Below are 56,204 nucleotides of genomic sequence, written 5' to 3' on the forward strand. Positions count from 1 at the left end.
GCAGCCGAGCGTGCAGCAGATGGTGATCCTCGGCTGGGCCGGCATGCGGGGCGTGGTGTCGCTGGCGGCCGCCTTCGCCATCGACCCGGCGGTCCCCGAGCGGGACCGGGCGATGCTGCTCTTCCTGACGTTCACGACCGTGATCGGCACCCTGCTCATCCAGGGCACCACGTTCCCCGCGCTGATCAGGCGGCTGGGCGTGTCGAGCGAGCAGGAGCAGTACGAGGACCGCCTGGCCGAGGCGGCGGCCCAGCAGGCCGCGCTGGAGGCGGGCCTGGCGGAGCTGGACCGGCTGGTGCGCGAGCAGGGCGAGCCCGACGAGATCCAGAAGCAGGTCATCGACCAGCTCAGGGAGAAGTCGTGGCGCCGCTCGCTGACCGCCTGGGAGCGCCTGGGCGGCGGCCAGGGGCCGGGCGGTGCGGAGACCCCCAGCGCTCTCTATCGCCGTCTGCGCCGCGACATGCTCCAGGCCGAGCGGCAGGTCTTCGTGCGCCTGCGCGACGAGCGCCGCCTCGACGACGAGGTGTTGCGCGAGGTGATGGCCCAGCTCGACTTCGAAGAGGCGATTCTGGAGCGCTAGCCCATCTGGCTGTCGACGAAGCACCACCGCCATTCCTCGCCGCGTTCGAACGACTGGATCACGGGGTGGCTGGTGTCGTGGAAGTGCTTGGTGGCGTGCTTGCCCGGCGAGGAGTCGCAGCAGCCGATGTGGCCGCACTCCAGGCAGCGCCGCAGGTGCACCCAGCGGCCGCCGACCGCCAGGCACTCCTCGCAGCCCTCAGGCGTCTTCGCCGCCGGGTCGTTCGCCTGGGAAAGATGTTCGCAGGTTGCCATGTGAGAAATCCTAGGACCAGAGCGGCAATGCGCTGGTAGAGGCCCCTCGCCCGGGCCCGGGCATCTGCCGATCTCGAAGCGGGGGAAGCCGGGAAGTGTCGTACGCTCAGGAGCACAGCGATCCTGGAGCGACACCCTCGGCCTCGTCGAGGCCAAGAGAGGCGGCGATTCGACCATGCACGCCCCCGGCGTACATCCCGCGCACGCCGACCGGCGGCGAGGCGTCGCCGTGCTGCGGCTGCACGGGCACGACGTCGCCCAGTACGTGTGGGAGCCCGGCCTGCCGCTGTCCGCGTCCCCGCGCCCCTACCTGCATCCCGTGCGCACGCTGGCCGGCGTCACCGTGACCGACGCGGCTCCCGATTCGCATCCCCACCAGTTCGGCATCAGCGTGGCCGCCCCCGACGTCGACGGGCGCAACTTCTGGGGCGGGCGCACCTTCGTCGCCGGCCACGGCCCGGCCTGGCTGGACAACCACGGCACGCAGCGCCATCAACGGTGGCTGCGCCGCACGAACACCGAGCTGGAGCACACCCTCGAATGGACCGGCCCGCGTGAGACGACGCTGTTGCGGGAGCAACGCTCGATCACCTGCAGGCCGGTGAACGAGACCGCGTGGGCGCTGAGCATCCGCACCCGGCTCACCAACGCCACCGACCGGCCGCTGCCGTGGCGCACCCCGGCGGCGCTGGGCCGGGTCGGCGCCGGCTTCGGCGGCATCTTCTGGCGCGGCCCCGCCTTCGCCGGGACCGCCCGGGTGCTCAGCCCGGTCGGCGCCGACGTCCAGCACGTCCACGGACACACCGCCGCCTGGGTGGCCGTCAGCGGCGCCGATCGCGACGACCGCCCCTGGACGGTGCTCTTCACCCCCGCGGACGAGACCACCGCGCGGGACAGATGGTTCGTCCGCGCCCGCGACTACCTCGGCGTGTGCTCATCGCTCGCCTGGGACGAGCCGCTGCTGCTGGCGCCCGGCGAGACCGTCGGCAGGCACGTCGCCGCCGTGGTGATCGACGGCGTCGTCTCCTCCGCCACGGCCGCCGAGCTAGCCGACAGAGCCCGGTCGGCCGCATGACGGCGCATGTCCGGCCGAGCAGCCCCCGGCAGCCGGAGCAGCCCGTACGGCAGGAGAACCTGCGCACCCTCAACCTGGAGCTGGTCTTCCGCCACATCGTCTCCGCCGCGCGCCCCATCTCCCGCACCGAACTCGCCACGGCCACCGGCCTGACCCGACCCACCATCACCCGCATCGCCGAAGAGCTCCTGGCCGGCCAGCTCATCACCGAGACCGGGCTCTCCCACAACGGGCGCGCGGGCCGTCCCCGCGTCGGCCTGACCTTGTCCGAGAAAGGACCCGCCGGGCTCGGCCTCGACATCCGTGCGGACGGCCTGGCGGCCTGCGTCGTCGACCTCACCGGCACCGTGCGCCACATGGCCTTCGACCCCGCGGCGTACACGGGGCAGGACGCTTCTGACGTGGTCGCGCACCTGGCCCGCATGGCCCGGGTCGCGATCGACGGCATCGTGGCCGAGGACCTCACCGTCGTCACCGCGACCCTCGCCGTCCCGGGCCCGGTGCAGGCCGGCATCGTGCAGTCCGCACCCGAGCTCGGCTGGCGCAACGTCGACGCCCAGGCCCTGCTGCGCGGCGCCATCCAGCCCCTCGACATCCCGATCACCGTCGACAACGAGGCCAACCTGGCCGCCCTCGGCGAGCTCTACGCCAGCGACAACACGCTCGACAGCTTCGTCTACGTCTCCGGCGGGCTCGGCATCGGCGCGGGAATGGTCCTGGACGGGCATCTCATGCGCGGCGCCCGCGGCTGGAGCGGCGAGCTCGGGCACGTGAGCGTCTATCCCGACGGCGACGCCTGCCCGTGCGGCTCGCGCGGCTGCCTGGAAGCGTACGCCAGTTTGCAGACCATCCTCGGCGACGAGCCCGCGCCCGCCGGCACCACCCCCGACGCCGCCGTCACCGGCCGGGCCGAAGCGGGCCATCCCGCCACCATCGCCGCGCTCGACACCGCCGGCACCGCGCTGGGCATCGCGCTGGCCGACATGCTCAACATCCTCGACATCGACACCGTCCTGCTGGGCGGCAGCTTCTCCCTCCTGGCGTCCTGGCTCACCGCGAACGCCAGAGCCGAGATCGACCGGCGCGTTCTGACGGCCGCCTGGGCGCCCATCACCGTCCGGCCCGCCCTGCTCGGCCCGGACGCCGCCGTCATCGGCGCCGCCCTGACCTCCATCGACCAGATCCGCCAGCATCCGACCACCTGGCTCGCCCGCCAACCGGCCCCTTCGGATTACGCGGCGCCCTGATGGAGGAAGGCATATGCGCGTACTCATCGTGAGCGGCCACCTGGTCGACCGGCCCGGCCGGCAGCCGCCGCGCTTTCCGCAGCACCTGGCCGGCGAGGTCACGGACGAGATGAACGCGATCTTCGAAGAATGGGACATCGGGCCGGAGACGGCCGTGTTCTGCGGCGGCGCGCGCGGCGCGGACATCATCGGCGCCGAGCTGGGGCTGGGCCGCGGAGCCTCGGTGCGCCTGTTCCTCGCCCTGCCGTCCGAGGAGTTCGCCCGGAGTTCGGTGGAGCTGCCCGGCACCACCTGGCGCGCCCGGTTCGAGGAGTTGTGCCGGCGCGCGGAGGTCAGAACGCTGCCGGCGGGCACGGCGCCGGGTGACGAGGTGTTCGCGCGTACGAACGGGTGGATGGTCGAGGAGGCGCTGAGACTCGATCCCGAGCCCCGCGCCGTCATCGTGTGGGACGGCAAGCCGGGCGACGGGCCCGGCGGCACGTCGGATCTCGTCGCACGGCTGCGTCACGGGCCCGGCGATCCCCGGATCCGGATCATCGACCCCACCGTTTACATCTCGCGCGATTCCTAGCGCGGGTGGTCCCCGGTGTGCCCGTCAGAGCTTGCCGAGGCCGCGGGCGAGGATGGTGGCGGTGCGGGCGAGCGCCGTGTCGTCGCCGGCCTCGCCGGCGGCCCGGTTGGTGTAGACCGCCATGATGATGGGGGCGGCGTTCTTGCCGGGCCAGACGACCGCGATGTCGTTCGCGCCGCCGAACGCGGAGTTCGTGCCGGTCTTGTCCCCGACCGTCCAGGTCTTGGGCAGGCCGGCGCGGATGCGGGTGCCGCCCGTCTTCGACGCGAGCAGCCAGGTGTTGAGCTGCTGCCGGTCCTTGGCGTCGAGCGCGTTCCCGGTCGTGACCGCGCGCAGGTCGCGGGCGATGGAGGCGGGCGTCGTGGTGTCGCGCTTGTCCTTGGGCGTCCAGTCGTTCAGCTCGGTCTCCCAGCGGTCCAGGCGGGAGATCGGGTCCTTCAGCGTGCGGAAGTACCGGGTCAGGCCGGCCGGTCCGCCGAGCTGCTTGAGCACCATGTTGCCCGCGGTGTTGTCGCTCAGGGTGACGGCCGCCTCGCACAGCTGGCTGACGGTCAGCCCGTCCTCCACGTGCTTCTCGGTGGTGGGGGAGTTGGGCTTGACCTCGTCGGCCGTCCAGCGCACGACCTTGTCCATCAGCCCGGGGTCGGAGGTGCGGGCCTTGTGCAGCACGGCCGCGCAGGCCATCGCCTTGAACGTGGACAGCAGCGGGAAACGCTCGCCCGACCGGTAGGCGATCGTCTTGCCGGTGGCGGTGTCGATCGCGTACGCGCCGATGCGGCCCTTGAAGGACGCCTCCAGCGCGCGCAGCTCCTTGCGGGCCTGGGCCTCGCCCGAGATCACCTGCACCGAGGTCACGGCCGAAGTCGCGCTCGCCGGCAGGGCGCCGCCCGCCAGGAGGGAGATCGTCAACGTGGTCACTGCCGTGAAGCGGCGGTTTCGCATGTCTGGTCCTTGCTGTCGTCCGTCAGTGGGCAAGGAGCAAAGCAGATGTGATCACGTCATGTCTAATAGCGATATCGCGAAGGGAGCGATATCGACTTGGTCATGAGGCCAGGTCAGCGCCGGATACCGCCGCTGCCGCCATTCGGCCGCGGCGGCGCCGGCACCGCCGCCTGCGCCGGATGCGCGGGTAGGGTCGAAGAATGCGACTCCTCAAGAGCCGGTTCTTTCCCCTGGCAGCTTTCGCCGTGTGCGTCTTCGCCGCGGGATGTGGCGAGGTCAACAACACCATCGACAAGGCCCAGGCGTGCCTCGAGGCCCCGAAGATCGTCACCGAGCTGGGCGCGCAGGTCACCAAGCTCACCGACGACCCCAAGGCCATGGACAAGGCCCTCGACGACGCCGCGACCAAGCTCAACGACGTCGCCGACAAGGCCGCCAACACCACGATCAAGCAGGCCTCCGACGACCTGGCCAAGACGCTGAGCGGGATCAGCGTCCAGAACGTCAACGACGCCGTGGACGCGGCCCAGAAGGTCGCGACCGAGAGCGCGGCCTACGTGGAGAAGGTGACCAAGGCCTGCACCGGCTGAATCCCGGCTTCTCTAGGGGAAATATGGACGAACTACCGTTTTTCCTATGGAGCCGGACCCGCGTTTCACCTTGGCCAACGAACGAACCTTCCTCACCTGGCTGAGCACGGCGCTGGCGCTCAGCGCGGGTGGGGTGGCCATGGCGGCGGTGCCGCCACACGTGTTCGTGCCGTGGATCCGTACGGCGCTGGCCGTCGTACTCGTGACACTCTCCGCGCTGGCGGCGGGCATGGCCTACCCGCGCTGGCGCCACATCCAGCGCGCCCTGCGCCAGCAGGCGCCGCTGCCGCCGCCCGCGCTGGCCGCCGTCTTCGGGTACGGCGTGGCGGCGGTGGCGGTGATCGCCCTCATCCTGATCATCCTGGCGGCCTGAGCGGCGTCGAGATGGCCCCGGAAGAGAAGATCTGGGACAGCGGGCTGCAGAGCGAGCGCACCCGGCTGGCCTGGGTGCGCACGGCCGTGGCGCTGTGCACCGGCGGCCTCGGCGCGGCCGGGCTGTCGCTCAGGCAGGGACTGCCCGTGCCCGCCGTAGCGGCCTTCGCGCTGGCCGCGCTCTGCGGCAGCGTGCTGCTCATCAGGACCGGGGCGCGGTGGCGCCGCGTGCAGGAGGCCCTGCACGGCGGCAGGCCCCTGGCCCCCGGGCTCGACGTGTTCTTCGCCTGGCTCGGCACGATGAGCGTGGTGGCAGGTGCTTTCACCTTTGTGTTCGTGGTCCGGTGACGCAGGTTGCGGGATGTGGAGAAGGGGGCACACACTCGAAGGTAAGGGGGTGACCTCGTTGGAAGAGGAACACAGGAGCGTGCCTCTCGAATGCCGCGGTTGCTGGCATGTCTGGGAAGAGGAATACATCGTCAGGCACGTCAACGATCATCACGGAAACGAGCGAGAGATCTGGCTGCGCGGCGGGTTGCCAGTGCTGCCGCCGTCGCCGGGCGCCATCATCTGCCCGCGTTGCGGCAGTCAGCAGGCCACGACGTTCCCGGATGGCTATCTGGCACACCATCCGGAGCTGATCCCGCCGGCCACGCCCCCGGCGCCCGACGAGACGCCACTGCGCAGCCCGGTCAAGTATCCGCTCTTCTATGAGCGAATATCCTGACACTTGGTAAGCATTTAATAGCGACAAGTGTCATAAGCCCGTCTTGCGGGCGTGCGGGGTCGGGCGGACACTCGGGGTCGAACGCCGATAGGGAACCGGGGGTGGTCCTGGTGGCCGACGGGTTCGAGACCCGCGAGACGTGGCCTTTCGAATGCCTTCGTTGCCTGTACGTCTGGGAAGAGGATTTCGTCGTCAGACACCTCACCGACGTCCACGGCAACGAGGTCGAGATCTGGCTCAGCTCGGGCGTGGCTGTGCCGCCGCCGTGGTCGGACACGTGCTGCCCGCACTGCGGCGCGTACCACGTGACGTCCTTCCCCTCGGGATACTTAACCCGACATCCCGAACTCCTGCCCGATCCCGAGCCGGAGCCCGCGCCGGTCTTCGCGCCCGCGGCCGGCGAGCCGGGCAGGATGTCCACACCGCGGACGAACCTGCCCGGCCGGTTGCTGATCGCGCTCGGTGTGCCGCTGGCGGTGTTCGTCGGCTACGAGCTGTACGTCAACGCCGTGGCCGTGGCACACCACTAGGGGCTAGCTGAGACTCTCCAGCCACGCCCGGTGCAGCCCGGCGAACCGGCCGGAGGCGGCGATGAGCTGGTCCGGCGGCCCGTCCTCGACGATCTCGCCCCGGTCCATCACCAGCACCCGGTCGGCGATCTCCACCGTCGAGAGCCGATGCGCGATGATCAGCGCCGTCCGGTCGGCCAGGATCGTCCGCAGCGCGCGCTGCACCAGCCGCTCGCTCGGCACGTCGAGGCTGGAGGTGGCCTCGTCCAGGATCAGCACGGCCGGATCGGCGAGGAACGCCCTGGCGAAGGCGACGAGCTGGCGCTGCCCGGCCGACATGCGGCCGCCGCGCTTGCCCACCTCGGTGTCGTAGCCGTCGGGCAGGCCCGAGATGAAGTCGTGCGCGCCGATCGCCTTGGCCGCCTCGCGCACGTCACGGTCGGTGGCGTCGGGCCGGCCGAACCTGATGTTCTCGGCGACCGTACCGCTGAACAGGAAGTTCTCCTGGGTCACCATGACCACGGCCTGGCGCAGCGTCGGCTCGTCCAGCGTGCGCAGATCGACGCCGTCGAGCAGCACGCGGCCGTCGGTGGGGTCGTAGAAGCGGGAGATCAGCTTGGCCAGCGTCGTCTTGCCCGCTCCCGTCGCCCCGACCAGCGCCACGCTCTGCCCGGCCGGGATCGTCAGGTCGAGACGGGGCAGGATCGGCATCTCCTCGACGTAGGCGAACCTGACGCCCTCGAAGCGCACCTTGCCGCGCGCCCTTCCCCGCGGCAGCGCCGCCGGCTCGCGCGGCTCCGGCACGGAGGGCTCCTCCTCCAGCACGCCCGACAACTTCTCCAGCGCCGCGCCCGCGGACTGAAGGGTGTTGTAGAACTGGCTGATCTCCTGCATCGGCTCGTAGAACTGCCGCAGGTAGAGGAGGAAGGCGGCCAGCACGCCGACCGTGACCTCCTGGTTGAAGGCCAGGTAGCCGCCGTAGATCAGCACGCCGCCGACCGTCATGTTGCCGATCAGCTTGATCCCGGGCATGAAGACCGCGATGAGCTGCATGCTGCGGGCGTTCGCGTCGCGGTAGTCGTCGTTGAGCTGCTGGAAGATCTCCTGGTTACGCGGCTCCCTGCGGAAGGCCTGCACCGCGCGGATGCCGGTCATCGACTCCACGAAGTGCACGATCACCAGGGCCACCGTCTCCCGCGTACGCCGGTAGACGATCGCGGACTGCCGCCTGAACCACCTGGTGAACAGCAGCAGCAGCGGCAGCGGGATCAGCGCCACCAGGCCGAGGTGGACGTCCAGCACCAGCAGCAGCGCCGCCGTGCCGAACATCGTCAGCACCGCCGTCACCAGCCCGTCGAACCCCGACTGGAGCAGCTCGGCGATGGCCTCGATGTCGGAGGTGAGCCGGGAGATGACCCGGCCAGAGGTGTACTTCTCGTGGAAGCTCAGCGACAGCCGCTGGAAGTGGTCGAACACCCTCCTGCGCAGCTCCAGCAGGATGCTCTGGCCGATCTTCCCCGACAGCCGCAGGAACGCCTGCCTGGTCAGCGCCTGCGTCACCGCGGCGGCCAGGATGACCCCGACCACGGTGAGCAGCGTGGCGGGGCCGCTGCCGCGCAGCATCGGCGGGATGCCCGCGTCGATGCCCACCTTGACCAGGTAGGGGATCGCGAGTCCCGCCAGGTTGGAGACGACGATGATCGCCGTCAGCAGCGCGATCTGCTTCCGGTACGGCGAGAGCAGGTCGCCCAGCAGCCGGCGGGAGCGCTCCCGCAGTAAGACGGAGACCTTCTCCGGCAGCTCGTCCTGGTCCTCGGAGGCGACGCCGCGCCAGGTCGTCGTGCTGGTGGCGGTCAACGCAGCGCTCCTTCCGTGGGGTCGAAGTCGGCGTCCTGGGCCAGCAGCTCCCGGTATTCGGGCACGTCGGCCAGCAGCTCGTGGTGGTGGCCGACGTGCGTGATGGTGCCGTCGCGCAGCAGCGCCACCTTGTCGGCGAGCAGCACGGTGGAGGCCCGGTGGGCCACCACGATGCCGGTGGCGTCGCGCAGCACGTGGCGCAGCGCCTCCTCCACCAGCGCCTCGGTCTCCACGTCGAGCGCGGACAGGGTGTCGTCGAGCACGAGGATCCGCGGCTTGCTCAGCACGGCCCTGGCCAGGGCGAGCCGCTGCCGCTGACCGCCGGAGAGCGACAGGCCCTGCTCGCCGATGCGGGTGTCGAGGCCCCACGGCAGGTCGTACACGAACATCGCCTGCGCGGTCTGGATGGCGTCGGCCAGCTCCTCCTCGGTGGCGTCGAGCCGGCCGAGGGTGAGGTTCTCCCGCACGCTCATCGAGAACAGCGTGGGCTCCTCGAACGCGGTGGCCACCACCGAGCGCAGGTCGGGCAGGGTCAGGTCGCGCACGTCGTGGCCGTCGATCGTGACGCGACCCTCGGTCGGGTCGATCAGCCGGGGCACCAGCGCGGTCAGAGTGGTCTTGCCCGAGCCGGTCGCCCCCACGACGGCGACCGTCTCACCGGGGCGCACGTCCAGCCAGACGTCGTGCAGCACCGGCTGGTCGGAGCCGGGGAAGCGGAACCCGACGCCCTCGAAGCGCAGGCGGCCGCGCGGCCGGTCGATGGTCTGCGTGCCGCCCTCGATGGCCGGCACGGTGTCCATGACCTCCATGACCCGGTCCGCGGAGGTCATGGCCTCCTGGGCCATGGCGAGGATGTAGCCGAGGCTCGCGATGGGCCAGACCAGCTGCAGCATCAGCGTCGTGAAGGCCACCAGCCCGCCGAGCGTGAGCGCTCCCGACCCGACGGCCAGCGCGCCGAACAGCAGCACCAGGGCGAGCGTGATGTTGGGGATCACCTCGAGGAAGGCGAAGAACTTCGCCGAGTGCCGCACCTTGTCCATCGAGGTGCCGTAGACCTTGAGCGCGGCGTCGTCGTAGGTGTCGTAGACGTGGTGGCGGCGGCCGAACGCCTTGATCGTCCGGATGCCGATGGCCGACTCCTCGACGAGCGTGGCGAGGTCGCCCTGCTCGTCCTGGACCTGGCGGGAGATCTTGATGTAGCGCTTCTCGAAGCGGAGGGAGACCCACACGATCGGCACGGCGGAGGCCGCGACGAGCAGGCCCAGCGGCCAGTACTTGTTCAGCAGCAGCACGGTCACCGTGATCAGCTGGAGCACGTTCATGACCAGGAAGAGCATGCCGAAGCCGAGGAAACGGCGGATGGTGGACAGGTCGGTCGTGGCGCGCGACAACAGCTGGCCGGACTGCCAGTCGCCGTGGAATCCCATCGGCAGGCGCTGCAGGTGCTCGTAGAGGTCGTCCCGGATCCGGGTCTCGAGCCCCAGCACGGGCGTGATCTGCGACCAGCGCCTGAGGAAGATCAGGAACGCTTCGACGGCGCCCACGCCCAGTGCCAGGAGCCCGAGCGGGAGTAACGCTCCGTGATCACCATGGAGGACGGGGCCGTCGATGACCTTCTCGCTGACGAGGGGCATGGAGATGCCGGCTGCGATGCCGACGACCGCGGTCAGCCAGATGAGGATCAGCCTGACGGCGTACGGGCGGAGGTAGGACTTCATCCGCCACAGGGAGTTGGAGGAGAGCAGGGGACGGCGAGGTATGTGCGTATCGGGAGGCATCCCTTCTAGGCTAATACGTGGGATCAACCGATTTTCAGTAGCCTCGCCGCGAGGTTTTCTGTCCATGACGTGCGCAAACAGTGAAACATCATGAATTTTCGGAGGACCATTATTTTTGATGTGACCTGTACGTGATTGGGTGGGAATCTTCTTTGTCCCTGCTCGACGTCATCTTCGTGAACGTGACCCCGCCCTCCGTCGGACGCGGCACGGGCGCCCCGCACCTTGCCGCACTCCAGTGGGTGGTCGACGCCTGTCAGCTCACGCTCGCCGACCGGCGGCACGCTCGGCGACCGGTACGGGCATGAACGCATCGTCACCACCACCGGCGGCTTCGTCTGCGCGGCCGTGCTCGCCTTCGCCACCTCTAGGATGAGTGCCTCATGATCGCAGAATCGGAGATGCCGCACCTGCGGCGCTGTGTCGAACTGGCCACCCGGGCGCTGGAGGTGGGTGACGAGCCGTTCGGCTCGGTGCTGGTCTCGGGCGACGGCGCCGTCCTGGCCGAGGACCACAACCGGGTGGCCTCCGGGGACAACACGCAGCACCCGGAGTTCGCCCTGGCCCGCTGGTCCGCGGCGCACCTGACGCCCGCCGAGCGCGCCGCCGCCACCGTCTACACCTCGGGCGAGCACTGCCCGATGTGCGCCGCCGCCCATGCCTGGGTGGGGCTGGGCCGCATCGTGTACGTGTCGTCGTCGGAACAGCTCGCCTCGTGGCTGTCGGAGCTCGGCGCTCCGCCGCCGCCCGTACGCACGCTGCCGATCCACGAGGTCGCGCCCGGCGTCGTGGTCGAGGGCCCGGTGCCGGAGCTGGCCGAGGAGGTCCACGAACTGCACAGGCGGCGCTTCCGCAGCTGACGGCGTATGCCGTTTTACCTGTGGTTTGTCCGGTCCGTGACAGAGTACGGACCATGGTGTTCGGCCGCTCCATCAGGGCCCGGATGACCATCGCGACGGTGGTGGTGTTCGGCGCCATCGTCTTCGCCTGGGTTGTGGCGATCTTGCTGACGTATCCTGCGCGGGCGCGGGCCGACCTGATCGACCAGGCCGACGACGCCAGCCGCCACCTCACAATGCTCATCAGCAGACAGCAGTTCACCGGCCCGATCCCGCCCAGGAAGGGCGTGTTCGTCATGCAGGTCGTGGACCGCGAAGGACGGGTGGTGGCCGCCAACGAGGGACTCACGGGCCGGCCGCCCCTCACCCGGGCCCGGCCCACCGGGGGCTACTCGCGGGTCCAGGACCGGGTGTGCCTGCCTGACGGGTGCCTGATCGTGGTGGGGATGAGCCACCCCGACAGCGTGTACGGGCCCGTCGTCGCCTACGCGGCCCTGCGGGAGCCGTTCCTGCTGAGATCGCCGTTCCTGCCCCTGCTCCTGTCCGGCTCGGCGGCGGTGATGGTGGCGCTGCTGGGATGGGGGGCCTGGTACGGGACCGGCCTGGTGCTGGCCCCCGTGGAGCGGATCCGCTGGGGACTGGAACGCATCAGCGCCCAGGACCTGCGCCGGCGCGTCGACGTGCCCCATACGGGGGACGAGGTCGCGCAGCTGGCCGCCACGGTCAACGACACCCTGGCGCGGCTGGAGGACGCCGTGGAACGCAACCGGCGCTTCGTCTCGGACGCCTCCCACGAGCTGCGCTCGCCGATCACGGCCCTCATGGTACGGCTGGAGGCGGGCATGGAGAACCCGGACGCGGCCGACTGGCAGGCGGCGTTCGACGACGCGCAGCGGCTATCGGACATAGTGCACGACCTGCTGCTGATGGCCCGGCTGGATGAGGGGGTGGAGACGGAGAAGGAGCAGCTCGACCTGGGGGTGCTGGTCGAGGAGGAGGTCGCGCGGCGTCCCAGCCGGCTGCCGCTGACCATGGACGTGGAGCCGGGGGTCTTCGTCCGGGGGAGCCGGCTGCGGCTCTGCCGGGTGCTGACCAACCTGCTGTCCAACGCCGACCGGTACGGCGACTCGCGGGTGTGGGTCTCCGTGCGGGGCCAGGGGGATCAGGCCGTGGTGGAGGTGCTGGACGACGGGCCCGGCATTCCCGTGGAGATGCGGGAGCGGGTGTTCGAGCGGTTCACCCGGCTCGATCAGACCCGGTCGCGGGACGCCGGGGGCAGCGGGCTGGGGCTCCCGATCGCCCGCGACATCGCCAGGGCCCACGGCGGGACCCTGGAAGTCGGGGACGGAGGGCCGAAGACCCGGATGATCCTGCGGCTGCCCCGCGATTAGCGCTCGCGACGCACCGGGCGGCCTGGAGGACCTCAGGAGCTGCCGAGCTCGATGGTCTCCGCCACCTCGGCGTGCCGCTCGGCCTCCTCCTGCGCGAACCGGTCCGCGTCGAGCTTGTCGGCGATCTCCTCGTCCTGCCGCATCAGCGCCTCCAGAGACTGACCGGCCAGCTCCAGCACGCCCATCTCCGCGTACGCCTGCTGCAGCCGGGGGCTCCACAGCCCGATGTCCTTCACGCACGGCACGATCCGGCTGAACAGCAGCGACCTGAACAGCCTCAGGTACTCCGAGTGCTCGGTGGCCTCCATGGCCTCCTCGACCTCGGACTTCGACAGGCCCAGGTGCTCCCACGTCTCGCGGCCGCGCAGCCGGTCGCGCATGAGGTAGCAGCCCTCGATGACGAAGTCCTCGCGCTCGCGCAGCTCGCTCTCCGACAGGTCCCGGTAGCGGTCGCGCAGCGCCATCCGGCCGAAGGCCACGTGCCTCGCCTCGTCCTGCATCACGTACGCGAGGATCTGCTTGGGCAGCGGCTTGGTGGTGATGTCGCGCATCACCCCGAACGCCGCCAGCGCCAGGCCCTCGATCAGCACCTGCATGCCGAGATAGGGCATGTCCCAGCGCGAGTCGCTCAACGTGCTGTCGAGCAGGGCCTTGAGGTGCTCGTTGATCGGGTACGCCAGGCCCACCTTCTCCTGCAGGAACCGCGCGTACGTCTCGGCGTGGCGGGCCTCGTCCATCGTCTGCGTGGCCGCGTAGAACTTCGAGTCGAGGTCCGGCACCGACTCCACGATCTTGGCCGAGCAGATCATCGCGCCCTGCTCGCCGTGCAGGAACTGGGAGAACTGCCACGCCGCGCCGTGCCGGCGTACCTCGTTACGGGTCTGCTCGCTCATCCGCTCCCAGAGCGGGGTGCCGTGGATGGCGATGGTCTGGTCGGGCACGCCGAGCACGTTGTACGGATCGACCTCGAGGTCCCAGTCGATGCGCTTGGCCGAGTCCCACTGCTTGTCCTTGCCCTTCTGGTACAGCGCCAGCATTCGATCCCTGCCGTCGTCGTACTCCCAGGTGAACCGGCTCGCGCCGGACATCTCGACGTCCCAGGTGGAGAGCTCTGCGGGGATGGTGTAGAGATCGTGCGTCGACATGGGGGGACCTCCGAGGGGGGCTACGTACACCGTACGTCCACGTTGTGAGGCTTGCACGTACGCCGTACGTGCGTCAATACAATGGGCTATGCCCACGGAGCCTTTGTCGCGGGGCCGCATCGTCGCCGCGGCCATCGAACTCATCGAGCGTGAGGGCGCCGACGCGGTGTCCATGCGGCGCATAGCGGCCGAGCTCGGCGTCGGCGTGATGTCCCTCTACAACCACGTGCCCAACAAGGACGCCCTGCTCAACGGGGTGGCCGAGGCGGTGCTGAGCGAGATCGAGTTCACCGACGACCCCGACGCCCATTGGACCGATCGGGTGCGCATGCAGGCGCGGGCGTTCCGGCAGATCGCGCACGACCATCCGCGCTCCACCATGCTCGTGGTCAGCCGCCAGCTCCACTCCACGGCCGGGCTGCTGCCGGTCGAGCGGGCGCTGGCGACGCTGCGCAGTGCCGGGTTCGACGGGGCGGACGCGGTCAGGATGTTGCGGATGTTCATCGCGTACATCGTGGGCTCGCTGCTGCGGGAGGTCGGGGTGACGCCCACGTTCGCGCCCGTACACAACCGGCTGGTCAAGGCCGAGAGCGTCGATCCTGCGCTGTTCCCCGAGGTCAGCTCGCTGGCGCCGCTGCTGGACCAGTGCGATCACGAGGCGGAGTTCGAGTTCGGGCTCGAGCTGCTGATCCAGGCGATCTCGGTGCACACGGGGCGCCGGGAGGGCACGCGGTAGCCGCCCTCGGTGCACGACGGGGGGATAGGGGAGGGCAACCGGCGAGTGTACGCCCCGGTTGCCCTCCGGTTCTCGTGCTCAGTACCAGTTGTGCGATCTCCAATGTCCCCAGGCGCCGCAAGGCCTGCCGTACCTCCCCTTGATGTATGCGAGTCCCCACCGGATCTGCGTCTCCGGGTTGGATTTCCAGTCGCTGCCGGCGCCCCGCATCTTGCCCGCGGGCAGTGCCTGTGGGATGCCGTACGCCCCGGACGAGCGGTTGTATGCCCGGTGGTTCCAGTTGCTCTCCCTGGTCCACAGATTGTCCAGGCAGCGGAACTCCTGAAGGTTCCACGATCGCTGGACGACCTGGTCCAGCGCGATCCTCTTGTTCTTGTTGGGCGTCGTCACCGGGATCCGGGGCTCCGCCGAGGTCGTCCACGTCTTGGTCCTGACCACGGGCGGGCGCTTGGCCCAGGCTGCCGGGGTGTCGATGGCGTTGATCACGGTGAACGTGGTGACGAAGATGATTGTGCCGCTGAGGGCGCGTTTGCTGTCCAAGTCGATCCTTGCTGTCGGGTCGCGTGCGGACAGGCGCCTCTCATCCGGCGCCCATGCCGGTCCGCGTCCGTGGCTCGGACGCGGAGGGTCCGCGCGGCCCTCCGGGAACCTTGCACCACCCGATCACGCTGGGTGGCCCGGAGGGCACCGCGACGTGTCCTCTAGCACGATTCCTATTACGGACGGTCACCGTGGGTCATACATCTCGACACGCGGTGGAGAGGTGTTTGCGTGATCGTTGCGCACAAAACTCCCTCCCGCTGCACCGCCCTTGCTCGCCCCGCCCGGCACCTGAGCCTCGCTTGCCGAAAGGCGCGACAAAGTATGAGGTTTGGCGGAGCATGAACAGCGGGTAACCGGTCACGCTGTGTAGCGTCTGTGGCGAACATCGCCGCGCGTCCGCCTTCTGTAGGGTCGGGACATGAGCATCAGTGACATCCAGCTCCGCACCCTCGACGACACCCCCACCACCCTGGGACAGCTGGCGGCCGGCCAGGCCGTGCTCGTCGTCAACGTGGCCTCGCGATGCGGCCTCACCCCGCAGTACGGCGCGCTGGTCAAGCTCCAGGAGCAGTACGGCCCGCGCGGCTTCACCGTGGTGGGCATGCCGTGCAACCAGTTCGCCGGGCAGGAGCCGGGCACGGCGGAGGAGATCCAGGAGTTCTGCTCGGCCACGTACGGGGTGGACTTCCCGCTGTTGGAGAAGGCCGACGTCAACGGCCCTGACCGGCACCCGCTCTACGCCGAGCTGACGCAGGCCCCCGACGAGCAGGGCGAGGCGGGCGACGTGCAGTGGAACTTCGAGAAGTTCCTCGTGGACCGGGAGGGCAGGGCGGTCGCGCGCTTCCGCCCCCGCACCGCCCCGGACGACCCGGCGATCACGTCGGCCATCGAGAAGCTGCTCTGAGGGCACGCGGGCCCGGCACAGCGCGGCTAGTCCGCCGTGTGCGCGAGGACGGCCGCGGCCAGTTCCTCGTGCACCTCCGGCGGGAGGGTGTGCCCCATCCCCGCCACCATGAGCAGCCGCGCCCCAGGGATCCGGTCCGCGATGATCGCCCCGTGGCCCGGCTTGGCGGGCTCGTGGGTGCCCTCGATGACCAGGGTCGGCGCCTTCGCCCGGTCCAGCACGCCCACCGGCTCGAAGTCCGGCCTGGCCATGGCGGCCAGGCGGTGGTTGGCCACGGCGGCCAGGTCGCGGGCCCGGTCGTGGATGCGCTCCTGCAGGCGGCGGGCGGCGTCCTCGTCGAACGGCAGCCCGGTCCCGTGCAGGACGCGCTGCTCCGCGATCATCCGGTCGATCTGCTCGCGCCGGTTGCCGGGCGGCGGGGCGGCGAACAGCCCCTGGTAGAACGCCACGAACTCCGGGGCCGGCTCCGGCAGGCTGCCCTCCGGCTGAGGCTCGCCCATCAGCGCCCGCATGATCACCGCGCCCTCACCGCCGCCGAGCGGCGAGGAGCCGATGACGGTGAGCGTCCGCACGCGCTCCGGCCGCTCCACCGCGATCAGCTGCCCGAGCAGCCCGCCCGCCGAATGGCACACCAGGTGCGCGCTCTCCAGGCCATGCGCGTCCATCACGCGCAGCAGGTCGTCCTTGATGTCGTCCCATGTGTACGGCTCCTTCTCGAAGTCAACGGTGTCGGACCGGCCGGTGTCGCGGTGGTCGTACCGGATCACCCGCCGCCCGCCGGCGGTCAGCCTGCCGACGAACTCGTCCGGCCACAGGACGCCCTGCGACATCGAACCCATCACCAGCACGATCGGCGCGTCGGTCGCGGCGCCGAACTCTTCACTCCAGATGTTCGGTTGCATGCTCAAAGCATGTCCTGGGGAGCCACTGGCGCCTTCCGTAGAACTACTAGGCGCGCGAGTTCGGTACGGGTCCCGATGCCGAGCTTCGGGTAGATCTTGTACAGGTGGTACTCGACCGTCCTGGGGCTGAGGAAGAGCTGGGCGGCGATCTCCTTGCTGGACAGGCCGTCCGCGACCAGGCCGGCGATCCGCAGCTCCTGGGGCGTCAGCAAGTCGAGCGCCGCGTTGCGCGGGGCCCGCGCGCTCTCGCCCGCCGCCCGCAGCTCGCTCTGCGCCCGCCGTGCCCACGGCTCCGCGCCCGCCCGCTGGAACGTCTCGTACGCCGCCCGCAGGTGCCTGCGCGCCTCCCCCGGCCGGTGCGCCCGGCGCAGGCGCTCGCCCAGCAGCAACCCGGTCCTGGCCGACTCGAAGTCGTTGGCGTGCAGCCGCAACGCCTCCTCGAAGGCGGCCGGCGGCTCGTGCGCCCCGTCGCCGGCGCCGTCCGCCGCCACCAGCGCGCGGCAGCGGGCAAGGAGTGCGCGGGACTCCGGCGTGCCCGCGTGCGCCGACCAGCGCTCGTACGCCTCCAGCGCCGCCTTCGCCACGTCCGGGTCGCCCGCGCCCACGGCGGCCTCGATGCGGTCGGGCGTCGAACGCCACACCACGGTCGGATGCCCGGCCCCGGGACCGGCGGCCGTGATCGCGGTGAACCGCTCGTGCGCCGCGGCGTACCGGCCGAGGCCCAGATCGAGCATGGCCAGCGCGTACGCGGCCGTCCCGGCGCGCAGGCCCACCCGATGGGGGATGGCGATGGCCAGCGCGTCCCGGGCGTACCGGCGGCAGGCCTCCTCCTCGCCGCGCAGCGCCGCCACGACCGCGAGGTTGGCCAGGTGCGCCGCCACCGTGTTGGTGTATCCGGCCTCGCGGGCCAGCTCGAGCCCTTCCTCCGCGATCGCCTGGCTCTCGGCGAGCCGTCCGGCGATCCGCTCCGCCGTGGCCACGAACTCCAGCACCACGGGAAGCTGTCCCACCATCCCCGACATCCTGGCCAGCCGCCCGGCCCGCTCGACCAGCTCGGCCGCCAGGTCGGCCTCGCCCAGATAGCTGGCCGCCGCCGACGCCCACATGAACTCCGCCGGCTCGCCCAGCTCGTCCACCTGCCCGAGCGCCCGCCTGAGCAGGTCGTGCCCGCCGGCGCCGTCGAGCATCGCGCCGATTCCCACGATCACGTCGCGCAGGAACCCCTCGGGGAACGCCGCCGCCTGCCGCCCGATCTCCACGATGGCCGCCGTGTCACCGACGTACGAGGCCGCCTCCGCCGCGTCGGCCAGCATGCCCAGGCTCTCGCCCGCCCGCAGGATCCGCACGGCCTCGGCGGCGTCGCCGGAATTGAGCTCGAACCGGCCACGCAGCTGGGCGAGCTCCATCGCCAGCGCGGGGCTCGAGCCCGCGTGCTCGCGCGCCTCGGCCAGCAGGGACTCCGCCTGGCCCGGCCGGCCGCCGAGCCAGGCGTTCACGGCGGCGTCCTTGAGGCGTCCGGCTCGGGTGAGAGGCGAGGGGGTGAGCTCGGCGGCCCGGGCGAGGGCGGTGGCGGCGTCGCCGAACCCTCCGCGGTCGCGGGCCCGCATCGCGCTCTCGGCCAGCGCGGCGGCGACGACCTCGTCAGGGCCGAGAGCGGCCCCGGCCAGGTGCCGGGCCCGGCGGTCGCCGTCCGTCAGCTCCGCCAGGGCCGCGTGCGCCTCCCGGCGGGTGGCGGGGGCCGTGGTCTCGTACACCGCCGATCGGATGAGGGGGTGGCGGAAACGTACGTGCGCACCCGAGACCGTCGCCAGTCCGGCGGCCTCCAGCTCACTCAGCGTCGTCCGGCTCGTGCCCAGCCGGTCGGCGGCGCGGAGCACGAGATCGAGGTCGCCTTCGACGGCGGCCACGAGGGCCAGCAGCCGCGCCGGTGCGGACAGCGCGGCCACCTGTTCGCCGAAGAGCTGCCTCCCGCCGGGCAGCGGGTCGGGGAGCGGCTCGCGTCCGGCGAGCTGTCCCGGCGTCAGCCGCCTGACCGTCTCGCGCAGGGCCAGGGGGTTGCCCCCGGTCAGCCCGACGAGGTCGTGCCTCACCCGCTCCGAGACCGCCCGGCCGGCTTCCTCCCGCCCCGCGCCGCCGTCCGTCGTGGCCTGCGCCGAGAGGAGCCCGGCGCCTCCGTCAGTCGGGGCCTGCGCCGAGAGGAGCTCGGCGGCAGCGGCGTCGTCCAGGCCGCCGACGTTCACCGACGGCAGGCCCTTCACCGGCGCGTCCCCGCGTACGGCGAGCAGCATCGCGATGCGCTCGGTGCCCAGCCGCCTGGCCGTGAACAGCAGCGCGTCGGCCGAGGCCCGGTCCACCCACTGGAAGTCGTCGACCACGCAGATCAGCCCGTCCGGCACCGCCGCCTCGGCCAGCAGCGACAGCACGCCGGCCGCCAGCAGGAACCGGTCGCCGGACGCCGCCAGCCCGAGCGCGCCGCGCACGGCCTCGCGCTGCGGCTCCGGCAGCGTGTCCAGCAGGCCCACCACCGGCCGCAGCAGCTGGTGCAGCGCTGCGAACGCCAGGTCCGACTCCGGCTCCACGCCGGTGGTCCTCAGCACCCGCATGGCGCCGCCCCGTGCGGCCGCCAGGTCCAGCAGCGCTGTCTTGCCCACGCCCGCCTCGCCGCGCAGCACCAGAGCGGTCCCACTGCCGTCGAGCGCCCGGGCGATCACGTCGTCAAGTGCGGCGATTTCCACCGTTCTGCCGTAAAGCACAACAGAACACTGTATTGCCGGCGCAGGAAACCCCTTCGACCGTTCGCGGCCCAGCACGACGACCGGCGTGCGGGTGGCAGGGTGATCCTGTTCACCTCCGGTGGCCCGGCTGGTCCGCTGGCTCGCCTCCGACGAGGCGGCGTGGATCACCGGGCAGGTGATCAACTCCGAGGGAGGCTTCCCCCGCTGGGTCTCGTGATTCCTGCCCCGCGGCCACACCGGTGCCCCGGCCCGCTGACCGAAACGATTAAGGCCTTCTGTGCGCTCTCGGCACAGGTCAGACTGATCGTGTGGCAGATGTCATCCAGGCCGAGCGCATGCCGGCCACCGTTCGGGTCGCCAGGTTCGTCCTGACCCTCAAGGTGGCGTTCGGCATCGTGGGCCTCGCCTTATTCGGCGCCATCATCTTCGCCTCTGCGGGCGTCGCGGCCATCCTGCCGCTGCTCCCTCAGGTCGCCGTCACGGCGCTCGAGGGCTGGTTGCTCTCCCGCTGGATGTCGCGGAGGAAGCCGGTGCGCTGGGGCGTCGTCGCCATCGAGGTGGCCTCGGTCGGCGCTCACCTCACGCTTGTCGCGATCGACAGCGACTTCGGCTGGACCAGCCTGCTCTCCCTGAGCGTGCTCTTCCCGCTGGCGGTCGTCATCCCGCTGCTCATGCCTTCGGCAGGACGGTGGTTCGACCGCTGACCCCGGTCGGGGGCGGGCCCTTCACCGGTGCGGGCCGCAGCTGCCCCTGATGATGAGCTCCGTCGGCAGGACCACGCTCCGCGGCCTCCTGCCGACCGCCCGGAGCACGAGCTCAGCCGCCCGGTAGCCCATGTCCCTACCGGGCTGGGCGATCACCGTCAGGGGCGGCGAGCACAGCTCGGCCCAGGGCACGTCGTCGTACATCACCAGCGACACGTCCCTCGGCACCCGCAGGTCCAGCTCCCTGGCCGCCAGCACCGCCGCCTCCCCGAGCACGTTGCCCCCGGCGACCACGGCCGACAGGTCGGGGCGGCTCTGGAACAGGCCCGAGGCCGCGGCGTAGGCGGAGTCGCGGCTGCCGGTGCCGAACACGACCAGCTCCTCGTCCACCGGCGACCCCACCGCCTCCCTGAACGCGGCCACCCGGCGGTCGTGTCCCGGCCCGCCGAGGAACGCGATGCGCTTGTGACCCAGGCCGCGCAGGTAGCGCACGGCCGTGCGGATGCCGGCCCGGTCGTCCGCCACCACGGCGGGCACGTCCAGCGGGCGAGCCTTAGGGGCAGGGGAGAGGCCGTCGAGGGCCATGAGGTCGGCGATGGCCGCCGCCCCGGCATCGTCGTGGGACGGCTGGACCGGGAGACGGTCGGCGAAGACCACCGTCATGCCCGCGCGGATCGCGGGGGCCCAGGTCTCCGCGTCCCCCGACGGCACCGCTATCAGGCGGTCCACGCTCTGCTCCAGCAGCATGCCGATCAGGTCGGCCTCCTGCTCCGGGTCGCCGCCCGTGGAGCCGAGCACGACGGGCTCGCCGGCCGATCGGGCGCAGGCGAGCACGCCCTCCGCCAGCTGGCCGTAGAACGTGTCGGTCAGGTCGGGGACGAGCAGGCCCATGCCGCCCGTGCGGCGTTGGCGCAGGTTGCGGCCCAGGGCGCTGGGGCGGTAGTCGAGCTGGGCGGCGACGGCCAGCACGCGCTCTCTGGTCGCCGGACTGGCCGAGCCGCCCGACAGCACCCGGGACACGGTCGCGACGCCCACACCCGCCGCCTCGGCCACGTCCTTGATGGTCGCCCGCTTTTCCATGGAAACGATTCCATCATGGTTTTCGGAATATCGGAAGACTCCCGAATCGACAACGGCTGGTCACGCGGCAACCCTTGACACCGATGTCCGTTTCGGGTGAGATGCTTGAAAACGTATCCACGTGAGTGGGTCACGGCAACAACATCCGGGCACCCCCGCCCTGGAGCGCGAAGGAATGTCATGGCATCCATCGTTCTGACGAACGTCGACAAGGTCTACGCCGGTGGCGTAAAGGCTGTGAACGGGCTCAACCTTGAGATCAAGGATGGCGAGTTCATGGTGCTGGTCGGCCCTTCCGGTTGCGGTAAGTCGACCGCTCTCCGGATGATCGCGGGCCTCGAGGACATCAGTGGCGGCGAGATCGCCATCGGCGACAAGGTGGTCAACCACCTGCCGCCCAAGGACCGCGACATCGCGATGGTCTTCCAGAACTACGCGCTCTACCCGCACATGACGGTCGAGGAGAACCTCGCCTTCGGCCTCAAGCTCCGCAAGATGCCCAAGCCGGAGATCCAGAAGCGCGTCAACGAGGCCGCCAAGATGCTCGGCCTGGATACGTACCTCAAGCGCAAGCCGGCCGCTCTCTCCGGTGGTCAGCGCCAGCGTGTCGCCATGGGCCGCGCCATCGTGCGTGAGCCGCAGGCCTTCCTCATGGACGAGCCGCTGTCCAACCTCGACGCCAAGCTCCGCGTCTCCATGCGCGCCTCGCTCAACACCCTGCACGAGCGCCTCGGCGTCACCACGGTGTACGTCACGCACGACCAGGTCGAGGCCATGACCCTCGGCGACCGCGTCTGCGTGCTGCGCGACGGTCTGCTGCAGCAGGTCGACACCCCGCAGAACCTGTTCGACAAGCCGGTCAACCTGTTCGTGGCCGGGTTCATGGGCTCGCCCTCGATGAACTTCGTCACCGCCGAGCTCGTCCGCGACGGCGGCGCCGCCGTCGCCTTCGCCGACATCAAGCTGCCGATCCCCGACTCGACCTTCTCCGACAAGCCGGGCCTCGACCAGTACGTCGGCAAGAAGATCATCCTCGGCATCCGCCCGTCGGACTTCGAGGACGCCACCTCCGCCGGCAACCACGCCAACGGCTGGGCCACGCTGCCGGTCAAGGCGGAGGTCACCGAGGAGCTGGGCTCCGAGATCAACGTGCTGTTCCTGATCGACGCCCCGCCGGTCGAGCACGCCGACACCACGGCCGCGCAGGACAACGACGACGACGAGGCGGCGTTGCCGCTGGTGGGCGACAAGTCCCTGTGGACCGCCCGGGTCAACGCGCGCAGCCACGTCCGTCCCGGCCAGAACATCGACCTGGTCGTCGACACGCACAACCTGCACTTCTTCGACCCGGCCAGCGGCCTGTCGATCGGCCACGAGGCCAACCGCTAGCCGCCACTGTCTCCTGGATCCCGGTCGTGAGCCCAGCTCACGGCCGCTAGGGCCCCCACCGCGACCCCCTCCCGCGGCGGGGGCCCGTTCCTGTGCGCGCTCCTCGGCCGGCCGGAGGGGCCCCGGTACGGACTACGGACTCAGCGGCCGATGCTCGCCGACACGCGGGACTGCAGGCTGCGCGGCACCAACTTGCCGAGCGCGACGATGGCCTTGTAGCGCAGGTCGGGCACGGACACCCGCTTGCCCAGCGCCAGGTCGCGCATCGCCTCCCGCACCACGTCGTCGGCCTTCAGCCACAGGAACCCGGGGATCCCCGAGGTGTCCATCGAGGCCCGCTGGTGGAACTCGGTCCGCACGAAGCCGGGGCAGAGCGCCATGATCTTGATGCGCGGGTTCCCCACCTCGTTCGCGGCGGACTCGCTGAAGTTCACCACCCACGCCTTCGACGCACTGTACGTGCCGCGCGTGAAGAAGGCCGCCACGGACGCCACGTTGACGATCGCGCCCCGGTCGCGCTCCCTCATGCCGGGCAGCGCGGCCAGCGTCAGCCTGAGCACCGCCTCGCAGTGCACCCTGAGCATGCGTGCCTCGTCCTCGACGGGCACCTCGGGGAAGCGGTCCGTGTGCCCGAACCCGGCGTTGTTCACCAGCAGGTCGACGCCGTCGCCGATCCTGGACTCGACCCTGGCGAGCCCCTCCTCGGTGCCCAGGTCGGCGGGCAGCACCTCGGCGGCCACCCCGTACCTGAGCTTGAGCTGGCCGGCGCTCTCGGAGAGCCGGCGCTCGTCGCGGGAGACCAGGACGAGTGAGAAGCCGTCGGCGGCCAGGCGCCGGGCGAAGGCGGCGCCGATGCCGGTGGCCGGGCCGGTGATCAATGCGGTTGGCATGCCTGAACCCTAGCGCCGTGCGAGGATGGGCGTCGTGCGACGCGTCGCGGCCGTGGCCCTCCTCCTCGTGGCCCTCCCCGCCTGCACCGGCGAGCGGCCCCCGCCTGCCCCGCACACCCCGGAGGCGAGCGTCACCGTGCCGCCGGAGCCGGCGGAGACGACACCGCCGGAGCGTGGCGGGCTGCGGTTCAAGGAGATCGCCAGGCTGGAGCAGCCGGTGGCGTTCGCCGTGCGCAAGGGCGACGAGCGGCTGTACATCGCCGAGCAGACCGGCAGGCTGCGCACCTCCGACGGCGACACGGTGATCGACCTGTCCCGCGAGGTGAGCGGCGGCAACGAGCAGGGCCTGCTCGGCGTGGCGTTCCACCCCTCAGGCCGGTGGGTCTACCTCGACTGGACCGACGCGCAGGGCGACACGCACGTCACCGAGTGGGCCTTCGACGGCACGAAAGCCACGGGCAGGCGCGACGTGCTGACCCAGGACCAGCCGTACGCCAACCACAACGGTGGCCAGCTCGCGTTCGGGCCCGACGGCCAGCTCTACATCGCCCTCGGCGACGGCAGCGCCGGAGACCCCCACGGCAACGGCCAGAGCCTGAAGACCTGGCTCGGCAAGATCCTGCGCATCGATCCGCGCGGTGGCCGGCCGTACAAGGTGCCCGAGGACAACCCGTTCGTCGGCCAGGAAGGCGCCAAGCCGGAAATATGGGCCTACGGGCTGCGCAACCCCTGGCGGTTCAGCTTCGACCGCGACACCGGTGATCTGTGGATCGGCGACGTCGGCCAGAACGCGTGGGAGGAGGTCGACCACCAGCCGGCGGGGTCGCTGGGCGGCGCGAACTACGGCTGGAACGCCCGCGAGGGCAAGAGCCGCTACCGGGGCCCGAAGGAGCGCGGGATGGCCGACCCGGCGATCGTCTACCCGCTGAACGAGGGCGGCAACTGCTCGGTCATCGCCGGACACGTCTACCGCGGCAGGAAGATCCCCTGGCTGCAGGGCCGGTTCCTCTACGGCGACTTCTGCGCCGGATGGATCAAGGCCGCGCGCGCCGACCGGCCGGCGGACGCGACCGAGATCGGGAAGGTCGAGCAGCTGTCGTCGTTCGGCGAGGGCCACGACGGCGAGCTGTACGCGCTCAGCCTGCGGGGCCCTCTCTATCGGATCGAGCCTTCCTGACCCGCTCGATCAGCTTCTCGACCTGGTCGTTCAGCTGGCTGCCCCGGGCCCAGCCCGCGTAGTGCGTGAGGAAGACGACCACCTCGCGCAGCTCGGCCTCGGTGAGCTCGCCGGTCCGCAGCGCGGCGTCGAGCTGGACGTCCGTCTGCTCGTGGAGTCCCTGGCCGACGAGCAGCCCGAGCAGGATCAGGCGGCGCTCCCTCATCGACAGGACCGGCCTCGACCAGACGTCGGCGAACTGCCGCTCCGCAGTCATGCCGAAAGAATCGACGGTCTCCATTGCGGGCTCTGACATTGTGCGCTCCCGGGGCGGTCGGAAGGGATCCTCATATCTTTCGCTACTTCCTGAGTTGAACCAATGGGGGTTGCATGAACGTTGTAGTAGCCCCATGTCACGGAGCGCGCCACCGCCGATACCAGGCCGTAGTCGATCTGTAACAAGTAAAGCCAATGCACGGCCAAGATTTGGTCAAGATTTTTAACCGTGCGCTGGGCTCATTCCGCCTGAAAGCGGGCACAACAACTCCGTTGGTCCGTAAAGCGGAGGTAAGCCCTGGTGAAAAAGGCACGGGGTTTGATCGCGGTCACGGTCGCGGTCCTGATGCTGTCCGCGTGCGTCGGACAGCCCGATTTCCACTACGTACGTGACAAGGCCGGCACCACCTACTTCAAGGTGCCGTACTCGTTCACGCAGCTCAACGCCTATCCCATCGAGCTGTACCTGTCCGGCGACCACCCGAACTCGGAGGCGGCCCTGCTCCGGGCCCAGCGGGTCTGGTCGACGGCCTTCGACCAGTCCGCGGAGCCGTCGGTCAACCACTTGCTCGGCTCGACGGACCCGTTCGTCTACGCCACCGTGCACCAGCTCTCCGAGGAGCAGCGGGACACGATCTCGCTCAACCGGCTGCGCGACTTCGTGCTGCCGGTGACGAGCCAGGTGCGCGAGCTCTACGTGCAGCAGGCCGTGGCGACGGGCCAGCCGCCGATGTTCCGGAACTTCGAACTCCTCAAGGACGAGGTGCTGACCCTGGACGACGGCGCCAGAGGGGTCCGGGTCCGCTTCAACTACCAGATCGGCAACGACGTCCAGACGTTCGACCACACCGCCATCCTCGACGAGAAGGGCGCCACGGTCTCCGTCATGCTCATCGGCTGCCAGTCCATCTGCTTCAGGAAGCGCGCCGCCGAGTTCGACAAGATCGAGAGTACGTTCAAGCTGCTCCGGCTGCCTGGATGAGGGAGCACCATTGACCACGACCGTTCACCACGAGGGGCTGCGTGCCCCTGGCAGCGGGCCCTCCGATCCCGAATCCGTGACCAGGAAGAAGATGCAGTTCTGGGATCGGAGCAAGTTCCTCATCGCCCTGGTGCTCGCCTACTTCATCCTCACGTGGAAGGTGATGGCCGACTTCCAGGGCATCGTCATGTTCCCCGAGGCCGCACTGGTGATCGCGAACGCGTACCAGTGGATCTTCTGGCTGCTGGGCGTGGAGGTCGTGCGGCAACTGCACTTCTTCGTCAGCGAGCACTGGTCGGCCTACCACCGCTTCTGGAGCCAGAAGGTCTTCGGCGGCTTCGAGCGCTGGACGCACCGCCGCTTCGACGACTGGACGAGATACCGCCTCTCGCGGGCGCTCAAGGTGGCCTTCTTCGTCGTGCTGATCGCGCTGGTGCTGGGCGCGGTCATGGACGTCAGCCCGTTCGTGGCGGTGATGCAGGCCCCGGCGCTGCTCTGGCAGGCGATGCCGTTCCTGATCCAGATCATCTTCCTGTTCTTCGTGATCATCATCCAGTTCGTGGGCCTGTTCTGGTTCCTGTCCAGAGGCGGCGTTGAGACGTACTTCCCCGACGACATCAAGACCCGCTTCCACGACGTGTGGGGGCAGGACCACGTGGTCGAGCGCGTCCGCGAGAACATCGTCTTCCTGGAGCGGCCCGACGAGATCGAGCGGCGCGGCGGGTACGTCCCCAGCGGCCTGCTGCTGTGGGGGCCGCCGGGCACCGGCAAGACCCTCATGGCCGAGGCCGTGGCCGGCGAGACCGGCAAGCCGTACGTGTTCGTGGATCCGGGCGCGTTCACGAACATGTTCATGGGCATCGGCATCCTGAAGGTCAAGTCGCTGTTCAGGAAGCTGCGCAAACTGGCGCTCAGGTACGGCGGCGTGATCGTCTTCTTCGACGAGGCCGACTCCCTCGGCAAGCGCGGCCGGCTCGCCCAGCAGGGCCCGCCCGGGCAGGGCGGCTTCTCCGGGCTGTCGGGCCTCAACGGCTGCCACGGGCTCAACTACCTGTCCGAGGAGACCCGCCAGGTGCTGGCCTTCCGCGGCGCCCGCGACGCCGGTGAGGAGCCGGGCCGGCGCAACCGCTTCATCATGGGCGGCGGCATGATGAACAGCGGCGACCCCGGCACGCTGCAGGCGCTGCTCACCGAGCTGTCCGGGCTCAAGAAGCCGCGCGGGTTCTTCAACCGGCTCGTACGACGGCTGCTCGGCATGCGGCCCAAGCCGCCGCCCAAGTACCGCATCCTCGTCATGATGGCCACGAACCGGCCCGACGCGCTCGACGAGGCGCTGCTGCGGCCGGGCCGCATCGACCGCATCTACAAGGTGGGCTACCCGTCCAAGGCGGGCCGGGTGCGCACGTACCAGGGCTATTTCGACAAGGTGTGGCACGAGCTGACCCCCGAGCAGATCGACAAGCTGGCCACCATCACCCCGTACGCCACCGGCGCCACGATCAAGGACCTGGTCAACGAGTCCCTGATCACCGCGATCAGGGACGGCCGCGAGATCATCACCTGGTCGGACGTGCTGCGGGCCAAGCGGCTCAAGCAGCTCGGCCCGCCCGAGGACGTCGAGTACATCGAGCGCGAACGGCACGCCGTGGCCGTGCACGAGGCCTGCCACGCCGTGGTGGCGTACGTGACCCGCTTCCACCTCGAGATCGACATCGCCACGATCGAGAAGGGCGCCGACTACCTGGGCATGGTCGCCTCGATCAAGCCGGAGGACCAGTTCACCAGGTGGAAGTCCGAGCACGAGGCCGACATCATGGTCTCGCTGGCCTCACTGGCCGGCGAGCGGATGTTCTTCGGCGAGGACAACTCCTCCGGGGTCTCCGGCGACCTGTACTCGGCCACGTACCTGACCGCCATGATGGAGTCGTACTGGGGCATGGGCTCCGGCGTCACCTCACTGCCCGCGCTCCAGGAGCTGGAGATCATGGGCGGCAAGGCGGTGCGCAAGTCCCGCCCCGGCGGCGGCGCCATCGGCATCACCGACAGGGAGCCGGTCCGGCGCGAGCCCGACCTGACCCCCGACGTGCTGGGGGAGCGGATCGAGTTCAACCTGGTGCGGCTGCTGGAGAAGACCGAGGAGCTGCTGCAGGAGCACCGCAGGGAGGTGCTCTGCGTGGCGCACGCGCTGGAGACGCACAAGACACTCAACGGCGACGACGTGGTGGCGATCATCCGCAGGGAGCCCGGCCCGCTCATCGACGGGACGATCTACGCCTCCGACGAGCTCTACCAGGAGCTGGAGGACTACCACCGCGACGCGGCCAGGGCGCACAAGGAGCACAGCCACATCGAGCGGGACCTCCCGGGACCGGGGGAGGAGCCGGTGGAGCTACCGCCGGTCTCCTACGGCGGTCCCGGCGTGCAGGCCGTCCAGCTGACGGCGCCGCCGACCCCGATGATCCAGGCGCCGCCCGCGGCGGCCGCCGCTCCTGCCGCCCAGGGCGGGCACGCCGAGCCCTCCGACCGGCCCGAGTTCGTGCCGTGGGCGGCGGCGACTCCGCCCGCGCGGCCCGTCGTCGTGGGGACGCCCGCCCCGTCTCCCGCCGCGCCCCCCGCCCCATCTCCGGCCCTGTCTCCGGCCCCGTCTCCTGCCCCGCGCCGGCGCGCGGGCCGGGTCTGGCTGGTCGTCGCCAGCCTGCTGGGGCTGGTGGCGCTGGCCATCATCGCGGCGCTCGCGGTGACGGGCACGGTGGCGGGCGGTGGCACGAACGCGACGGCCTCGGCCGTGGCCTCGCCCGGGCTGCTGCTCCTGCTGTTCATCGTGGTCGTCGCGGTGATCGTGGGCGCCGGGCTCGCGCTCGTCGCGATCAGGGGCGTACGCGCCGCGCAGGCCAAGGCCGAACGCGAACGCGACCAGGCCCACGCCCGGGCCCAGCTCCTGGCCGCGGCGATGGACCCGGACACGGCCATGCGCCTGCTGGGCTACGACGGCAACGGCACGGAGGGACGTACCTGAAAGAATGACGGGGTGCCACAGCACCCCGTCATCGTCGTCGAGCGTTAACACAGATCTGGCCTGATTAACACGGCGTTCACATATGGGCAAAAATTGGGAAACGGCTGTCCGTAAGACTCGGCGTGGCTGTGTAACACCCCGAGAAAAGGACCGCCGTGAGCTACAAGGCTGAGTACATCTGGATCGACGGCACGGAGCCGACCGCTCTGCTGCGCTCGAAGACGAAGATCCTCGCCGACGGCGCCGAGCCGCCGGTCTGGGGCTTCGACGGCTCCAGCACCAACCAGGCCGAGGGCCACTCGTCGGACCGCGTGCTCCGCCCGGTGTTCGTCTGCCCCGACCCGATCCGCGGCGGTAACAACGTCCTCGTCCTCTCCGAGGTCGAGGAGATCAACGGTGACGCGCACGTCAGCAACACCCGCGCCCTGCTCCGCCCGATCGCCGAGAAGTACGCCGGCCAGGACTCCTGGTTCGGCATCGAGCAGGAGTACACCTTCTTCAAGGGCAGCCGTCCGCTCGGCTTCCCCGAGGGCGGCTTCCCCGCCCCGCAGGGCCCGTACTACTGCGGTGTCGGCGCCGACGCCATCTTCGGCCGCGAGATCGTCGAGCTCCACCTCGACCGCTGCCTCGCCGCCGGTCTGGCAATCTCCGGCATCAACGCCGAGGTCATGCCCGGCCAGTGGGAGTTCCAGGTCGGCCCGGCCGGCCCGCTCGAGGTCGCCGACCACCTGTGGGTGGCCCGCTGGCTGCTCTACCGCACGGCCGAGGAGTTCGGCGTGGAGGCCACGCTCGACGCCAAGCCCGCCCGCGGCGACTGGAACGGCGCCGGCGCGCACACCAACTTCTCGACCAAGGCCATGCGCGAGGGCTACGACGCCATCATCACCGCCTGCGAGGCGCTCGGTGAGGGCGACAAGCCGATGGAGCACATCACGCAGTACGGCGCGGGCGTCGAGAGCCGCCTGACCGGCGCCCACGAGACCGCCCCGTGGAACAAGTACAGCTACGGCGTGTCCGACCGCGGCGCGTCCGTGCGCATCCCGTGGCAGGTCGAGGTGGAGAAGAAGGGCTACATCGAGGACCGCCGCCCGAACGCCAACGTCGACCCGTACGTGGTCACCCGCCTGCTGGTGAACACCTGCTGCTCGGCCCTGGAGAAGGCCGGCCAGGTCTGACCCTCGCGCGGAAAACGAACGGGCCCCTCGTCGCCGAGGGGCCCGTTCTTGCATCGAGACAAGACGATTATGGCAGGCGGAAGCCCAGATCGGGCTCGATTTCCGCGACATCCATCTGGGCTTTCTGCAGGCGGCCCGAATGGTCCCAGTTCATCGCCTGCCAGCGGGTGAACTGGTCGAGCACCCACATACCCGACTGGCGGCTGCCGTTGCCTGACTTGCCGTTGCCGCCGAACGGGAGATGGGCCTCGGCGCCCGAGGTGGAGTTGTTGACGCTGACCATGCCCGCCGAGATGCCCTCGCGGAAGCGGAAGGCGTGCTGCGGGTCGGTGGTGTAGATGGAGCTCGACAGGCCGTAGCCGGGCAGGTTGGCCAGCTCGATGGCCTCGTCGAGGGTCCTGAACGTGGTCACGCCGACGATCGGGCCGAACGTCTCCTCCAGGAACAGGCGGTCGGTGGGCTGCACGCCGTCCACGACGACCGGGTGGTAGTAGAGGCCCTGCTCGCCGTCGAAGTCGCCGTGCGGGTTGTCCTTCGTTATTTTCCCGATATTTCCGGACACGACCTTGTGGTGGGGCTGGATCCAGGTCAGGAACTCCTCGTACCGGTCGGCGAACTTCTGGTCGAGCAGCGGGCCCGCCAGCACCTCCTGCTCCGGGTGACCGATCCGCGCCTCGCGCACGGCCCGCGCGAACCGCTCGACGAACTCGTCGTGCACGCTCTCGTGCACGATCACCGTGCCCAGGCTCGTGCAGCGCTGGCCGGCCGTGCCGAAGCCCGAGAACAGCGCGCCCTCGACGGCCAGGTCGAGGTCGGCGTCCGGCATGATCACCATCGGGTTCTTGCCGCCCAGCTCCAGGCAGGCCGACTGCAGGTGCCGCCCGGTCAGCTCGCCGATCTTCCTGCCCACCTCGCTGGAGCCGGTGAACCCGACCTTCTGCACGCTTCCCTCCTCAAGGGCCTGCGCCAGGCCCTTGAACGTCCCGGCGCCGTCGGCGAAGACGATGTTCAGCACGCCGTCGGGCAGCCCGGCCGCCACGAAGAGCTGGAACATGGCGTGCGCCGAGGCGGCGGCGTACTCGGCGGGCTTCCAGACGACGGCGTTGCCGCAGAGCAGCGCCGGGACCAGGTACCACGAGGGGACGGCGACCGGGAAGTTGCCCGCGGTGACGACCGCCGCCACGCCGATGGGGTTCCGGAACGTGAACAGGTTCTTGTCCGGCATCTCCGACGGGACCGTCTGCCCGTACAACCTGCGGCCCTCGCCGAGGAAGAAGTCGCACGTGTCCACGATCTCCCGCACCTCGCCCAGAGCCTCGGCGTACGGCTTGCCGATCTCCTCGGTCACCAGGCGGGCCAGCCGCTCGGCGTTGGCCTCGACCAGCCGCCCGATGGAGGCGATCACCCGGCCGCGCACGGGCGCGGGCACCTTGGCCCACTCGCGCTGGGCCTCCTTGGCGGCGCGGCAGGCGGCGGCGAACGTGCCGGCGTCGGCCAGGCCGACGTGGGCCACGACCTCGCTGGTGCGCGAGGGGTTGGTCGACTCGTACGTGGCGGTGGCGCCCGCCTCCTTGCCACCCACTATGGAAACGATCTGACGGCTCACCGGTGCCCTCCTCATAGTTCTTTCGCTCAGACAATCATCTCGCCGGAAGAAACCCAAGGCGTCAGCCGCTCTCCAGGGCGAGCCGGCGCAGCTCGGGGCCGTGCTCCGGGTGCGCGAGCGCGGCGGCGAACTGGGCCTTGAGGTAGTTGAGCGGCGAGCCCGTGTCCCACCAGGTGCCGTCGATGACCTGCCCGTACACCGGGTGGCCGGCGGCGTGCCGGTGCAGGGCGTCGGTGAGGTAGATCTCGCCCTGCGGGTTCTGGCGCCACCTGCGCGTCTGCTCCTGGAGCTCCTCGACGACGCCGGGGGTGACGACGTACCCGCCGATGGCGGCGTAGCGCGAGGGGGCCTCCTCGGGGGACGGCTTCTCCACCAGCCCGGAGATCAGCAGGCGGCCGCCGCCGAGGTCCTCCTTGACGATCGGCACGCCGTACCGCGACGCGTCCTCGACCGCCATCGGCATCAGGGCCAGCACGGGTGCCCCTGTGGCCTCGTACGCAGCCTTGAGCTGCTTGGCCCTGGGCACCTCGGCCACGAACACGTCGTCGGCCCACAGCACCATGAACGGCTCGTCGCCGATGACGCGGGCGGCGTTGAGCACGGGGGTGCCGTTGCCGTACGGGCCGTTCTGGTACAGGTACGTGATGTGGGCCAGCGACGACAGCTCCGCGACCGCGTCGGCCAGGTCGTCCTTGCCGGCGGCACGGAGCTGCAGCTCGAGGTCGGCGTCGGGGGCGAAGTGCCGCTGGATGAGGTCCTTGCGGGGTGAGGTGACGATGGTGATCTCGTCGATGCCGGAGTCCACGAGCTCGCGGATGGTGTGCTCGATGACGGGCTTGTCGCCGATCGGCAACATCTCCTTGGGCAGCGCCCTGGTCAGCGGCAGCAGCCGGGTGCCGAGTCCGGCCACCGGGATGACGGCTTTGTGGACCATGCGTCTCTCCTTGATCGAGCGGCTTGATCGTGCGGGGAGAGAGCCGACGTTACCTCAGCCGTTTGTGGCGACGCCTGGCTAGGCCGTGAAGTCGGCGTAGTCGAAGCCCGGTGACACGATGCAGCTCACCAGCACCGGCTCGGCGGAGGCCGGGCGGGCCGACTGCCACACCCCGCCGGGCACGACCGCCTGCGGCACCTGGCCCTCCTCCACGAGCGGCCCGAGCGTGCGCGTGGAGTCGCCGATCGTCAGGCTCAGCGGGCCGCCGCGGTGCCACAGCCAGACCTCGTCCGACCTGACCATGTGCGGCACCGACTCCTCGCCCGGGTTCAGCAGGAAGTAGATGCCGGTGGCACTGGCCCGCGGTCCCGGGTACCCGTCCGGCTGGAACGTCACCGCCGTCCGCCACGTCTCCCTGAACCAGCCGCCTTCGGGGTGGGGGAGCAGGTCGAGGGCCTCGGCGATGGGCGGGCGCTCGACGAACGCCACAGGGGCGCCTGTGACGTCCCTGCGCAGGAAGCGGTTGCCGGCCAGGACGAGCTGCCCGCCGAGCGGGCTGGCGAGGGCCGCTGCCTCGTCGGACACCTCTATGGACGGGCCGTCGGGGTACGTGCGCAGCTCCACTTGGCACAGTTTATGCCAATAAATCAGGACGAGGTGGGTGATGCCTGCATGGTTGCTGGGCATCTCGCCGACCTAACACGAAATGTCGGTCGAGGTGGCTAGTCTGCGGCAGGTGATCGAACGGTGGAGCCGTGATCAGGTGCTCGCCCTCGCCCCCGACGCGTCGTCCCAGAAGGCGGCTCAAGGGGTGGCGGCGCCCGGGAAATGGTCGTTGCGCGGCACGACAGGCACGGTCTTGTACGGCGAGTGCAAGGGCAGCGGGGCCAGGCCCTACCTTGCCTGCGTCGATCTGACCGAGCCCGCGTACCGGTGCAGTTGCCCGAGCCGGAAGTTCCCGTGCAAGCACGCGCTGGGGCTGCTGCTCATGTGGTCCGCTGACGACGTGCCGGTCGAGGAGGGCACGCCGCAGTGGGTGACCGAGTGGGTGGAGGCGCGTGCCGAGCGGGCCGCCAAGGCGGCGGCCAGGATCGAGGCTGCCCGCGCCAAGAAGGCCGCGGAGAGCGATGCCGCGGCGGAGCGGACGGATCCGGACGAGGCCGGGCACGCCGCCTCAGGCGGCGGAGGCGGGCGTTCGCGTGCCGCGGGAGCGGCTGACGGGCGCCCGGGGTCCGTACGGCATGGTCGCGTCGCCGCCGGGCTGGCCGAGCTGGAGCGGTGGCTCGACGACCAGGTGCGGCAGGGGCTGGCGGGGACCGCCGAGCACGAATGGGAAGGCTTGGCCAAGCGGCTCATCGACGCCCAGGCGCCCGGCGTGGCGGGGGTCGTGTCCAGGCTGGCCCGGGTCCGGGCCTACGACGACTGGCCGGGGCGGCTGCTGGCGGAGTACGCGCTGATCCACCTGCTCGCCGTCGCCTACCGGCGGCGGGCGGAGCTGCCCGCGGCGCTGGCCGAGACCGTGCTGAGCCGGGTCGGGTTCCCCGCCAGCCGGGAAGAGGTGCTGGCCGGGCCCGGGGTGCGCGATCAGTGGGACGTGCTGGGGAGGCGCGACGAAGTGCAGGACCGGCTGACCGCCCGGCGGGTGTGGCTGCGGGGGCGCCACACCGGACGGCCGGCGCTGGTGCTGTCGTTCGCGCCGCAGGGGCAGCCGCTCGACGCCTCCCTGGTCACCGGGACGACGATCGACGCCGATCTCGCCTTCTACCCGGGCGCCGCCGCCTTGAGAGCGCTCGTGGCCGCCCGCTACGACTCCGGCGAGGACGAGTTCTCGGGGGGAGCGCCGCCCGGCGTGTCGCCGGATGAGGCGCTCGACGAGGTGGCCGGGGCGCTGGCCGATGATCCGTGGACCGAGTCGTGGCCGCTCGTGCTGGCGGGGGTGGTGCCCGGGCGGGCCTCGCTGGGCGGCCTCCCGCTGCATCCCGCGGCGCACGATCCGTGGCGGCTGATCGCCGTCTCCGGAGGGCGCCCGCTCACCGTGGCCGCCGAATGGACGCCGCGGGGTTTGCGGCCACTGACCACCTGGGACGACGAAGGGACGGCGGTGATCCTGTGACCGGCTGGGAGGAGCTGGCCTCGGCGGCGCTCGTGGGCACCGATCGCAGGCCGTACCAAGGGGATCTGCTCGAAGCCGCGGCCGTCGAGGTGGCGCGGCGCAGAGCCGGGCGCAGGATCGGCGAGGCCGAGCGGCAGGAGCCCGCGCCCCACGAGGAACGGGCGGCCCTGGGCAGGCCGGCGGCCGAGCGGCTGGCGCGGATCATGGGCGGCGAGCACGAGAGGCTGCTCCCCGAATGGCTGGCCGCGGCCGCCGGCAGCGGTAGGAGGGTGCCGCCGTACGTGCTGCCCGAGCTCCTGGAGAGAGGGCGGCGGGACCGCTCGATCCGGGTGCATCTCGGGGTCCTGGCCGGGCAGCGGGGGCGGTGGCTGGCCGGCCTCAACCCCGACTGGGACTACCTCCTCGAGGAGCCGACCGGGGAGACGTGGGAGCTGGGCGGCGCCGCGGATCGGCGCGAGCACCTGCGCGCCCTCAGGAAGGCCGATCCCGCCGAGGCCAGGCGGTTGCTGGAGAGCACGTGGGAGCGGGAGACGCCGGACGATCGAGCCGAGTTCGTGGAGGTGCTGGCCGACGGGCTGAGCATGGACGACGAGCCGTTCCTGGAGAACGCGCTCGACGACCGGCGCAGAGAGGTGCGCCAGGCCGCCGCCAACCTCCTCACCCGTCTCCCCGAGTCGCGCATGTCCCAGCGCATGGCCGAACGGGCACGCGCCTGCGTGGCCATCGCGGGAACCGTCATCGCCGTCGAAGCACCCGAGGCCTGCGACAAGGCGATGGAGCGCGACGGCATCCGCCCCAAACCGCCCAGGGGCATCGGCGAGCGGGCCTGGTGGCTGCAGCAGGTCCTCGCCCGCGCCCCGCTGGGGGTCTGGGGCCGCCCGCCCGCGCGGCTGCTCGAGATGCGGATCCCCGACTGGGACGCCGAGGTGAAGGCGGCCTGGGTGCGTGCCGCCATCCTGCAGAAGGATCCCGAGTGGGGGCGGGCGATGTTCGGGTGGGACCCGATCGCCGACCTCCTGGAGTCCCTGCCGCCCGACGAGCAGCAGGAACTTGCCGCTGATTTCGTGAAAAAGCATGACTTGGACAGCCAGTTGATCATGGTGTTGGGCGGAGTGTCGTCCCACTGGCGCGAGGGCCTGGCCACAGCCGTCCTCCGCAAGATCGTGAAGGTGGCCACCACGCAGCCCTGGAATCTCGGGGAGCTGGTCAAGCTGGCGGGCGAGCGCATCGACCCGGCCCTGTTCCCCCTGGTCCTGAGCTACTCGCCCATGGAGTCCATCCAGCAGGTGGCCGCCCTGCTGCGTTTCCGCGCCGACATGTACAAGGAGCTTCACCCATGACCGTTCTGCGCCCGCATGCGGAAGACCAGTACGCCGAGGAGCTGGCCGTCCTCGCCAAGGACGACGACCGGCCGAGGCCGCCGGGCTGGAAGCTGTCGCCGTGGGCCGTGACCACGTACATCCTGGGCGACGGCGACCGCATCACCCCCAAATACGTGGGCGCGCGCCGCATCGTCGAGGTCGCCGTCGCCACGCTGGCCACCGACCGCGCGCTGCTGCTGCTCGGCGTGCCCGGCACGGCGAAGACGTGGCTGTCGGAGCACCTGGCCGCCGCCATCAGCGGCGACTCCACGCTGCTCGTGCAGGGCACCGCCGGCACCGCCGAGGAGGCCATCCGGTACGGCTGGAACTACGCCAGGCTGCTGGCCGAGGGCCCCTCGGTCGACGCGCTGACCCCGTCGCCCGTGATGCGCGCCATGGCCGAGGGCCGGGTCGCCCGGGTCGAGGAGCTCACCCGCATGCCGTCCGACGTACAGGACGCCCTGATCACCGTGCTGTCGGAGAAGACGTTGCCGATCCCCGAGCTCAACCGCGAGGTCCAGGCCGAGCGCGGCTTCAACGTCATCGCCACGGCCAACGACCGCGACCGCGGCGTCAACGAGCTGTCCAGCGCGCTGCGCCGCCGGTTCAACACCGTCGTGCTGCCGGTCCCGGCCACGGCCGAGGAGGAGGTGGACATCGTCTCGCGCCGCGTCACCCAGCTCGGGCGCGCGCTGGAGCTGCCCGAGACGACGACGGGGCCGGCGGAGATCCGGCGGGTGGTGACGGTCTTCCGCGAGCTGCGCATGGGCGTCACCGAGGACGGGCGCACCAAGGTCAAGTCGCCCAGCGGCACCCTGTCCACGGCCGAGGCCATCTCGGTGCTCACCAACGGCATCGCCCTGGCGGCCCACTTCGGCGACGGGGTGCTGCGCCCCTCCGACGTGGCCGCCGGGATCATGGGGGCGGTGGTGCAGGAGCCGGTGTCGGACCGGGTGGTGTGGCGCGAATACCTCGAGACGGTGGTCCGTGAGCGTCCCGACTGGCGCGACTTCTACCGCGCCTGCCGCGAGGTCTCATGAGCACCCCTCCGACCCGCGGCGCGTCATCGGTGCCCGGCCTGGCAGGTGACGCGGCGAGTGCGCTGGTCGTGGGCGGGGCCGGCGTCTCCGTGCTGGGGGTGCGGCACCACGGGCCGGGCTCGGCCAGGGCCGTGCGGCGGGAGCTCGAACGCCTGAGCCCCGACGCCATCCTCATTGAGGGGCCGCCCGAGGCCGACGCGCTCGTGTCGCTCGCGCCCGAGCTGGAGCCGCCCGTCGCGCTGCTCGCCCATGTGCCGGGAGCCCCGGCGCGGGCCGCGTTCTGGCCGTTCGCCGCCTTCTCGCCCGAGTGGCAGGCCATCCTGTACGGCACGTCCGCCGGCATCCCGGTGAGCTTCTGCGACCTGCCCGCGGCCCATTCGCTGGCAGCTGAGGACGAAGAGCGCGAGGACGGCATGCGGGCCGACCCCATCGGGAGCCTCGCCTCGGCGGCCGGATACGACGACCCCGAGCGCTGGTGGGAGGACGTCGTCGAACACCGGGGCGACACCCCTTTCGACGTGATCGCCGAGGCCATGGCAGCCGTACGCGAGGGCTATGAGCCGGACGAGCGGGAGGCCAGGCGCGAGGCGTACATGCGCAAGACCCTCCGCGCGGCCGTCAAGCAGGGCTACGGCCGGATCGCGGTGATCTGCGGCGCCTGGCACGTCCCGGCGCTGACGGGCAAGCTGCCGACCGCCGCGCAGGACAACGCGATCCTGCGCGGGCTGCCCAAGGTCAAGGCCGAGCTGACGTGGGTGCCGTGGACGTACGGGCGGCTGGCCTCGTGGAGCGGCTACGGCGCGGGGATCACCTCGCCCGGCTGGTACCACCACCTGTTCGGCGCGCCCGACCGGCCCGTGGAGCGGTGGCTGGCCGAGGCCGCCGCGGTGCTGCGCGACGAGGGGCTGGCCGTGTCGTCCGCGCACGTCATCGAGTCCGTACGCCTCGCGCACAGCCTGGCCGCCCTGCGCGGCAGGCCCCTGGCCGGGCTCGGCGAGGTCACCGAGGCGGCCAGGGCCGTGCTGTGCGAGGGCGACGACCTGGCCGTCGAGCTGATCCAGCGGCGCATGGTCGTCGGCGACCGGCTCGGCCACGTCACCGACGGCACGCCGATGGTGCCGCTCCAGCGGGACCTGCGCGAGCAGCAGCGCCGGCTCAGGCTCAAGCCCGAGGCGCTCGACCGCGAGATCGATCTCGACCTGCGCAAACCGCTCGACCTTGACCGCAGCCACCTGCTGCACCGGCTCAGGCTGCTCGGCGTCGGCTGGGGCACGCCGGGCGAGTCGCGGGGGAAGGGCACCTTCAGGGAGATCTGGACGCTGCAGTGGCGGCCCGAGCACGACCTGGCGCTCATCGAGCAGGCCGCACTCGGCACCACAGTGGCCGGGGCGGCGGCGCAGCGGGCCAGGGACCTGACCGCGACGGACAAGGCGGCCCTGGCGGACCTGACGTCGCTGGTCGAGCAGTGCCTGCTGGCCGACCTGCCGGAGGCGCTGCCCGAGGTGCTGGCCGCGCTGTCGGCCAGGGCGGCGCTCGACACGGACGTGACCCACCTGATGGCGGCGCTGCCCGCGATGGTGCGCGCCCACCGGTACGGCGACGTCCGCGGCACCTCGGCCGAGGGGCTGGCGGTGATCGTGCGCTCGATGCTGGACCGGATCTGCGTCGGCCTGCCGGTCGCGGTGGCGGGGCTGGACGACGACGCGGCGGCCGGCCTGCTCAAACACGTCGACGCGGTGCACGCGGCCGTTGCCCTCCTGAGCGACGAAAGCGACCGGAGCGACGAAAGGGGCGGCAGTGACGGCGGCGCGTCGCCGCGCAGCCGGTGGCTGGTCACCCTGCGCGGCGTCAGCGACCGGCAGGACCTGCACGGCCTCATCGAAGGACGCCTCACCAGGATCCTGCTGGATTCGGGGGAGCTCGACGACGCGGGCGACCGGATGGCCAGGGCCATGTCCAGGGGGCAGGTCCCGGCGCGGGCGGCCGCGTGGGTCGAGGGGTTCCTGGCGGGCGGCGGGCTGCTGCTGGTGCACGATCCCCGGCTGCTGAGCCTGGTGGACGGGTGGCTGACCGGGCTCTCCGGCGAGCAGTTCACCGACGTGCTGCCGCTGCTGCGCCGCACGTTCGGCGGGTTCGCCGCGCCGGAGCGCAGAGCGATCGGCGAGCGGGTCCGCTCGGCCGGGGGCGGCGGCGAGCGGCAAGGGGAGCAGGACGTGGACGAGCGGCGGGCGGCGGCGGCCGTCGCGACAGTGCTCACGATCCTCGGAAAGGCGGACGGATGACCGAGACCGACGAGCGGCTGCGCAGGTGGCGGCTGGTGCTGGGCGGCGGCGACGCCGAGGGCACCGGGGGCGGGCTGGAAGGTGTGGACGCGCGGATGGACGCCGCGCTGTCCGCCGTCTACGACCAGGGGGGCAAAGAGGGCGGGCTCGGCGCGTCCGCGCCCCGGGTGGCACGCTGGCTGGGCGACATCCGTACGTACTTCCCCTCCACGGTCGTCCAGGTCATGCAGAAGGACGCCATCGAGAAGCTGAACCTCACCCGGCTCCTCCTGGAGCCGGAGATGCTCGAGGCCGTCGAGCCGGACGTGCACCTCGTCGGCACCCTGCTCGCGCTCAACCGCGTCATGCCCGACCAGGCCCGCGAGTCAGCCAGGGCCGTGGTGCGCAAAGTGGTGGACGAGCTCGAACGCAAGCTGGCCCAGAAGACCAGGGCGGCCGTGACCGGCGCGCTCGACCGCTCGGCCAGGACCCATCGCCCCAAGAGGGTGGCCGACATCGACTGGGACCGCACGATCCGGGCGAACCTCAAGAACTACCTGCCGGACAAGAACACGGTCATCCCCTCGCGGCTCGTCGGCTACGCCCGCAGGCAGCGGTCGGTGCAGCGCGAGGTCGTGCTCTGCATCGACCAGAGCGGGTCGATGGCGGCCTCGGTGGTGTATTCGAGCGTGTTCGGGGCGGTGCTGGCGTCGATGCGGTCGCTCAAGACGTCCCTGGTGGTGTTCGACACGGCGGTGGTGGATCTCACCGACCAGCTGCACGACCCCGTGGAGCTGCTGTTCGGCACCCAGCTCGGCGGCGGCACCGACATCAACCGGGCCATCGCCTACAGCCAGGGCCTCATCACCCGGCCCACCGACTCGATCTTCGTCCTGATCAGCGACCTGTACGAGGGCGGCGTCAGGGAGGAGATGCTGCGCAGGGTGGCCGCGATGACGCAGGCGGGCGTCCAGGTGATCGTGCTGCTCGCGCTCTCGGACGAGGGCGCGCCGTTCTACGACCACGAGAACGCCGCCGCGCTGGCCGCGATGGGCGTGCCCGCCTTCGCGTGCACGCCAGACGCCTTCCCCGACCTGATGGCCGCCGCGATCGAGCGGCGCGACATCGCGCAGTGGGCCGAACGTCACATCGCGGTCAGTGGGTAGGGCCATCGGCCCTGGCCTTGCGCGGGAGCAGGTACGACAGGGCGAAGGTCAGGGCCAGCAGCCCCACCTCGACCCACACCGTGACCTGCATCGACGAGCCGAAGCCCCACTGGTCCTCGAGCAGGTGGAAGAAGAGCGTGCCGAGCACGGCGGTGCCGAGCGCGCCTCCGAGCTGCTGGGTCGCGGTCAGCGCGCCGGAGGCGGAGCCCGACTCGTGCGGCTCGACCCCCGCGAGCACGATGTCGAAGAACGGCGCCATGGTCAGCCCCATCCCGATGCCGACGAGAGCGAGCCCGGGAGCCAGCTGCCAGCCGCTGACGTCGAGCCCCGCGAGGTGGATGGTCAGGGCGAGCACGGCCGCGCCCGCCGCCATGACGGCGGTGCCGATCTGCAGCAGGCCGCGGCCCAGCTTCTCCTGCAGCCCGGACATCGCCAGGCCGAAGCCGAGCACGCCGCCGATCGCCTGCGGCAGGCCGGTGAGGCCGGCCTGGAGCGGCGTGAAACCGAGGCCGAGCTGGGTGTAGAGGTTGAAGACCAGGCCGAGGCCCATCATGCCGGAGAAGAACGCCAGCCCGGCCACCAGACCGCCGGTGAAGGCCCGCTTGCGGAACAGCCCGGGCGTGACCAGCGGGTCCTTGCCGGACGCGGCGCGGCGGGACTCGTAGCGGGCGAAGACGGCGAACACCACAAGTGAGGCCGCCATCGACACGAACGTCCACACGGGCCAGCCCAGCTCGCGGCCCTGGATGAGCGGGTAGATCAGCAGGAATGAGCCGGCCGTGACGAGCGCGACGCCGACGAGGTCCAGCCTGGTGGCGTTGGAGAGGCGGTACTCGGGCAGGAAGCGCATCCCGGCCAGCGCGGCGGCCAGGCCGATCGGCAGGTTGATCAGGAAGATCATGCGCCAGCCCGTGCCGAAGAAGTCGGCGTCGACCAGCCATCCGGCCAGCACGGGACCGCCCACGGACGAGATGGTCATGACCGGCCCGAACATGCCGAACGCCTTGCCCAGGTCCTGCGGCGGGAACATCTCCTTGATCAGCCCGAGGCCCTGCGGCAGCATCACGGCGCCGAACAGGCCCTGCAACACCCGGCTGGCGACCAGCATCTCGGGGCCGGTTGAAACGCCGCACAGCAGCGAGGCGGCGGTGAAGCCGAGCGCGCCGATCAGGAACATGCGCTTCCTGCCGAACAGGTCGCCGAGCCGTCCGCCGGTGATCAGACCGACGGCCATGGCCAGGGTGTAACCGGCGCCGAGCCACTGCACGATGCTGTCGCTGCCGCCCAGGTCCTTCTGGATGCTGGGGGCGGCGATCGTGGTCACGAGCGCGTCGAGCAGGTCCATGACCTCGGCGGCCAGGATCACGAACAGGGCGGCCCAGCGCCAGCGATAGGGCTGGGCCTCGGTCGTCTCCGCTGAGGCGGTGACTGTCATGGGGGACTCCTTAAAACGGTGTTCTATGAACGAACGCTGTTCGTTACGAACACTGTTTTATGGCCGAACACTGTTCGTGTCAAGTACAGTGTTCGTATGATGGTTGGCATGGCAGGGTCGGAGGACGTCCCCACGCCCCCGTGGCGCAAGTCACGCAAACCCGCACCGCTCAGGCGGCAGCTCAGCCAGGACCTGATCGTCGACGCCGGGCTGCGGATCGTCGACGCCGAGGGGCTCGACGCGCTGAGCATGAGACGCGTCGCCCAGGAGTTCGACACGGGCCCCGCCTCGCTCTACGCGCACGTGGCCAACAAGGAGGAGCTGCTCGAGCTGATCTACGAACGGGTGCTCGGCGAGATCGAGCTGCCCGAGCGTGCTCCGAGCCGCTGGAAGGAGCAGCTCCGGGCATACGCCATGGAGTCGCACCGGGTGCTGTCCCGCCACGCCGACGTGGCGCGGGTGGCGCTGGCCAACATCCCGTCGGGGGAGAACTCGATCCGCGCGGGCGAGTTCGTCTTCGGGCTGCTGATCGAGGCCGGCATGTCCCCGAGGGACGCGTCGCTGTCGATGGACCGGCTCTCCCTGTACATCACCGGCGACGCGTACGAGGGCTCCCTGCACTGGGCGAGGATGCGCGCGGCCGGGCTGGACAGCCCGCAGGAGTACTTCGAGCACTTCGTCGGGCAGATCGCCGGCTACTACCGGGCGCTGCCGCCGGAGCGGTTCCCGCACATCCAGAAGTTCGTGGACGAGCTGATCGCTGACGACGGCGAGGATCGTTTCCGCTACGGCCTCGAGCTGATCCTCGACGGCATCGAGGCGCGCATGCCCTAGGCCCAAATGCCTAGGCCCCGCGCCCGATGTGCTGACGTGCGGGTTCGCCATAGCTTGCCGGATATGACGACGACAGTTGAGAGATCTACGGCGGGCGTGGTGTCCGCGCAGTACCGGGCGCTCAGCATCGGACTGGTCGCGCTGGTCATGCTGGTGGCTTTCGAGGCGATGGCGGTGGCCACGGCGATGCCGGTGGTGGCCCGCGAACTCGACGGCATGCATCTGTACAACCTGGCCTTCAGCGCCACCCTGGCGGCCAGCGTGATCGCGACGGTGCTGGGCGGCCGGTGGAGCGACGTGCGGGGCCCGCTGCAGCCGATCGCGGTGGGTGTGGTGGGCTTCGTGTCCGGGCTGCTGCTGGCCGGGCTCGCGCCGAACATGGAGGTGTTCGTCGCGGGCCGGTTCGTGCAGGGGCTCGGGGGAGGATTGATCCAGGTCTCCCTGTACGTGGTCGTGGCCCGGGTCTATCCGGCAGCCCTGCACCCCAAGGTGTTCGCCCTGTTCTCGGCCGCATGGGTGGTGCCGTCCATGGTCGGCCCGGCCATCGCCGGTTTCGTGGTCGAGAACGCCGACTGGCGGTGGGTCTTCATCGGCGTGGCCTTGATCGTCATCCCGTCGGCGCTGCTGCTCTGGCGCGGCACTGCGGGCCGCGAGGTGGCGAACGGCGTCGCCGAGCCCGCCCCCGGCCTGGGCCGCAAGCTCGTCTGGGCCACGCTGACCGCCGTGGCCGCCGCCTTGATCCAGTACGGCAGCGCGCTCAAGCTCGCCGGCCTGCCGCTGCTCCTGGCAGGCGTCGTCCTGCTGGCCGTGGCCCTGCCCAAGCTGCTGCTGCCCGGCTCCCTCAGGGCCGCCCCCGGCCTGCCGACCGCACCCGTGCTGCGCGGCCTGGCCTTCGGCTCGCTGACCGCGGCCCAGGTGCTCATCCCGCTCATGCTGATCAACGAGCGCGGCCTGTCCGCCACCGGCGCGGGCATCGTGCTCACCATCGGCGCCCTCGGCTGGTCCACCGGCTCCTGGATCAAGGGCCGCGGCACGATCAGCCACATGACCGCCATCCGCGGCGGCGCCGCCATGGTCGCCACCGGCATCGCGCTGGTGATGCTCGTGCTCGTCGACTCCCTGCCGATCGCGGTCGCGTACCTCGCCATGGCCGTCGCCGGGCTCGGCATCGGCGCCCTGCACCCGACGGTGTCCGTGCTGGTGCTCGAGATGTCCAGGGAGGGCGAGGAGGGCCAGAACAGCGCCGCCGTCGGCGTGGGCGAGTCGGTGTTCACCGTGGTGGCCGTCGCGATCAGCGGCGCCCTGTTCACCGCCACCGGCGAGAGCTACGCCGTCGGCCTCTCCTTCACCGTCGCGCTCGCGCTCCTGGCCTTCCTGATTGCCCCGCGTTTTGTCCAGCACCGCGCAGCAGGCACTATGGAGGGAGCCGCGTCATAAAAGGGGGGTACATGCCGCGAGTGCGGGAGCTTGAGGTCTTCCGGCTGGTCCTGCCGTACGGCAGGAGGTCGGAGACCCTGCTCGTGAAGCTCACCGACCACGGCGGCATGACCGGCTGGGGCGAGACCACCTTCCCCCAGCCGAAGACGTGGTCGAAGCTGGAGGAGACGCTGGCCGCGCTGCTGATCGGCGTCGACTGGGAGCATCCCGACGCCGTGCCGAGCGGCGACTCGGCGGTCGACATGGCCTGCTGGGACCTGTGGACCAGGATGCGCGGGGTGCCGCTCGCCGAGGCGATCGGCGGCACCCGCACCTCCCTCATGGCCACCGTGCGGCTGACCCCCGACGCGTCCGTGGAGAGCCTGGTGGCCCGGGTCAACCAGCAGGTCTGCGCCGGGTACGGGCACGTCACGCTGGACGTCAGGCCCGGCTGGGACGTCGAGCCCGTACGCGCGGTGCGGCAGGCGTACCCGGCCCTGACCCTGACCGTCGACTGCGGCAACGCCTACACCGACCTCGGCCAGCTCGTCGCCCTCGACTCCTACGGCCTGGAGGTCATCGAGCGGCCCTTCGCCGCCGGCGACACCTACGCGCACGCCTCGCTGCAGGACCAGGTGTCCGCCTCGGTCGCGGTCGAGGTCGCCTCCACCGCCGAGCTGGACGACTACCTGACGCTGCGGGCGGCGAAGGCGCTGCTGCTGCGGCCTGCCTTGTTCCCCTCGCTGTCGGAGGCCCGCCGGGCGCACGACCGGGCCGCGGCGGCGGGCTGGGACATCCAGTGCGCGGGCGGCCAGGGCGCGGGGCTGGCCAGGGCGGCGACGGTGGCGGTCGCCAGCCTGCCCGGCTGCACGCTGCCGTGCGACGTGACACAGCCGCCCCGCCAGAACCAGATCGTCAAGCCCATCGTGGGCGCGAACGCCGGGGTCATCGCCGTGCCCCTCACCCAGTCGGGGCTGGGACACGACATCGACGAGACGCGGCTGCGGAGATTGGTGAAGGAGTCATTCCACGCGTAGGGTTCCTACCCCCTCCTGGTGGAGTGGGCCCGCGCGGGTCAGGGACAGGTCCTTCGGAGGAGGCGCTGAAACTCGGGGGCAGCCTCGCCGCTCCCGTGTAGCGGCTCAGCCGGTCTCCCCGCGCCTCAGCCGGTCTCCCCGCGCAGGCGGGCTGCGGCGCGCACCGCGGCGCGGCGGATGCCCGCGTACCCGGTGCAGCGGCACAGGTTGGCGGCGAGGACCTCGTCGAGCCGCTGCTCGTCCCTGTCCAGTTCCGGCTCCTCGGCCAGCGCGCCGGCGAGCAGCATGAGGAAGCCGGGCGTGCAGAAGCCGCACTGCAGCGCGTGCTCGGCGGCGAACGTCTCCTGCAGGGGATGCAGCCGGTCGCCGTCGGCCAGCCCCTCGACGGTGCGGATGTCGGCGCCCTGCGCCTGGACGGTCAGGGCGAGGCAGGAACGGATGGCGGTGCCGTCGATCAGCACCGTGCATGAGCCGCACACCCCGTGCTCGCACCCCAGCGTGGTCCCGGTGAGCCCGAGCCGGTCGCGCAGCGCGTCGGCCAGGGTGGTCCGGGGCTCGACGTCGAGGCGGTGGGCCCGGCCGTTGACCGTGAGCTCGACGTTCATGGGGTGCCGGCCTGCTGAACGGCCCGGGTGAGGCAGCGCCGTACCAGGGTGGCGAGCGCGTGCCTGCGGTAGGCGGCCGGCGCGTGCGGTTCGTCGGGCGGGTCCGCCTCGGCGGCGGCCCGCGATGCGGTCTCCACCAGCAGCCCGGGCTCCGGGAGCTCGTCCGCGATGAGGCGTTCGGCCTCGACGGCGCGGAGCGGCACGTCCGCCGCGTTCGCCAGGCCGATCCGTACCCAATCGACGCGGCCGCCGGCGAGCCGCAGCATGACCAGGGCGGCGGCTAGGGCGAAGCTGCCGTGGGTGCGGCGCAGCTCGGCGAACGCCGCCGTCGCCCCGGCCGGCGGGCGCGGCAGCCGGACGCCGGTGACCAGCTCCTCCGGCAGGCAGGCCGTGGTGAACGGCCCTCGGAACCACGAGTCCGCGGGCACCGTACGCCGTCCCGCCGGGCCTTCCACCTCGATCCCCGCGCCCATGGCGATGGCCAGCGCGCACCACTCCGACGCCGGATGCGCCCACGCCAGGCTGCCCGCGAACGTGCCGCGCGCGCGGATGGGCGGGTGGGCGACGTACGGCGCGACCTGGCGGAACAGCTCGGCCAGCGGGTCGTCGAACCGGGCGCGCTCCAGCTGGGCGTGCCGGACCAGCGCGCCGACGTGGATCGACCCGTCCTCGACCGCGATCTCCGACAGCCCGGGAACGCGGTTGACGTCCACCACCAGGGCCGGGCGCGCGGTCCGGTAGCGCAGCTCGATGAGCAGGCTCTGGCCGCCGGCCAGCACCCGGCTCTCCGGCCCGCGCTCGGCCAGCACGGCCACCGCCTCCGGCACGGAGGCGGGCGCGACGTAGTCGAATTGTGCCGGTTTCATGTCCCCCATCCCGGGAATCCGATATCGACGTTGGTACCGAAAGCGGGGGTGTCCAAACATTGCGGTACATCGGGATGCCGCTCGCGCGGCGCGAGGATCGCGACCTGGTCACCGGCCAGGCGCGCAGGGTCGCCGATCTGGAGCTCCCCGGCACGCTCGAGCTCGCCTTCACCCGCAGCCCGGTGCCGCACGCGGTGATCCGCGGGGTCGACGTCGCCGCCGCGCTCAAGGAGGAGGGGGTGGCGGGCGCGTGGTCCGCCGCCGACCTGCCGTACCTCGCCGCCCGGGACATGCCCGGCGAGGACGGCGTGCCGTCGTGGCCGCTGCTCGCCACCGGCCGCGTCCGCTACCCGGGCGAGGCGCTCGCCGTGGTCGCCGCCGGTACGCGCGCCCAAGCCGAGGACGGCGCCGAAGCCGTCCGCCTGAACCTCGGACCACTGCCCTTCACCCTCGCCCCGCAGGGCGTCCCCGGTGCCGACCGTGACGATGTGGCGGTCGAGCGCACCTTCGGCGCGCCGGCCGACGACGTGTTCGCGAGCGCCCCGGTGGTGGTGGAGGCCGCCTACCGCGAGCAGCTCCTGCTCCCCACGTCCCTGGAGCCGAGGGCGGTGCTGGTCGATCCGGGGCGCGACGGGCGCCTCACCGTGTACGCCTCGCACCAGGCCCAGCACCGGCTGCGCGACTCGCTCGCCGCGGCGCTCGGCCTCGACAGGGACCGGATCCGGGTGATCGTCCCGGCCACCGGCGGCGCGTTCGGCGCCAAGAGCCAGACCTGCCCGGAGTACGTGGTCACTGCCCTGCTGGCCGTACACCTGCGCCGGCCGGTCCGCTGGTGCGAGGACCGCGCCGAGGCCATGCTGGCCGGCCCGCGCGGTCGCGGCCAGACCCAGCGGGTGCGGCTGGCGGCCGACGAGGACGGCGCCTTCCTCGCGTACGAACTCCTCACAGAGGCCGACATCGGCGCGTACCCGCACACAGGCGCCTTCGTGCCCATGATGACCGGAGCCATGAGCACCGGCGCGTACCGTACCCCACGGGTGCACACCCGGGTGCGTTGCGTGCTCACCAACACCGCCCCGACCACCTCCTACCGCGGCGCGGGCCGCCCGGAGGCCGCCTACGCCCTCGAACGCACCGTGGACCGGCTGGCCCGCCGGCTCGGCATGGACCCGGCTGAGCTGCGCCGCCGCAACTTCATCCGCCCCGGCCAGTACCCGTACCTGACGCCGACCGGCCGCACCTACGACTCGGGCGACTACGCCGCCGCGCTCGACAAGGCCCTCGCCGCCGTCGGCTACGACGAGGTCCGCGCCGAGCAGGCCCGCCGCCGCGAGGAGGGCGAGCCGCCGATCGGCGTGGGCATCGCCACCTACGTCGAACGCTCGGGCGGCCCGCCGGACAGCGACGAGTTCGGCAGCGTGCAGGCCTGCCCTGACGGCACGTTCATCGCCCGCGTCGGCTCGACCTCTGCCGGGCAGGGGCACTTCACCGCGTTCGCGCAGGTGGTGGCCTCGGTCCTGGACGTGGACGTCGACCGGGTCCGCGTCGTCGAGGGCGACACCGGCGAGGTGCCCTACGGCTTCGCCACGTTCGGCAGCCGCTCCATGCAGGTGGGCGGGGCGGCGCTGTGGCGCGCCGCCGAGTCCCTCGTCGCCACGGCCCGCCGCCGCTGCGCCGAGCTCCTCGGGGTGGGGGAGGAGGAGGTCTCGTACGCGGCGGGCCGCCTGGTGGTGGGCGGCGACACGTGCGCCCGCCTCCAGGTGGATGGGGAGCCCGTCCCCGGGGCGCCGGGACCGGAGTCGGAGGACTTCGCGGCCGGTGTCGCGGCGGGGCCGCTGCCGGGGCTGCCCATCGGCGAACTGGTCGCCCGCACCGGCCCCCTACGTGCCGACGAGATCGTCGCCCCACCGCAGGCCTTCCCGTACGGCGCGCACGTCGCCGTCGTGGAAGTGGACCCGGACCTCGGCACCGTACACGTGCACCAGCTGGTGGCGGTCGACGACTACGGCGTGGTCGTCAACCCCATGATCGTCAGCGGCCAGAGCCACGGCTCGATCGCCCAGGGCCTCGGCCAGGCCCTGTACGAGCAGGCGGTCATAGGCGAGAACGGCCTGCCGTACGCCACGACGCTCCTGGACTACCTCCTCCCGACCGCCGCCGACATGCCCCCGATCACCCTCCTGCAGACCACCACCCCCAACCCCAACACGCCCCTGGGCGCCAAGGGCGCGGGCGAGGCCGGCTGCATCGGCATCCCACCCGCCATCGTGAACGCCGTCTGCGACGCCTTGAACCTCGACCACATCGACATGCCTTTGACCCCAGCGGCCGTATGGGCAGCCCTAAACCCCGAGTAGGTTGCGCCGGAGCCACCCACCCGTTGCCCATCTGGGTGGTGGGCCTGCTGACACCCGCCCCGAACAAAGGGCTTCGCCGGGTGAGCGCTTCGCGCTCGGGGCTCAGGCGCTTTCTATTAAGGCGCGCCTCCGGCGTCCAATCGGAGCCCGCCCGTTGACTGGTTACCGGCTTGGCCTGCTGGAGCCCACCCCGGACTGGGATGCCTTTCGGGCATTCATCGAGGGAGAGCATGCCACTTTGTAGATGAGGCAAGTTCTTCGCCAGTATTTATGTCGAACTTGCAAGGTAGTGATAATCCGTCAAAGCCTTCCAGATCGAGCGTTCGCGATGGTGTTTACCGTGGCACCATCACCGCTGGTCGCGGCGCCGAGCGCGGCACCAGCGGCGGTGCTGCAAATTCCTGCCAATTGTGCCGTGGCAAATGCTATTTCTGCGTCTGGCCCGGCGGAGTGTTTGCCTGCTGAGCAGGGTGCTCATCTTTGGACCCCTGCGGTGATTTCTCCGCTTGTTTCGGTGGTTCCAGGGTTTGGCCAGGCGTAGTATGCTGCCGCCTCGGTTCCGGAGACGCGCTGGGTGACGGCGATGGCATTTCGCTGGTGGCGGATTTCGTTGTCTTGGGAGCAGCAACGGCCGCGGTTTCTCGCTTTTGTCGCGGCGGAGTTATGGGGGCCGCAGCGGGCGGTGTGGCGCGGCTTGGCCGTGCGGTGGGGGTGCTACGTGGGGCACCAGCGGTGGGGCTGGTGGTCGGGTGCGCGTGTGGCGTCGGTCTGACTGGAGTGGCGGTGGCATGGGCGGCCAGGGCCGCCGGGGATGGCGTGGTGGTGTCGCCCTTGGGGGCGGGCACTTCGTCCAGGGTGGGAGAGCCGGCGGGAATGCCGATCAGGAGGGCGGCGAGGACGAGCTGGAGGAAGCCGGCCAGCACGGTGGCGATTCGGATCGCCTGTCCGCGGCTGCGCCGCTGCACCGTCATCGTCTCGCGAGGCTGGGTGGTCACCGTGCGGGTGTTCCGGCCGCGGGCATGGGTTGTCCTCCTGGGGTGCGGGATGGGCAGCGGCAAACCTTTTCGATCTACACATAGATGGTCACACCGGTCAAGAGCCCACGAGGAACCGCTGGCCCGCACCAGCCTTAGTGGTGCCGAAGGGGGATTGTCGTGCGAGTGATTGCTGTGAGTTTCAGGTGGCCGCGCCGCCGGGTAAGCGGGTCAAGGAGGTGCCGGGCAAGCGTTCCAGGTTCGGCACCGTCTACGAGTTGGAGGACGGGCGGCTGCAGGCGGAGGTCTCCAGTCGTCCGGTGTACTTCCAGGACGACAAGGGCAAGTGGCAGCCGATCGACACCCGGATCGAGGCCAGTTCTGAGGAGGGGTTCGTCCACGGCAACGACAAGGCCGGGTATGCCAGCCGGTTCGGCGACGCCTCCGACAAGCTGGTCAAGGTCAAGGCCGAGGGGCAGCAACTGACGCTGGGCGTGCCGGGACAGGTGCGGCAGATTTCCCCGAAGGTGGACGGTTCGACCGTCACGTATGCGGAGGTGTGGGACGGCGCGGACCTGGTCTACCAGGTCACCCCGGAGGGGGTGAAGGAGTATCTGGTCCTGGCCAAGCCGCCGGCGGCAGGGACGTCATTGGCGTTCACCGTCAAGGCCGGTGGTCTGCGGGCACAGGCCCAGGCGGATGGGTCGATCGCCTTCACCGGTGAGGACGGGATGGCGGCGTAGCGAAATGAAAGAAATAGGATTCTTTCGAGAGTTGGGTCACGGGAATCCGGATGGACCCAGTTTGTTCTCGAGCATCGAAAAGCTTCATGCCGACAGGCAAGTCATAGCCCAATACCTTCAGAACGGAACAGAGCTCGCCGTATCTGGCGCCATGGTTAGCGACATAATCTCAGCGGAGGCTCATTATATAGGGCCGCTCGTTACGCAAACAGATGGGTGCTGGATATGGCCCAGCGATCTAGGCTACTATGTAGTCAACTATGGCGTCGCGCTGCCGGATGAATTCGTCCAGAGGGTTCAGGCCCTCCGGGGAGTGCCGCCTAAACTGACAGGTAAGGAGCTAATGGAGGTAGAAAAGGCTATCTTCGGTGACTAGCTCAGACCCGGTCGATCTGGTGACTTAGTGGACGCGGACAACTACCTTCTCTAGCTATGCACCAACTGTCGCGACAGGGATGAGCTGACTAACCCCAGGCAGGGCCGCACGCGCAGCGGCCCTGCCTTCATCGCCACATCCACCGAGGCTCTACCATTCCACTACGAGTCCGCCTGCCTTAACATTCGTTCAAAGGAATTCATCCCCGAGGGTAGCCACGGCGGATTTCGGTCGGGCGCTTCTCTGCCTGGCAATAGCTCGCTAAACGATCCAAGTCACAGTCTTGTGCGGTGCGCGGGCAGCATAACAATGTTGTGGCCTTGGGCCTCGTGCGTGAGTTCGCTGATCACTGCGCAGAGCGCGGTGATCCGGCCGTTGAGCGTGGTGTTCTCCTCTTCGAGCTGCTGGATGCGCTGGAGTGCGTTGGCCAATTGCTGTCGCAGGGCCTGAATGTTGGGAGAGATCGGCCCGCCCCCGGTGGAGGTCTTGAACTCCGAGACGAGTTCGGTGTGATGCTCATAGAGGCGGTGACGGGGCAGGCCAGCCTCGATCGCGAGCGTGGCGACGGTGAGTTTGCCGTCGCTGCGCTGCGGGTGCCGTCCAGGAGTCGTCGGGCGGCCTGGCCCAGTCGCCGCTGCTCGTCTTCGTGCCGGGCGTGGCGGTCAACGGAGGTCATGGCTGCTCCCTGTCTGCTGAGCGGTCGTGGCTGGCGGCTTGGTGGTCTCGTGCTCGGCCAGGGCTCGCTGGTGTTCGTCGAGGCGTGCTTGGACTCGCTGGCGCAGCGGTTCGGGGATGTCCAGGGTGGTCAGATCGGCTTGGAGACCATGGATGTGACGGCGCAGCGCGGTGACATCTCGGTCGGTGCGGGCGGCGTTGCGGCAGGTCAGCCTGCACTGGGACCAGGACGGACCGTCGTCACCGGTGTCGTCGCGGCAGGCGGCCGTGGCGGGCCGGTAGACGCAGGTGAGCAGTGCGCCGTGGTGGACTTGAAGGTCGGGATGGGCAAGGGCGTTGTTGACCTGGCTGGTGGTGGTGATGGCCAGGCCCGCGAAGCGGCTTCCGGCGCTGACTCTCGCCCGGTAGGTATCGGCCGCGGGGCCGGAGACGTGTTCACTCTGGAGCAGATGTTGATGATCGTCGTGGATCGTCTCGGCGCGGAGCAGGAACTGCTCGAAGCTGATCTCGTCGAGGAATCCTGCGTCCGCGCGGCCTGCGTAGCCTTGAACCATGTGGGCGTGGAGATGCCCGTACTGGGTCGCGCCGGCGATGGTGCCGCCGGGACGGCGGACGATGTGCCAGGCCAGGGTGGGGCGTAGCCGCGGGGCTCTGATCTTTCCCTCGGGATCCTCCCCGATGAGCGGATGCTCGACGGCCGGGGCGATGGTGGTGTTGAACCAGTCGATGGGATGCCGGCGCGGGCGCAGCGGACTCGATCGTCGGTCCAGGACATCGGTAGATACAGTTCGGCGTCGATCAGCGGCCGTCCCAGCGGGGAGGCGTATTCGTGACCTCGTCGGCTTCGGGAAGGGCGCGGGTGGTGTTCCTGGCTCGCTGGCCCGCGGACAGGGCGATGCAGGATGCGCGCGACCGGATCCGATAGATCACCGTCCGGCGTCGGATGCTGCTGGCGCCGGAGGTGATCGTGCAGGACCTCAATGGCTCCTGCGCGGCTGGGCCGGATACTTCCGCTACGGACACTCCGGCCGGCGCCTCAGCAAGATCAGACGGTATGCCCAGTGGTGGCTGGCGCACTTCATCCGAAGACGTCATGGCCGCAGCATGACGTTCGGGTGGTGGGTACTGGACGATCATGAGTAGTCGTCTTCGTCGTACTGCTCCAGGTGGAGTAGGGTACGGATCTTTCCCGCCGCCGGTTTCCCGTCGTGGCGGGCGGCGTTCAGCACCTCCTGGATGAGCGCGTCGCGGTCACGGGCACGCGCGGCCAGGAGCCAGTGCCGTTGCGCCTTGAGCGATTCGGCCTTGAGCTGCCGCATCAGCCCGCGCAGCGCCCTGGGCCAGGGGGTGTCGGTCAATTGGCCGATCTGCGTCCTGTTCGCGGTGGCGACCTGCGCTGCCCGGCGGCGTAGCACCGCGACAGGCTGGCTGCCGTTGATCGCCTGCTCGAGTCGCTCGAGCGCGATGTTGTACGGCCGTACGATGCCCAGATAGCGCCCGGCCGCCTGGTCGAGGGTCAGCGGCACCGGGCTCGGCGTCGCCCGCGGTGAAGGAGTTACGGTCTCCACGCGCGGCTCGGGGCTCGCGGCCGTGGCGGAAGGAGGCGCGAGCGCGACCGGCGGTGCCGCGTCGACGGGGTCGCTCGAGCACCCGGCGACCATGGTGGCGACCACCAGTGTTCCGGCAAGGATGCGCACAAGTCCGTAATTGATCCACTCAGCCGTCGGCATGTCAAGATGCTGAACCGCCCGCCGGGAACCGTGCGGCTGCGGATGGGAGCGCCCTCGCATCGCACGATGCGAGACTGGGCGACCTGCTCGTGGTTCCGCAACTCCCGCTGCCCCCGGAATCGAAGCTGAGTTCTAAAAAGCTCTTGACTTGGTTCCACAGTCTGTGGCTACATCTTCTGGTGAAAAATGAGTTACGCAAGGTAATTTCCGGCAGCCGGTTCCTGATCGGCTCCGGAGATTACGTCCACCCGGCCCGGCGCCTGCACCATGGTGGATCGAGCGAAACCCTGGTCGCCCGGCTGACCCGTCGATTGGTCGCGCTCGGCGGTGCGCTGGTCATGGCCGCCGGCCTTGGCATCGCCGTGGCATCCGCCGCGTCGGCCGACGACTCCACGACCTACCTCGGCGACTTCCCGGGCGGCGGGGGTGATGTGGCCGTGGGCGGCGGCAAGGTCTTCATCGCCGCGCGGGAACGGATCATCGTCGCAGACACCCAGGGCACGGTCACCGGCGCCATCACCGGTCTGTCCAGAGCCGCGGACCTCGCCATCACGCCGGACGGCACCCGCCTGTACGCGGCGTTGAGCGTTTCGAACGAGGTAGCCGAATTCGACACCGCCGATCTTTCGATCACCCGGCGGATCGACCTGACGTCCTACCCGTGCCCGTACAATCTGTCGTTGTCAGGCGACCGGCTGTGGGTCGGGTACGGCTGCGGCACCACCACCCAGACCGGCGGTGTCGTCAGCCTCGATCTGTCGGTGACGGCGCCGCAGCCGGTCCAGATCGAGACGGGCACCATGCTCGACGCCCCGTTGGTCGTCGCCGCCGGGAACACGCTGGTGATCGGCGATCCGGGGAGAAGCGCGGTCGACCTGATGGTCTACGACACGAGCGCCACCCCCGCCACATTGCGCGGCGTGATCTCCGGTCAAACGTACGGCCTCTCGAGACTGAGAGATCTCGCCATCACGTCGGACGGCTCGATGGTCGTCCCGGCGGTCAGCAGCCCATACAAGTTCGACGGCTGGGACACCACCAGCCTGACCAGAGTCCGTACCTACGGTGCCGAGCCGACCTTCCCCGGCTATCCGGCAGCTGTCGCGATCAGCCCGGACGGTGCCCAGGTCGTGGGCGGATGGGTGTCCTCCAGGGAATCTGTGGACATCGCTCTCTATGACATAGAGACGACGGCGAAGAACTACGCGTACGGTAACCCGGCCGGTGATCTGGTAGCGGGGAGCCTCACCTTCTCTGATGCCGATGTCTTCGGCCTGCTGTGGGACCCATACACCGACCGGCTCCACCTCTGGCGGTTGCACGGTGGTACCCTCCCGGCGTCCGGGATGACCCTGACGGCTCCCTCCGCGGGGACCGCGTTCGAACCGCTCACCATGAGCGGCCAGCTGACGCTGCCCGACGGGTCGGCTCCGGGGACGCAGCCGCTCGTGGTGACGCGGCGACTGCCTGACGGCACCAGCGCGAAGCTCCCTGGTACGACTACCGCCGAGGACGGTACGTTCACCATCACCGATCACCCGCCTGTAAGCGGCGCGATCGGCTATGACGTGCTCTGGGACGGTGATTCAGACGTTCGGTGGAGCAGGAAGTCGGCGACCGTCAACGTGGCCAAGCACCAGTCGTCACTCACTCTGTCCGGGCCGGCAGAAGGGGTTGCCGGCAAACAGCTCCAGTTCAGCGGCACACTCGACACCGGCGCCCAGACATCCCCACCGGGCGCCTCGCTTACCGTGCAACGCACCTTCTCCAATCGCAAGGAAACCCTCATCACTACCTTGCCGGCTGTGACGCCCGCTGGTGACGGATCCTTCAGCTTCACGGACACGCCCGCTCAGGGTGGCCAGTACACATACACCATCCAGTGGGCTGGAGACGCCGCCTCCCTTGCGGCACGAGCCGACCACGAGGTCGCGGTCCAAGGCGGGCTCGGGTAACCGTAGCGTTCCGACCACAGCGAAACCCTGGATCCCTAAGGCGTCGCTCCAGAATGGGGCGGCGCCTTTGGCGCCCATGTCCCCGCGTGGCGATCAGGCGGCCCTGGGAGACGGGGGAGTTGACCTTGAGCAGCAGATTGGCTGAGGCCGCCAGCCGAGCATGGGACCGCGTCGGCGCTCGGGCAGGCTCCCATGCTCTGGGGTTCAGGTTCTCGGGCAGGCTCCCGGGCTCAGGGCGTCCGGCTCTCGGCGAGGACCTGTGCCAGCGCGTTGGAGGCCTGGCGGACCATCCCCGGGTTGGTGTCCCAGTAGTACGCCAGCGCATTCACGGCCTGGGAGAGCGCCCAGCCGCGGC

General features: G+C 70.6%; 53 protein-coding genes (2 of these 53 only partly in view). 32 read left to right on the forward strand and 21 right to left on the reverse strand.

Translation table 11 applies throughout. The annotated features are described in order from the left end of the window. Positions 1-580: the 3' portion of a Na+/H+ antiporter gene (locus tag ABN273_RS33835; RefSeq protein WP_349453154.1), read on the forward strand. 998 nt of this gene lie to the left of the window's left edge; the window shows 580 of its 1,578 coding nt (coding positions 999-1,578); the start codon falls outside the window, past its left edge; it ends in the stop codon at positions 578-580. On the opposite strand, the gene ABN273_RS33840 is transcribed toward ABN273_RS33835, so the two are convergent. After that, complete coding sequence (locus ABN273_RS33840; protein WP_349453155.1) at positions 577-834, reverse strand: UBP-type zinc finger domain-containing protein; 258 nt, start codon at positions 832-834, stop codon at positions 577-579. The two genes, ABN273_RS33835 and ABN273_RS33840, sit on opposite strands and share 4 nt — an antisense overlap. Positions 835-1,009: 175 nt before the next feature. Between ABN273_RS33840 and ABN273_RS33845 the strand changes: the two genes are divergently transcribed. Genes ABN273_RS33845 through ABN273_RS33855 form a run of 3 tightly spaced genes read left to right on the forward strand, consistent with a single transcriptional unit; the run spans position 1,010 to position 3,727 of the window. Then, positions 1,010-1,909 carry a DUF6807 domain-containing protein gene (locus tag ABN273_RS33845; protein WP_349453156.1) on the forward strand — a complete coding sequence of 300 codons (900 nt, stop codon included), beginning with the start codon at positions 1,010-1,012 and terminating at the stop codon, positions 1,907-1,909. Beyond that, positions 1,906-3,156: an ROK family transcriptional regulator gene (locus ABN273_RS33850; protein WP_349453157.1), complete on the forward strand. Its 1,251-nt coding sequence runs from the start codon at positions 1,906-1,908 to the stop codon at positions 3,154-3,156. The genes ABN273_RS33845 and ABN273_RS33850 overlap by 4 nt, the downstream gene beginning before the upstream one ends. 13 nt (positions 3,157-3,169) lie before the next feature. Further along, the gene (locus ABN273_RS33855) at positions 3,170-3,727 is read left to right on the forward strand and encodes a hypothetical protein (RefSeq protein WP_349453158.1); all 558 of its coding nucleotides are present in this window, start codon (positions 3,170-3,172) and stop codon (positions 3,725-3,727) included. Positions 3,728-3,751: 24 nt separating this feature from the next. Here the strand turns inward: ABN273_RS33855 and bla are convergent, their stop codons facing one another. Next, the gene (bla, locus tag ABN273_RS33860) at positions 3,752-4,669 is read right to left on the reverse strand and encodes a class A beta-lactamase (RefSeq protein ID WP_349453159.1); all 918 of its coding nucleotides are present in this window, start codon (positions 4,667-4,669) and stop codon (positions 3,752-3,754) included. A gap of 200 nt (positions 4,670-4,869) precedes the next feature. Between bla and ABN273_RS33865 the strand changes: the two genes are divergently transcribed. From ABN273_RS33865 to ABN273_RS33885, 5 genes are all read left to right on the forward strand, one after another. Then, positions 4,870-5,259 (forward strand): DUF8711 family protein, encoded by a 390-nt coding sequence (locus ABN273_RS33865; RefSeq protein WP_349453160.1) that lies wholly within the window; start codon positions 4,870-4,872, stop codon positions 5,257-5,259. Positions 5,260-5,305: 46 nt separating this feature from the next. After that, entirely contained in the window at positions 5,306-5,632 is a 327-nt protein-coding gene (locus ABN273_RS33870) for a YidH family protein (protein WP_349453161.1), read from the forward strand. Positions 5,633-5,643: 11 nt separating this feature from the next. Continuing rightward, the gene (locus ABN273_RS33875; protein ID WP_349453162.1) at positions 5,644-5,979 is read left to right on the forward strand and encodes a DUF202 domain-containing protein; all 336 of its coding nucleotides are present in this window, start codon (positions 5,644-5,646) and stop codon (positions 5,977-5,979) included. 49 nt (positions 5,980-6,028) lie between these two features. Next, positions 6,029-6,358, forward strand: a complete 330-nt coding sequence (locus ABN273_RS33880; RefSeq protein ID WP_349453163.1) for a hypothetical protein — start codon at positions 6,029-6,031, stop codon at positions 6,356-6,358. Positions 6,359-6,459: 101 nt separating this feature from the next. Then, on the forward strand, positions 6,460-6,888 hold the full coding sequence (locus tag ABN273_RS33885; RefSeq protein WP_349453164.1) for a hypothetical protein: 429 nt from the start codon (positions 6,460-6,462) through the stop codon (positions 6,886-6,888). A 3-nt stretch (positions 6,889-6,891) separates the two neighbouring features. Here ABN273_RS33885 and ABN273_RS33890 read toward each other — a convergent pair whose 3' ends face one another. Together ABN273_RS33890 and ABN273_RS33895 are read right to left on the reverse strand one after the other, a co-directional pair. Further along, the gene (locus ABN273_RS33890) at positions 6,892-8,724 is read right to left on the reverse strand and encodes an ABC transporter ATP-binding protein (RefSeq protein ID WP_349453165.1); all 1,833 of its coding nucleotides are present in this window, start codon (positions 8,722-8,724) and stop codon (positions 6,892-6,894) included. After that, entirely contained in the window at positions 8,721-10,502 is a 1,782-nt protein-coding gene (locus tag ABN273_RS33895; protein WP_349453166.1) for an ABC transporter ATP-binding protein, read from the reverse strand. Before ABN273_RS33895 ends, ABN273_RS33890 begins: the two co-directional genes overlap by 4 nt. Positions 10,503-10,654: 152 nt before the next feature. On the opposite strand from ABN273_RS33895, the gene ABN273_RS33900 reads away from it, so the two are divergent. The 3 genes from ABN273_RS33900 (at position 10,655) to ABN273_RS33910 (ending at position 12,732) form a co-directional block, all read left to right on the forward strand. Then, positions 10,655-10,810 carry a hypothetical protein gene (locus tag ABN273_RS33900; protein ID WP_349453167.1) on the forward strand — a complete coding sequence of 52 codons (156 nt, stop codon included), beginning with the start codon at positions 10,655-10,657 and terminating at the stop codon, positions 10,808-10,810. Positions 10,811-10,885: 75 nt separating this feature from the next. Next, positions 10,886-11,362 (forward strand): nucleoside deaminase, encoded by a 477-nt coding sequence (locus tag ABN273_RS33905; RefSeq protein WP_349453168.1) that lies wholly within the window; start codon positions 10,886-10,888, stop codon positions 11,360-11,362. 53 nt (positions 11,363-11,415) lie between these two features. After that, complete coding sequence (locus ABN273_RS33910; RefSeq protein ID WP_349453169.1) at positions 11,416-12,732, forward strand: sensor histidine kinase; 1,317 nt, start codon at positions 11,416-11,418, stop codon at positions 12,730-12,732. Positions 12,733-12,764: 32 nt separating this feature from the next. Here the strand turns inward: ABN273_RS33910 and ABN273_RS33915 are convergent, their stop codons facing one another. Further along, positions 12,765-13,877, reverse strand: a complete 1,113-nt coding sequence (locus tag ABN273_RS33915; protein WP_349453170.1) for a ferritin-like domain-containing protein — start codon at positions 13,875-13,877, stop codon at positions 12,765-12,767. Between the two features lie 88 nt (positions 13,878-13,965). Between ABN273_RS33915 and ABN273_RS33920 the strand changes: the two genes are divergently transcribed. Then, positions 13,966-14,613, forward strand: coding sequence for a TetR/AcrR family transcriptional regulator (locus ABN273_RS33920; protein ID WP_349453171.1), 648 nt, complete (start codon positions 13,966-13,968; stop codon positions 14,611-14,613). Positions 14,614-14,691: 78 nt separating this feature from the next. Here ABN273_RS33920 and ABN273_RS33925 read toward each other — a convergent pair whose 3' ends face one another. Next, positions 14,692-15,153 carry an aggregation-promoting factor C-terminal-like domain-containing protein gene (locus ABN273_RS33925; protein ID WP_349453172.1) on the reverse strand — a complete coding sequence of 154 codons (462 nt, stop codon included), beginning with the start codon at positions 15,151-15,153 and terminating at the stop codon, positions 14,692-14,694. Positions 15,154-15,574: 421 nt separating this feature from the next. On the opposite strand from ABN273_RS33925, the gene ABN273_RS33930 reads away from it, so the two are divergent. Next, positions 15,575-16,060, forward strand: coding sequence for a glutathione peroxidase (locus ABN273_RS33930; protein ID WP_349453173.1), 486 nt, complete (start codon positions 15,575-15,577; stop codon positions 16,058-16,060). 26 nt (positions 16,061-16,086) lie between these two features. Here the strand turns inward: ABN273_RS33930 and ABN273_RS33935 are convergent, their stop codons facing one another. After that, complete coding sequence (locus ABN273_RS33935; RefSeq protein WP_349453174.1) at positions 16,087-16,962, reverse strand: alpha/beta fold hydrolase; 876 nt, start codon at positions 16,960-16,962, stop codon at positions 16,087-16,089. 2 nt (positions 16,963-16,964) lie between these two features. Next, positions 16,965-19,715, reverse strand: coding sequence for an ATP-binding protein (locus tag ABN273_RS33940; RefSeq protein ID WP_349453175.1), 2,751 nt, complete (start codon positions 19,713-19,715; stop codon positions 16,965-16,967). 290 nt (positions 19,716-20,005) lie between these two features. Between ABN273_RS33940 and ABN273_RS33945 the strand changes: the two genes are divergently transcribed. After that, positions 20,006-20,401 carry a hypothetical protein gene (locus ABN273_RS33945; protein WP_349453176.1) on the forward strand — a complete coding sequence of 132 codons (396 nt, stop codon included), beginning with the start codon at positions 20,006-20,008 and terminating at the stop codon, positions 20,399-20,401. Positions 20,402-20,422: 21 nt separating this feature from the next. On the opposite strand, the gene ABN273_RS33950 is transcribed toward ABN273_RS33945, so the two are convergent. Further along, positions 20,423-21,481 (reverse strand): LacI family DNA-binding transcriptional regulator, encoded by a 1,059-nt coding sequence (locus ABN273_RS33950; protein ID WP_349453177.1) that lies wholly within the window; start codon positions 21,479-21,481, stop codon positions 20,423-20,425. A gap of 180 nt (positions 21,482-21,661) precedes the next feature. Between ABN273_RS33950 and ABN273_RS33955 the strand changes: the two genes are divergently transcribed. Continuing rightward, entirely contained in the window at positions 21,662-22,870 is a 1,209-nt protein-coding gene (locus tag ABN273_RS33955) for an ABC transporter ATP-binding protein (protein WP_349453178.1), read from the forward strand. A gap of 140 nt (positions 22,871-23,010) precedes the next feature. On the opposite strand, the gene ABN273_RS33960 is transcribed toward ABN273_RS33955, so the two are convergent. Next, complete coding sequence (locus ABN273_RS33960) at positions 23,011-23,760, reverse strand: SDR family NAD(P)-dependent oxidoreductase (protein WP_349453179.1); 750 nt, start codon at positions 23,758-23,760, stop codon at positions 23,011-23,013. Positions 23,761-23,794: 34 nt separating this feature from the next. On the opposite strand from ABN273_RS33960, the gene ABN273_RS33965 reads away from it, so the two are divergent. After that, complete coding sequence (locus tag ABN273_RS33965) at positions 23,795-24,937, forward strand: PQQ-dependent sugar dehydrogenase (RefSeq protein WP_349453180.1); 1,143 nt, start codon at positions 23,795-23,797, stop codon at positions 24,935-24,937. Here the strand turns inward: ABN273_RS33965 and ABN273_RS33970 are convergent. Next, positions 24,897-25,232 carry a carboxymuconolactone decarboxylase family protein gene (locus ABN273_RS33970; protein ID WP_349453181.1) on the reverse strand — a complete coding sequence of 112 codons (336 nt, stop codon included), beginning with the start codon at positions 25,230-25,232 and terminating at the stop codon, positions 24,897-24,899. The genes ABN273_RS33965 and ABN273_RS33970 overlap by 41 nt on opposite strands. Positions 25,233-25,493: 261 nt before the next feature. Here ABN273_RS33970 and ABN273_RS33975 point away from each other — a divergent pair, with 261 nt between their 5' ends. The 3 genes from ABN273_RS33975 (at position 25,494) to glnII (ending at position 30,365) form a co-directional block, all read left to right on the forward strand. After that, positions 25,494-26,174 carry a hypothetical protein gene (locus tag ABN273_RS33975; RefSeq protein WP_349453182.1) on the forward strand — a complete coding sequence of 227 codons (681 nt, stop codon included), beginning with the start codon at positions 25,494-25,496 and terminating at the stop codon, positions 26,172-26,174. Positions 26,175-26,184: 10 nt separating this feature from the next. Continuing rightward, complete coding sequence (locus ABN273_RS33980) at positions 26,185-29,190, forward strand: AAA family ATPase (protein WP_349453183.1); 3,006 nt, start codon at positions 26,185-26,187, stop codon at positions 29,188-29,190. 155 nt (positions 29,191-29,345) lie between these two features. Beyond that, positions 29,346-30,365, forward strand: a complete 1,020-nt coding sequence (gene glnII, locus ABN273_RS33985) for a glutamine synthetase (protein WP_349453184.1) — start codon at positions 29,346-29,348, stop codon at positions 30,363-30,365. A 67-nt stretch (positions 30,366-30,432) separates the two neighbouring features. Here glnII and ABN273_RS33990 read toward each other — a convergent pair whose 3' ends face one another. The 3 genes from ABN273_RS33990 to ABN273_RS34000 all read right to left on the reverse strand — a co-directional run bounded on the left by ABN273_RS33990 (position 30,433) and on the right by ABN273_RS34000 (position 33,529). Then, on the reverse strand, positions 30,433-31,971 hold the full coding sequence (locus ABN273_RS33990) for an aldehyde dehydrogenase family protein (RefSeq protein WP_349453185.1): 1,539 nt from the start codon (positions 31,969-31,971) through the stop codon (positions 30,433-30,435). Positions 31,972-32,032: 61 nt separating this feature from the next. Continuing rightward, the gene (locus tag ABN273_RS33995) at positions 32,033-32,905 is read right to left on the reverse strand and encodes a UTP--glucose-1-phosphate uridylyltransferase (protein ID WP_349453186.1); all 873 of its coding nucleotides are present in this window, start codon (positions 32,903-32,905) and stop codon (positions 32,033-32,035) included. Positions 32,906-32,983: 78 nt separating this feature from the next. Continuing rightward, positions 32,984-33,529 (reverse strand): cupin domain-containing protein, encoded by a 546-nt coding sequence (locus tag ABN273_RS34000; protein ID WP_349453187.1) that lies wholly within the window; start codon positions 33,527-33,529, stop codon positions 32,984-32,986. 112 nt (positions 33,530-33,641) lie between these two features. Between ABN273_RS34000 and ABN273_RS34005 the strand changes: the two genes are divergently transcribed. From ABN273_RS34005 to ABN273_RS34025, 5 genes are read left to right on the forward strand one after another with little or no spacing between them, the layout of a single operon-like run. Further along, complete coding sequence (locus ABN273_RS34005) at positions 33,642-35,018, forward strand: SWIM zinc finger family protein (RefSeq protein WP_349453188.1); 1,377 nt, start codon at positions 33,642-33,644, stop codon at positions 35,016-35,018. Beyond that, entirely contained in the window at positions 35,015-36,358 is a 1,344-nt protein-coding gene (locus ABN273_RS34010; protein WP_349453189.1) for a DUF5691 domain-containing protein, read from the forward strand. The genes ABN273_RS34005 and ABN273_RS34010 overlap by 4 nt, the downstream gene beginning before the upstream one ends. Next, entirely contained in the window at positions 36,355-37,419 is a 1,065-nt protein-coding gene (locus ABN273_RS34015; RefSeq protein ID WP_349453190.1) for an AAA family ATPase, read from the forward strand. The genes ABN273_RS34010 and ABN273_RS34015 overlap by 4 nt, the downstream gene beginning before the upstream one ends. After that, complete coding sequence (locus tag ABN273_RS34020) at positions 37,416-39,701, forward strand: DUF5682 family protein (RefSeq protein WP_349453191.1); 2,286 nt, start codon at positions 37,416-37,418, stop codon at positions 39,699-39,701. The genes ABN273_RS34015 and ABN273_RS34020 overlap by 4 nt, the downstream gene beginning before the upstream one ends. After that, a complete protein-coding gene (locus tag ABN273_RS34025; protein WP_349453192.1) occupies positions 39,698-40,846 on the forward strand; it encodes a VWA domain-containing protein in 1,149 nt (382 codons plus the stop codon). The genes ABN273_RS34020 and ABN273_RS34025 overlap by 4 nt, the downstream gene beginning before the upstream one ends. Here ABN273_RS34025 and ABN273_RS34030 read toward each other — a convergent pair. Continuing rightward, a complete protein-coding gene (locus tag ABN273_RS34030; protein ID WP_349453193.1) occupies positions 40,836-42,281 on the reverse strand; it encodes an MFS transporter in 1,446 nt (481 codons plus the stop codon). The genes ABN273_RS34025 and ABN273_RS34030 overlap by 11 nt on opposite strands. A 108-nt stretch (positions 42,282-42,389) precedes the next feature. On the opposite strand from ABN273_RS34030, the gene ABN273_RS34035 reads away from it, so the two are divergent. The 3 genes from ABN273_RS34035 (at position 42,390) to ABN273_RS34045 (ending at position 45,568) form a co-directional block, all read left to right on the forward strand. Next, positions 42,390-43,115, forward strand: coding sequence for a TetR/AcrR family transcriptional regulator C-terminal domain-containing protein (locus tag ABN273_RS34035; RefSeq protein ID WP_349453194.1), 726 nt, complete (start codon positions 42,390-42,392; stop codon positions 43,113-43,115). 63 nt (positions 43,116-43,178) lie between these two features. Then, complete coding sequence (locus ABN273_RS34040; protein ID WP_349453195.1) at positions 43,179-44,552, forward strand: MFS transporter; 1,374 nt, start codon at positions 43,179-43,181, stop codon at positions 44,550-44,552. 11 nt (positions 44,553-44,563) lie between these two features. Beyond that, positions 44,564-45,568 carry an enolase C-terminal domain-like protein gene (locus ABN273_RS34045; RefSeq protein WP_349453196.1) on the forward strand — a complete coding sequence of 335 codons (1,005 nt, stop codon included), beginning with the start codon at positions 44,564-44,566 and terminating at the stop codon, positions 45,566-45,568. Between the two features lie 125 nt (positions 45,569-45,693). Here the strand turns inward: ABN273_RS34045 and ABN273_RS34050 are convergent, their stop codons facing one another. Together ABN273_RS34050 and ABN273_RS34055 are read right to left on the reverse strand one after the other, a co-directional pair. Continuing rightward, positions 45,694-46,173 (reverse strand): (2Fe-2S)-binding protein, encoded by a 480-nt coding sequence (locus ABN273_RS34050; protein ID WP_349453197.1) that lies wholly within the window; start codon positions 46,171-46,173, stop codon positions 45,694-45,696. Continuing rightward, on the reverse strand, positions 46,170-47,039 hold the full coding sequence (locus tag ABN273_RS34055; protein ID WP_349453198.1) for an FAD binding domain-containing protein: 870 nt from the start codon (positions 47,037-47,039) through the stop codon (positions 46,170-46,172). The genes ABN273_RS34050 and ABN273_RS34055 overlap by 4 nt, the downstream gene beginning before the upstream one ends. A 59-nt stretch (positions 47,040-47,098) precedes the next feature. Here ABN273_RS34055 and ABN273_RS34060 point away from each other — a divergent pair, with 59 nt between their 5' ends. The 3 genes from ABN273_RS34060 to ABN273_RS34070 all read left to right on the forward strand — a co-directional run bounded on the left by ABN273_RS34060 (position 47,099) and on the right by ABN273_RS34070 (position 51,489). After that, the gene (locus tag ABN273_RS34060) at positions 47,099-49,396 is read left to right on the forward strand and encodes a xanthine dehydrogenase family protein molybdopterin-binding subunit (RefSeq protein ID WP_349453199.1); all 2,298 of its coding nucleotides are present in this window, start codon (positions 47,099-47,101) and stop codon (positions 49,394-49,396) included. 1,180 nt (positions 49,397-50,576) lie between these two features. Beyond that, positions 50,577-51,113 carry a hypothetical protein gene (locus tag ABN273_RS34065; protein ID WP_349453200.1) on the forward strand — a complete coding sequence of 179 codons (537 nt, stop codon included), beginning with the start codon at positions 50,577-50,579 and terminating at the stop codon, positions 51,111-51,113. A 61-nt stretch (positions 51,114-51,174) separates the two neighbouring features. Continuing rightward, complete coding sequence (locus tag ABN273_RS34070; protein ID WP_349453201.1) at positions 51,175-51,489, forward strand: hypothetical protein; 315 nt, start codon at positions 51,175-51,177, stop codon at positions 51,487-51,489. Between the two features lie 275 nt (positions 51,490-51,764). On the opposite strand, the gene ABN273_RS34075 is transcribed toward ABN273_RS34070, so the two are convergent. The 3 genes from ABN273_RS34075 to ABN273_RS34085 all read right to left on the reverse strand — a co-directional run bounded on the left by ABN273_RS34075 (position 51,765) and on the right by ABN273_RS34085 (position 53,894). Beyond that, positions 51,765-51,920, reverse strand: coding sequence for a hypothetical protein (locus tag ABN273_RS34075; RefSeq protein ID WP_349453202.1), 156 nt, complete (start codon positions 51,918-51,920; stop codon positions 51,765-51,767). 231 nt (positions 51,921-52,151) lie between these two features. Beyond that, entirely contained in the window at positions 52,152-52,718 is a 567-nt protein-coding gene (locus ABN273_RS34080; protein WP_349453203.1) for a hypothetical protein, read from the reverse strand. Between the two features lie 579 nt (positions 52,719-53,297). After that, positions 53,298-53,894, reverse strand: coding sequence for a hypothetical protein (locus tag ABN273_RS34085; RefSeq protein WP_349453204.1), 597 nt, complete (start codon positions 53,892-53,894; stop codon positions 53,298-53,300). A gap of 89 nt (positions 53,895-53,983) precedes the next feature. Here ABN273_RS34085 and ABN273_RS34090 point away from each other — a divergent pair, with 89 nt between their 5' ends. Further along, positions 53,984-55,849: a YncE family protein gene (locus ABN273_RS34090; protein ID WP_349453205.1), complete on the forward strand. Its 1,866-nt coding sequence runs from the start codon at positions 53,984-53,986 to the stop codon at positions 55,847-55,849. A gap of 230 nt (positions 55,850-56,079) precedes the next feature. Here the strand turns inward: ABN273_RS34090 and ABN273_RS34095 are convergent, their stop codons facing one another. Beyond that, positions 56,080-56,204, reverse strand: the 3' end of a protein-coding gene (locus tag ABN273_RS34095; protein ID WP_349453206.1) for an aminoglycoside phosphotransferase family protein. It continues 778 nt past the right edge of the window; the window shows 125 of its 903 coding nt (coding positions 779-903); the start codon falls outside the window, past its right edge; its stop codon occupies positions 56,080-56,082.

It is taken from the genome of Nonomuraea sp. B19D2, from assembly GCF_040137845.1.
Lineage (GTDB): Bacteria > Actinomycetota > Actinomycetes > Streptosporangiales > Streptosporangiaceae > Nonomuraea.

Coding starts and splice junctions, on each gene's coding strand:
- ABN273_RS33840 (WP_349453155.1), bottom strand. CDS start 834: ATGGCAACCTGCGAACATCTTTCCCAGGCGAACGACCCGGCGGCGAAG.
- ABN273_RS33845 (WP_349453156.1), top strand. CDS start 1,010: ATGCACGCCCCCGGCGTACATCCCGCGCACGCCGACCGGCGGCGAGGC.
- ABN273_RS33850 (WP_349453157.1), top strand. CDS start 1,906: ATGACGGCGCATGTCCGGCCGAGCAGCCCCCGGCAGCCGGAGCAGCCC.
- ABN273_RS33855 (WP_349453158.1), top strand. CDS start 3,170: ATGCGCGTACTCATCGTGAGCGGCCACCTGGTCGACCGGCCCGGCCGG.
- bla (WP_349453159.1), bottom strand. CDS start 4,669: ATGCGAAACCGCCGCTTCACGGCAGTGACCACGTTGACGATCTCCCTC.
- ABN273_RS33865 (WP_349453160.1), top strand. CDS start 4,870: ATGCGACTCCTCAAGAGCCGGTTCTTTCCCCTGGCAGCTTTCGCCGTG.
- ABN273_RS33870 (WP_349453161.1), top strand. CDS start 5,306: ATGGAGCCGGACCCGCGTTTCACCTTGGCCAACGAACGAACCTTCCTC.
- ABN273_RS33875 (WP_349453162.1), top strand. CDS start 5,644: ATGGCCCCGGAAGAGAAGATCTGGGACAGCGGGCTGCAGAGCGAGCGC.
- ABN273_RS33895 (WP_349453166.1), bottom strand. CDS start 10,502: ATGCCTCCCGATACGCACATACCTCGCCGTCCCCTGCTCTCCTCCAAC.
- ABN273_RS33905 (WP_349453168.1), top strand. CDS start 10,886: ATGATCGCAGAATCGGAGATGCCGCACCTGCGGCGCTGTGTCGAACTG.
- ABN273_RS33910 (WP_349453169.1), top strand. CDS start 11,416: ATGGTGTTCGGCCGCTCCATCAGGGCCCGGATGACCATCGCGACGGTG.
- ABN273_RS33915 (WP_349453170.1), bottom strand. CDS start 13,877: ATGTCGACGCACGATCTCTACACCATCCCCGCAGAGCTCTCCACCTGG.
- ABN273_RS33920 (WP_349453171.1), top strand. CDS start 13,966: ATGCCCACGGAGCCTTTGTCGCGGGGCCGCATCGTCGCCGCGGCCATC.
- ABN273_RS33930 (WP_349453173.1), top strand. CDS start 15,575: ATGAGCATCAGTGACATCCAGCTCCGCACCCTCGACGACACCCCCACC.
- ABN273_RS33935 (WP_349453174.1), bottom strand. CDS start 16,962: ATGCAACCGAACATCTGGAGTGAAGAGTTCGGCGCCGCGACCGACGCG.
- ABN273_RS33950 (WP_349453177.1), bottom strand. CDS start 21,481: ATGGAAAAGCGGGCGACCATCAAGGACGTGGCCGAGGCGGCGGGTGTG.
- ABN273_RS33955 (WP_349453178.1), top strand. CDS start 21,662: ATGGCATCCATCGTTCTGACGAACGTCGACAAGGTCTACGCCGGTGGC.
- ABN273_RS33960 (WP_349453179.1), bottom strand. CDS start 23,760: ATGCCAACCGCATTGATCACCGGCCCGGCCACCGGCATCGGCGCCGCC.
- ABN273_RS33970 (WP_349453181.1), bottom strand. CDS start 25,232: ATGTCAGAGCCCGCAATGGAGACCGTCGATTCTTTCGGCATGACTGCG.
- ABN273_RS33995 (WP_349453186.1), bottom strand. CDS start 32,905: ATGGTCCACAAAGCCGTCATCCCGGTGGCCGGACTCGGCACCCGGCTG.
- ABN273_RS34015 (WP_349453190.1), top strand. CDS start 36,355: ATGACCGTTCTGCGCCCGCATGCGGAAGACCAGTACGCCGAGGAGCTG.
- ABN273_RS34020 (WP_349453191.1), top strand. CDS start 37,416: ATGAGCACCCCTCCGACCCGCGGCGCGTCATCGGTGCCCGGCCTGGCA.
- ABN273_RS34025 (WP_349453192.1), top strand. CDS start 39,698: ATGACCGAGACCGACGAGCGGCTGCGCAGGTGGCGGCTGGTGCTGGGC.
- ABN273_RS34030 (WP_349453193.1), bottom strand. CDS start 42,281: ATGACAGTCACCGCCTCAGCGGAGACGACCGAGGCCCAGCCCTATCGC.
- ABN273_RS34035 (WP_349453194.1), top strand. CDS start 42,390: ATGGCAGGGTCGGAGGACGTCCCCACGCCCCCGTGGCGCAAGTCACGC.
- ABN273_RS34040 (WP_349453195.1), top strand. CDS start 43,179: ATGACGACGACAGTTGAGAGATCTACGGCGGGCGTGGTGTCCGCGCAG.
- ABN273_RS34045 (WP_349453196.1), top strand. CDS start 44,564: ATGCCGCGAGTGCGGGAGCTTGAGGTCTTCCGGCTGGTCCTGCCGTAC.
- ABN273_RS34050 (WP_349453197.1), bottom strand. CDS start 46,173: ATGAACGTCGAGCTCACGGTCAACGGCCGGGCCCACCGCCTCGACGTC.
- ABN273_RS34055 (WP_349453198.1), bottom strand. CDS start 47,039: ATGAAACCGGCACAATTCGACTACGTCGCGCCCGCCTCCGTGCCGGAG.
- ABN273_RS34080 (WP_349453203.1), bottom strand. CDS start 52,718: ATGGTTCAAGGCTACGCAGGCCGCGCGGACGCAGGATTCCTCGACGAG.
- ABN273_RS34085 (WP_349453204.1), bottom strand. CDS start 53,894: ATGCCGACGGCTGAGTGGATCAATTACGGACTTGTGCGCATCCTTGCC.